Source organism: Xenorhabdus stockiae, assembly GCF_002632825.1.
GTDB classification, from domain to species: domain Bacteria; phylum Pseudomonadota; class Gammaproteobacteria; order Enterobacterales; family Enterobacteriaceae; genus Xenorhabdus; species Xenorhabdus stockiae.
Window position 1 is genome coordinate 1 of sequence record NZ_NJAJ01000025.1, and the last position, 57,671, is coordinate 57,671.

Genomic DNA, 57,671 nt, shown 5'->3' on the forward strand with positions numbered 1-57,671 from the left:
GTCCTTCCTTTTTGTGTTTTTTTGGTTTTGCGATTAAAAAGTTCGCAAAAATAGGACTGAGTTTCTTTGATTCGCCTATCATTTTGAAAAGCTATTTAGGATATGCACTGGATAAACACTCGGTAGGTAGTACCTTTTTGGGTTACAACGGAGCTGGGCATCCGATTTTCGATACCGTCAGAACCGAAATTGGTCAGGCACTTTATCAGCTAAAATATCATAATAACTTTCAATATATTAACCAACTTTCTCATTGTATTGTGGAGGAAATAGTTAAACCTTACTTTCCTAAAATCGGTTTTGTCATTCCTATGCCAGCGTCAAATATCAGAAAAGTTCAGCCTGTCAGCGAACTAGCAAAACAAGTAGCTAGATTGATAAATAGCCCATTCTTCGATGGTATCCTGCTTAAAGCTACCGGAGGAACTTCTCTCAAAAATTTATCAAATAAAGAGGAAAAGGAGGAAGCTATTGGTAATTCATTTTCAATTGAAGATACCATCAAAAATGAAGGAAAATGGAACGTACTGCTAGTAGATGATCTGTTCCATACCGGTGCTACAATGGAAGCAGCCTGCAATGCACTTTCGAGCTATAGTAAGGTTAAGAGCATTTATGTCGCAACATTGACTTGGAGGTAAAATGACAACCGTTTTTATCGCTGGATCTATCACGATCAAAAACCTCGACCCACTCGTCACAGAGCGCATACGGAAGATTGTGAACTCCCGCTACAATGTTGTTGTAGGCGATGCCAACGGCGCAGATTCCTCTATTCAGAAACTGCTACTAGAGATGGGAAGCCATCAAACAACCGTATTCAGCAGCAGCAATACGCCACGGAATAATCTGGGCTCCTGGCCTGTTCGTGTTATAGATTCGGCGCATGCAAAAGGAACGCGTGCATTCTTTACGGCGAAAGATCTGAAAATGGCGGAAGAGGCCGATTATGGTCTGATGGTATGGGATGCGAAGAGCACAGGCACTCTGAACAACGTGATTGAACTACTGTTGCAGAATAAATTCAGCGCAGTATTCATCAATAAGGCAAAGAAGTTTGAGGTCATTAAAAAAACGAAAGATCTTGAAACACTGATCGCATATATGTCTCCGATAGCATTGGAAAAAGCTGAGCAAAAGATAAAACTCCGCTATAAATTGGCATCACTAAATAATAGCCAGTACCAAATGCCATTGTGAATGAAAAGGATATTATGGCATATATCAAATACGACCAGAATTAAGAGGATGTAATGCCCACTGACTTAAAAAAAAGGGAAAATATCAATAAGGAAACTATCAGCACACCATTACAGAAGGGGCTGGATGGTGGAAAAAAAGCACTTTCAGTGACGATCCGCATTGGCAACTATATCCGTCATATCCCATTCATTGCCCACTTGATCCGGGCAGCACAGCGTTTCAACGATAGAATGGGCAGCCAGTTTGGTGCTGCTATTACCTACTTTTCCTTTCTGTCACTTATTCCGATACTGATGCTCTCTTTCGCCATCGCGGGTTTTGTGCTGGCTTCCAACCCCGACTTGCTGACAAGACTCATCAATGGAATTGCTAATAGTATCAATGATCCATCACTGGCAAATACGCTGAAAAACAGCGTGGATACCGCCATAAGGCAAAGAACAACCGTAGGATTAACAGGTCTGGCAATTGCACTCTATTCCGGTGTGAATTGGGTCGGCAACCTGCGTGAAGCGATCCGTGCCCAGTCCCGCGACGTCTGGGAACGCACTCATGAAGATAAAGAGAAAATCTACTTTCAATATATCCGTGACGTTTTCTCCCTGTTTGGCCTGTTATTTGCGTTAGTCATAACACTCTCCCTGAATTCCATTGCCGGATCTGCGCAGGCAAGCATAGTTCATGCCATTGGCTTAGAGAATATAGAGTGGCTTCGCCCAGCATGGACATCCATTGGCATGTTCATTTCCATTTCAGCCAATTATCTGTTATTCCTGTGGATATTGTGGATCCTGCCCCGCCATCAGCCTGAACGGAAGGCGCTGTTTCAGGGAACCTTAATGGCTGCTATCGGGTTTGAGATCATTAAATCGATTATGACAATGATGCTACCACGCCTTGCCAGCTCACCTTCTGGCGCTGCTTTTGGTTCTGTTATTGGCCTGATGGCATTTTTCTATTTTTTTGCCCGACTGACCCTATTCTGTGCTGCGTGGATAGCCACCGCAGAGAAAAAAGAGTGACAAAACGAGACTGCTTCACCAGAAGCACTTTATAAAAAACTACAAGGAGTCATATATGCCATTCGTAAACATCAAAATCACCCGCGAAGGGGCAACTGCTGAACAGAAAAAACAACTGATTGAAGGTGCAACCCAGTTGCTAGTGGATGTACTTGGCAAAAATCCGGCCACCACTTTTGTCATCATTGATGAAGTAGAAACGGATAACTGGGGAGTTGGCGGAAAAAGCATAACAGAAGTGCGAGCCGCCGCGAAGAAATAACGTATTTCTTGAAAAGATAAATCAGCGATTAGGGCGAATATATCGCCCTTTTTATTTTAATCAATGAGAAAATTTAGCATTAATAATATAAAATTGAGCGCCTTGGCATGGTGGGTATATTGAAATATTTTGGAGTAATATCTGGATGACAGTGAGTATTGGTTTAATTAAATGGCCTGAAGATAGTAAGTCATGTGTTCAGTTATATTTGGACTTCTTACTAAGAGTAACGGATATGTTAAATATAACTTTTAAGGATTGTGAAAATGATCCTATTCAAATTACGCGTGAATATTTAAAGGACAGTAAAAAAGAAACTGAGAGAGAGGCTTCGTTATCATTTTGGTGGAATTATGTTGATAATTGTGATGGGATTAGAAACTTTAAAGATAAACCAATTGTAATGGCACGTTTAGCCATCTGCTTTTTATCAATAAAAGAAAAAGATACCCCCGAAATAGGTGAACATCTGTCATGGTTTATTGAGGTTCTAGGGTTTTTAAGGTTGGATCTATCTAAAGTTATCGTTTTTATGGGTGAACACTTTGAGTTTAACCAAAAAGAGTAAAATAAATAATCTATCAAATTCAAGGAGGAGATATCCCTCTAACCTTCTACTTCATTTTTTATTAGTGAAAACCTTTTCCCTTAGAGAAAAAGCTGTATCAGTTTATTAATCAGATATATAAATGAACAAAGAAGAACTCAAAAAACTTTTAAAAGAAAACAAAATTTCATCGTCATACTATTCATTAGAAGGAGGAACCCCCGATCATAGAATCTGTCTTGCTTATAAGAATGGTTATTGGCTAGTATACTATGCTGAAAGAGGTAGTCAGTGTGGAATAGAGTCATTTGAAAAAGAGGACGATGCATGCCAAAAATTATGGGAGTATGTAAATAGCATGCGAATACAAGTAGAGCCAGAATATTTCATGACATCAATCTATTCTTTAAAGAAAAATAAGGAGTAGTTCACGATTATCAATTAATCAATCCTAATAAAATCAATTATTATCAATGTCATAATATGGAACATCATATCTCCTACCGCTAAAGCGATGTAGGAATTTACTCTTTTCCTGAAAAAACTAAATCCTTTACTGCATATTTTTCCGAAAATTTTTATTTTAGGGACCTGTCGCAGGTTCTGGGATTAAAATTCCACGTTGCACTGCTGATCTGGCTGCAATTCGATTATGCCATTCGCTTAAGTTTTTATAATGGTCAAAATCAAAGTTGATAATACGTGCAATATGCGTCCAGCCAAAATTCGCTATATCAGCAATTGAATACTCTTTTCCACCAAAATATAAATTATTGGCTAAATGACTATCCATGGTTGAAAAAGCCCGCTCTGTCAGTTTCTTATAGCGCTCAGTGGCTTCTTTGTTTTTTCCCTCATCAAAAATTTCAAAATTAACTCTCTGACCTATAATTGGGCCAACGCTGGATGCATGAAAAATCAACCACTGAATAGCCTGCCAGCGGGCATTATGCTCAGAAGGAAGCAATTTATTGGTTTTATCCGCTAAATAAAGAAGAATTGCCGCAGATTCAAAAATAGTCGTATTTGTCTCGCTGTCAGACAAAACAGGGATACGGCCATGAGGATTAAGCTGTAAAAACTCTGGTAGTAAGTTTTCACCTTTCTCAATATGAACATGGTTTACTACATATGGAAGCTCAAGCTCTTCCAGAGCAATCGTTATCTTAAATCCGTTAGGGGAACTGTCAGTATAAAGACTAATCATATAATTCTCCTTGATTGGGATAAGGTCATAAGGTCAGTCTGCTTTTTTTATCGCTTCAGTTTCCTTCGGTTCTTCCGGCAATGGGCCTGGGCGCATAATTTGGTTAAAGCTGTCCCTGAGCTGATTCACATCAATAACCGCTTCCCCTTTTGGCTGCACCAGAATAAATGAAGTTTCCTGAGATAACATCTCTTGCAGTTTTTTGTTTAACACTTGCGGTGTGAGGGAAGATAAAAATATCTGTCTCAGTCTGCTGTATTGCTCAGGAGCAATATCGATCACATTGTTCTGTTGGGAAATCAGGCGCTGGTTAATGAGTACGTCTGTGTCTGTGCGAGCATATACGGCGAAAAGATGCTGAAGTTGAATGCGCTTCTGCTTGTACAGTTCATCAAACTGCTCTTGTGGTAACCCGCTTTCACGTAGTGATGCCAAAGCGGAAGCCAGATAAAGTGTGGAATCTGTCAGCTTGCCTGATGAGGCGTTCAGATTTAAGTAGCAGTTTGCCCGTTGATACACAACCCGACAATCCAAATCCAGTTTGGCGTTATTTTGATTTTCTTCCAGCTTCAGTTGCAAATAATGGTAAAGAGCCTCACGGGCAAGTTCATTAGACCAGTGCTGAAATAGTGTCTGAGAATCATTAATCGGCTGCCAGTTCAGGTTCCAGGCTAAAGAAAGCCTGTCCTGTATGGCTTTCTCACTTTCTACTCCCAGTGTTTCTGTTTTTAATGGCAGCAGGATAGGAACCGCAACAGGGGTCTGACGTTTACCTTCTAATGATGAAAATACCTGATTAAGGCGCTCTGGTAATATCCGGCTATCCACATTGCCCGCAATATATAAAGTCATTGCATCCGGCGTATACCACTGCCGATAAAATGCTTCGACTTTTTTGACATCGACAGGGATTGATACATTCGCTCCGGGGTCATGACCAATCAGAGTTGAGCCCTGTAATCGTATACGCCATGCAGGATCATGGATGTCTGATGGCAGAGTTGATACCAGATGTTCCGATGTTTTCATCGCCGGAGTTAACGTTTGCGGTGTGAATACAGCACCGCCAGCAATATCGGATAGCCAGATCAGTGCATCCTGCAATAATTCAGGCCTATTATTCGGTAAGCTGAGGCTATAAAGGGTGAAATCATAGGAAACTACGGCTGGCGGGAAAGGATTTTTGCTGTCAACTGCGTTGTGCCACAGGTTTTCCAGTTTTTGTGAGGATAAATCTTTACTGGAGGAGAGAACGATTTTGGGTATGAGATAAGTATAACCCTGCTGATAGCTTTTCTCCGCCAGAGATCCGGTTTTTACCATTAAGCGCAACTGTATTCTGTCATTCGGCCTTTGTGGGGTTTGCAGGATTTGCCAGCTGAACCCATTTTCCAGTTTTCCTTGTTGCCAGGCAGGATCAGGCTGTAAAGTCTCTGCCTGAGCAAAATAAGTTGTCGCCAGAATGGTGCCACCAATAAGATACCCGATTTTCTTGCCTTGCATTCCCACTTACCCCTACCTGTTTAATTTTATCCTTATTTGAACCCATAAAGGCCCCGGATATTATCGCAAATGGTTAGACCTTTATTCACCTTGTAAGGTTTCATTTCATCGAGACTTTTGCTTACTTATTTGGCGATTATAACCTTTTACCAGCAGACCCAGTTCATCATCCTGATGACCTTTGGGGCAGGTCATGGAAGCTGGCGGATGTTCTTCATGCAGTTCTCTCGCGATGTCACGCAACGGATGTATGATGATCCGATTGACACACCAACTTACTGACACCGTAATAATAAGCGCGAGCAATAAATAAGTGGTCAACATTAACGCAAGTGTATTTAATGCAAAGCGATACACACGATTGGAATCAACCTGTAGGATGAGATGCCCCTGTGACGCCAAGTCTTTCGATGAAATACCATAGACATGTAAAGGAATATTGATTTCTACAGGGATGCCGAAAACTCGCTTTGCCAGTTCCGGTATAGGCCGATGGGTTGCGAAATCCAGACTCATAATCCGGGAGTCATCTCTGGATATCAGTTCAGCCCGCCCTAAAATACCCGATGTTTTCAGCCCGATCAGTAATGTTTTCGCTGTATTGAGATCAGACCTCAATAAAGCATCTGTCAGGGGAGTTTGAATCTGAGCAGCCGCATTATGGAGTTGGTTAATATAATCATCTTTTCGCTGCTGCAACAAATGCGATAATTGGATAGTAATGAAAATAGCAAGAGTGACCAAAGTAACTCCAGTCACTGCCGCCATCTGTTTAATAGTTAACGAACGTTTGACACGCGATTTCATTTTATCCAAACCAGTAATTAACCAAAGACGGGCTATAACGCCTTATTAATGCGGCTGAGTATACTTGATTTTTATTCTTATCGTCTCGTTTAGATGAATCCCCCGCCGTAATTGGCGGGGTATTAGAGACTAAAGGGTCAAATCAGCTACTGCGTAGTCATTCTATGTACGCCCACTGACGTTAATGCTACTACCCGTGGCAATTATGCCGGTGGATTTTGATTCTGTTCTACTGCAAAGCAAGCAACAAGCCGCTCGCCGTATTGCTGTAATTTAGGCTGGAGCTGAGTACATGGGCCAAAAGCATGGCGGCAACGGGCTGCAAAAGCACAGCCCGGAGGCGGATTCATCGGGCTGGGCAGCTCTCCTGTTAATTTGATGCGTTCACGACGGAGTTCAGGATTTAAACGCGGTGTTGCAGACAATAGTGCCTGAGTGTAAGGGTGACTCGGGTTATTGAAAATCGTATGTTTGTCGCCCTTTTCAACACAGCGCCCCAAATACATGACCATCACTTCATCCGCAATATGCTCAACAACAGAGAGGTCATGAGAAATAAATACGTATGACAAACCCAGTTCTTGTTGCAAATCCATCATCAGATTCAGAACTTGCGCCCGTACCGAAACATCCAGCGCGGAAACAGGTTCGTCTGCAATAACGACATCAGGATTCAGCATTAATCCACGGGCAATGGCAATACGCTGGCGCTGCCCACCAGAAAACATATGAGGGTAACGCTGGTAATGTTCAGGTTTTAGCCCTACTTTCTCCATCATTTGCAGAACTTTTTCTCTGCGCTCTTCTGATGTCAGTGTTGTATTGATAAGTAAAGGCTCTTCCAGAATCTGCCCCACTTTTTTTCGTGGATTTAATGATGCATAAGGGTTCTGGAATACAATCTGGATTTTCTGACGTCGCAGTTTTTCGGCTTCTTTATCTGGCAGCAATAAATCCTGCCCCAGATAATACAGTTCCCCTTCTGTCGGCTTTTCTATCATAGTCAGCAGGCGCCCTAACGTGGATTTTCCACAGCCAGATTCCCCTACGACAGCTAGCGTTTTGCCTTTTTCCAGTTCAAATGAGACGCCATCCAATGCTTTCACCATACGTTCAGGTGAAAATACCCCCGTTTTAACCGGATAATATTTTTTTAACTCTGTCGCTTTCAGCAAAGGGGCAGAAGCTTTTTCCTGCCCACCCGTGTTGTGAACAGCCTGTTTGTGCATAACCGTTTCTTGAATACTCATATCGTCGGCCTCCCCTTATCATCCAGCGGCATATGGCATTTAACCTGACGTTCTCCAACAAATTGCAATGCAGGCTCTACCTGATAGCAACGTTCAGTGGCATAAGGGCAGCGCGGATTAAGCAAACACCCGACAGGACGATCATATTTACCCGGAACAACACCCGGCAACGAGGCCAGACGAGCCTTGTCTACCGCAAATTCCGGTAATGCCCGCAATAATGCCTGCGTATAAGGATGACGGGGCGCTTGGAATATTTCAGTTGCCTTCCCGGCTTCCACTACCTGACCTGCGTACATCACAATAATATGCTGTGCGGCTTCGGCAACCAGCGCCAAATCATGAGTGATCAGGATCAGCGCCATATTCTCCTGCTGCTGTAATTCAAGCAACAGCTCAATAATTTGAGCCTGAATCGTGACGTCCAGTGCTGTTGTCGGTTCATCCGCAATCAGTAGTTTTGGCCGACAGGCAATTGCCATCGCAATCATCACGCGCTGGCTCATTCCTCCCGATAACTGATGCGGATAAACATCTAAACGGGAAGCGGGATCCGGAATACCCACCAGAGTCAGCAAATCAATCGCCCGCTGATAACGGGTTTTGCGGCTGCCACCCTGATGGACTTTCAACGCTTCCATGATCTGATAACCCACGGTATAGCAGGGATTCAGGCTGGTCATCGGATCCTGAAAAATCATCGAAACTTCCGCACCAATCAACTGACGGCGTTCTTTTTCAGAAATTTTGGTCAGATCACAGCCATCAAACTCCAGTTTTCCGGCCATCACTTTGCCCGGATAATCTATCAGCCCCATAATCGCCAGTGAACTGACAGACTTACCCGAACCAGACTCTCCGACAATACCGACAACCTGCCCCTGCTCAACGCTGTAGCTGATACGGTCAACGGCGCGGAATGGTGCATCTTCATCTCCGAAGTGCACCGATAATTGGTCTATATTCAACAATGCCATTCCATACCCCTACTGCTTGAGCTTAGGATCGAGCGCATCACGCAGCCCGTCTCCCATCAGGTTAAATGCCAGTACTGTCAACAGGATCGCCAGCCCCGGAAAAGTAACTACCCACCAGGCACTCTGAGCGAATTGCAATACATCTGACAACATGGTTCCCCATTCTGGTGTAGGAGGCTGTGCCCCCATCCCCAGAAAACCCAAAGCCGCCATATCGAGAATGGCATTCGAAAATCCCAATGATGCCTGCACAATCAGAGGAGCAAGGCAGTTAGGCAAAATATTGATGAACATCTGACGTACTGCACCTGCTCCGGCAATCTGAGACGCAGTCACATAATCACGGTTGACTTCCACGAGCACTGCGGCTCTTGTCAGACGGATATAGTGGGGCAAAGCGACAAATGTCAGGGCCAGAGATGCGTTCACAATAGACGGGCCGAAGATAGCCACCAGCACCAGTGCCAACAGCAGGCTGGGCAAGGCCAGCATAATATCGACTATCCGCATAATGGCTGCGTCAACCGCACCGCCAAAATAACCGGATAGTAGACCCAGAATAATCCCCATCACCAGCGACATCACAACAACCAGACAACCCACCAACAGTGAAAGACGTGCGCCATACATCAGGCGGGAAAGGATATCTCGCCCGACATCGTCAGTACCGAGAATAAATTGCCAGCTTCCTCCATCCTGCCACACCGGAGGCAACAGTAGAGAATCGCGGAACTGTTCAGCAGGGCCATGTGGCGCCAGTAAGCCTGCAAACAACGCGATCAATAACATCAGAATGATATAGGCAAGGCCAATGACTGCCCCTTTATTACGTTTAAAGTAATGCCAGAATTCCTGTATCGGCGTCATCATTTTTGGCGCACCTGATACTGTTTGCTCAGCACTTGATGCTGATTGTTCAGTAAGTTGAGTCATAATGCGCTCCTTATTTCTTATGCCGGATACGTGGGTTGACGATGCCATACAGCAGGTCAACCGCAAAGTTGACCAAAATGATCATAGTTGCCACCAGCAAAACTCCACCCTGTACCACCGGATAATCACGGCGCTGAAGTGCATCAATCAACCAACGCCCCAGCCCCGGCCATGAAAAAATCGTTTCGGTCAGAATCGCGCCCGCCAACATAACCCCCACTTGCAGACCAATCACCGTGACCACCGGCAACAAGGCATTACGTAGCGCATGAATGATAATGACACGCAAACGGCTCAGGCCTTTTGCCCGCGCAGTACGAATATAATCTTCGCCCAAAACTTCCAGCATGGATGAGCGGGTCATGCGCACAATGACCGCCAGTGGGATAGTTCCTAGCACAACGGCCGGAAGGATTATATGCATCACAGCATCGACGAAATCGCCGTCTTCTCCCCAAAACAAGGTGTCTATCAGCATAAAACCTGTCAGGGGATGACTGTCATCAAGAAACACACTATCGCTTATACGACCAGAAACAGGAGTCAGGTTCCAATGAACAGAAACCAGCATGATGAGCATAATGCCCCACCAGAAAATGGGCATTGAATAACCGGTCAGTGCCAGACCAACAGCGGTATGATCAAAGACAGAGCCACGTTTGACCGCCGCCAGCACTCCAACTGGAATACCGACTGAAATGGCGAATAACATGGCACAGATGCCTAATTCCAGAGTGGCCTGAAATCGGGGGACAAATTCATCCCATACGGGAATACGGCTCTTCAGGGAGGAACCCAAATCACCATGTAGTATGCCATTGATGTAATGAAGATATTGCTCCCAAAGAGGCTTATCCAGCCCCATTGCTGCCATCAGTTCAGCATGACGTTCAGCTGAAATACCACGCTCTCCCGCCATAATCAGTACCGGATCACCGGGGATCATATGCACAAAAGCGAAAGTCAGCAGAGTAATACCAATAAACGTCGGGATCACTAACCCCAGACGCCGGAGGATAAATTGCAGCATATCCTGAATTCTCTTTTTAATTATTAATTACAGCTCTCAGGCTGTTTATGTATTACACAGACCTGCTTGCCTACCAGAGAAGAGTAACCATCCCCCGAAGAAATCCGGGGAATGGCAGTCATAACAAATGAAAAACAGAATTATTCGAGGTCTACGTTGTAAAAGAGGTGCTTGCCCAGCGGATCAACCACATAGCCTTTCACTTCCTTACGAATAGGTTCATAAACCGTAGAGTGGGCAACAATCAACGCCGGAACCTGTTCATGCATCACTACTTGCGCTTGCTTATAAAGCTCAGTGCGTTTGGCAACATCTGCTGTTTTACGGGCAGGCAGAATGATGTCTTCAAATTGTTTATCACACCATTTTGAATAGTTAGAACCCTGATCTTTAGCTGCGCAACTAAACAACGTACCAAAGAAATTATCAGGATCTCCATTATCCCCTGTCCAGCCCATCATAACGTTTTGAGGTTCACCATCTTTCGCCCGTTTCAGATATTCACCCCATTCATAACTGACTATTTTGGCTTTTACTCCAATTTTGGCCCAGTCAGCCTGAATTATTTCCGCCATACGGCGCGCATTCGGGTTATAAGGGCGTTGTACCGGCATTGCCCAAAGATCGGTTTCGAAACCATTCGCGAAACCAGCTTCTTTCAGCAGCTCTTTAGCCTTAGCCGGATCATAAGCATAATCTTTGATATCATCGTTATAACCCCACATTGTAGGAGGGATCAGGTTTTTCGCTTTCTGGCCCGCACCCTGATATACCGCCTCAATAATGGCATCTTTGTTCACTGCCATCGTCAGTGCCTGACGCACTTTGAGGTTATCCATTGGCTTTTTAGTGACATTGTAAGAAAGATAACCGACATTCATCCCAGCCTGCTCTTTCAGGACAATATCTTTGTTCTGCTTCATACTCGCAATATCAGCAGGGTTCGGGTATGGCATGACCTGACATTCATTTTTCTGTAGCTTTGCATAACGAACAGAAGCATCAGGGGTAATAGAGAAGACTAAACGGTCAATTTTCGCTGGTCCTTCCCAATAATCCTTAAACGCCTTATAAAGAATACGGGAATCTTTCTGGTACTGTACTAACTGGAATGGCCCTGTACCAATTGGGTTCAGGTCGACTTTTTCCGGCGTACCCGCTTTCATCATGACATCAGCATATTCTTTGGAAAGAATTGAGGCGAAATCCATTGCCAGATTAGCGAGAAAAGGAGCTTCAGGACGGGACAACACAAAACGGACAGTATAGTCATCCACCTTCTCTATTTTATTGATAATATTCTCCATATCCATGCCGCTAAAGTATTCATAGCCGCCACCGGATACTTGATGATATGGATGATTTTTATCCTTCTGCCTCATAAAGGTAAAGATAATATCGTCGGCGTTGAAATCACGTGTGGGCTTGAAATCTTTACTGCTATGCCACTTCACACCCTTACGCAAATGGAATGTGTAGGTTTGACCATCATCACTAACGTCCCATCGTTCAGACAAACTGGGAATAATCTCTGTTGTACCTAATTTGAAATCTACCAGACGGTTATAAATTGGTCTGGCACTGGCATCAAAAGTGGTACCAGAGGTGAAAAACTGCGGGTTAAAACCTTCAGGTGAACCTTCTGAGCAATAGACCAGTGTTTTTGCCTGCACACCAGCAGCTACAGCCAAAGAAACAAGACCAATACCCAATTTCAGTAAACCGGGCTTTTTCTTTTTGGAGAGAATCATTACATAAGCTCCGTTTGTGGTGTTTATTGTGCCTTAGCCAAGCCCAGAATTTCCTGCCTAAATATCACTGTCCCGGCCTGTGTTATTGTTTTCGATTATCAATTAAACAATTGTTATGCCTGACGTCAATATAACCTCAGCAAAATATGAAACAATAGAAAAACACAAACGCAAAAGAATATTAACAAAAATAGTTATAAACTATGACGCGAGACACACAAGCGGAGAAAAACACTAAAAATATCACTTATATAAAGCATTACATCCTATGGTTTATAATTTTAAATTTGTGACCGGATACTTAAATAATGAGCAAAAAGAGTTATCGGGAAAGTAAGCGAGGTAAGAGGCTAAAACGAATAAAAAAAAGAAAAACCTTAAATTCACCCTATTCAGGACAAATTAATGGCGTTATCCATTAAATTGAAAAATTAAGATGAGATAACCTTTTAAAGCTTCGAAAATGAAAGCAACATTAGTGGCTTAATGAACGAGATAAAGGGTGGTTGATAAATCAGAATATGATGAATTGGTTTTCGCCAGCTATATACAAAAAAACCCCGCTCAAAGAGCGGGGTTTCAGAATGCTGGTCGGCGAGAGAGGATTCGAACCTCCGACCCACTGGTCCCAAACCAGTTGCGCTACCAAGCTGCGCTACTCGCCGAAAACGAAGCGCATCTTACTGCCAGCGTCGCAGATCGTCAATAACTTTTTAAAGATAAGTAGTTATTTGACGAGAATACAACCAAATTCTACCCTATAACACATCCGCAGTGTTCAATATCTCAGCAGAAAAAAGCCTCGCTCAGTGCGAGGCTTTGAGGGAAGCAATCCGATAATATTCATCGGCTATTACTTATTACTGTAACAGTGAAATATCCGCAACCCGCAGGAACAGCTCACGCAGTTCACTCAGCAATGTCAGACGATTTACCCGCACTTGCAGATCTTCATCCATGACCATCACATTATCGAAGAACGCATCCACAACTTCACGCAGGGAAGCCAATTCGACCAATGCATCCTGATAATTGCCTTCAGCAAACAGAGGAGCCAGTTTTTCTTTCAGGACGACAAGATGAGTCGCCAGCTGGATCTCTTCCGCTGCTTTCAGTACTGAAGCCTGAACTGCATCACTCAGTTTCTCTTCTGATTTCGCCAGAATGTTGGAAACACGCTTATTAGCCGCTGCCAGAGAAACAGCCTCATCCAGCGTACGGAAATGCGTTACCGCTTTCATACGGGCATCAAAATCGGCTGGTTGTGTCGGACGACGAGCCAGAACTGCCTGAATGGTATCAACGCTGTAACCCAGCTCCTGATACCAAGTGCGGAAGCGGCCGAGCATAAACTCAACAACATCATCCACAACTTTTGCATTGGTCAGTTTATCGCCATACAGACGTACAGCTTCTTCTGCCAGAGTCTGAAGATCGAGAGGTAATTTTTTCTCAACAATAATACGCAGTACACCCAGTGCGGCACGACGCAAAGCAAATGGGTCTTTATCCCCTTTAGGATGCTGGCCGATACCAAAAATGCCTGCCAGCGTATCCATTTTATCGGCAATCGCGACTGCGCAAGAAACACCGGTTGATGGCAGTTCATCACCAGAGAAACGTGGCTGATACTGTTCGTTCAGCGCCAGAGCCACATCTTCAGCTTCTCCGTCATGACGGGCATAATGCATACCCATCACACCCTGCGTATCAGTGAATTCAAAGACCATGTTGGTCATTAAGTCACACTTGGACAGCAAACCTGCGCGGGTTGCATGAGTAACATCCGCCCCGATCTTGTCAGCAATCCAGCCAGCCAGAGCCTGAATGCGGTCTGTTTTATCACGCAGTGTACCCAGCTGTTTCTGGAACAAAACAGTCTCCAGACGCGGCAGGTTATCTTCCAGACGCTGTTTACGGTCAGTCTTAAAGAAGAATTCGGCATCTGCCAGACGTGGACGGACTACTTTTTCATTACCTGAGATAATCTGCTGTGGATCAGAAGATTCAATATTGGTGACAAAAATAAAGTTCGCCATCAATTTGCCGGATTTATCGTAAACCGGAAAATATTTCTGATCGCCTTTCATGGTATATACCAGTGCTTCCGCCGGTACTTCGAGGAATTTTTCTTCGAATTTTGCCGTCAGAACTACAGGCCATTCTACCAGAGAAGTCACTTCTTCCAGCAGGCTGTCGGTCAAATCCGCCACACCACCAAGCTGGGCCGCTGCCTGCTCTGCATCGCGCTTAATCAGGGTTTTACGCGTTTCATAATCTGCAATAACCCGACCACGCTCCTGCAAAATTGCCGGATACTGTTCTGCGTTATCAATGGTGAACTGCGCTTCACCCATAAAACGATGACCACGGATAATACGATCAGAGTTGATACCCAGAATTTCGCCTTCAATGACCTCACTACCCAGCAGCATAGTGACGGTATGAACAGGACGGACGAACTGAGTTTCTTTATCACCCCAACGCATCAGTTTAGGGATAGGCAGTTTAGCCAATGAACTGCTTACCATACCTGCCAGCAACTCTTTGGCTTCACAACCTTTAACCTGTGCCCGATACAGCAGCCATTCGCCTTTATCGGTTACCAGACGCTCTGCCTGATCAACAGTGATCCCACAACCTCGCGCCCAGCCTTCTGCCGCTTTGGTTGGTTTCCCTTCCGCATCGAACGCCTGAGAAATGGCAGGACCACGTTTTTCTACTTCACGATCAGCCTGTGCCGCCGCCAGATTGGCCACCTTCAGCGCCAGACGACGCGGAGCAGCAAACCAGCGAACTTCACCATGACCCAGATTGGCGTTGTTCAATTCTGTTTCAAAATTGGCCGCAAAGGATTCAGCCAGTGAACGCAGCGCCTTTGGTGGCAACTCTTCTGTGCCGATTTCCACAAGGAAAGTCTGTTGAGTCATGATGGCCTCTTAATTTTCTGTTACACCGTTTTTGTTACACATCGGGAAGCCAAGCGCCTCACGGGAAGCATAGTAAGCTTCAGCAACTGCTTTGGTCAGAGTACGGATACGCAAGATATAACGCTGACGTTCAGTCACGGAAATCGCTTTACGGGCATCCAACAGGTTAAACGTATGACCCGCTTTCAGAATGCGCTCATAAGCAGGCAGTGGCAGAGGTGTTTCCAGTGCCAGCAACTCCTGCGCTTCTTTTTCATACTGCTCAAAACAGGTGAACAGAAAATCCACATCTGCATGTTCAAAGTTGTAAGTAGACTGTTCAACTTCATTCTGATGATAAATATCACCATAAGTTGTTTTACCCAGCGGGCCATCACTCCACACCAGATCGTAAACACTGTCCACACCCTGAATATACATGGCAAGACGTTCCAGACCGTAAGTGATTTCACCGGTAACAGGCTTACACTCAAGACCACCCACCTGCTGGAAGTAAGTGAACTGAGTCACTTCCATGCCGTTCAGCCAGACTTCCCAGCCCAGACCCCATGCGCCCAGAGTCGGGTTTTCCCAGTTATCTTCAACAAAGCGGATATCGTGAACGGTAGGATCAAGCCCTAGCTCTTTCAGTGAACCAAGATAAAGTTCCTGAATATTCTCTGGAGAGGGTTTGATGATAACCTGAAATTGGTAGTAATGCTGAAGACGGTTCGGGTTTTCACCGTAGCGCCCATCAGTCGGACGACGGGAGGGCTGCACATAAGCAGCAGCAATAGGTTCCGGCCCCAAAGCACGCAGGCAGGTAATAGGATGAGAGGTTCCTGCGCCGACTTCCATATCCAATGGTTGGACAATGGTGCAGCCTTGACGCGCCCAGTAATCCTGTAATGTCAGGATAATGCCCTGAAAGGTTTTGGTATCAAACTTTTGCATGTTGAATCCGCACGCGATACGTATACACAATGGATTCCAAGATGCGTCGTGGCGGCAAAGGAGTCACCCCCCGGGAGCATAGATAACTATGTGTGACCGGAGTGAGCGAACGCAGCCAACAAAGAGGCAACTTGAAAGACGAAGTGTATATGAATTTAAACGAAAGGAGTCAGTATACCCTTTGACTGTAAGATATACAGCACTGATCACCGCCCAATTTTGTCACAACATAAAAAAATCTTATCCGAATGACTTTACATGGATATTCATACAGCTAAAATTGGTGTAATTCTTCACCAACGCCTACGGAGATACGCACTTCATGAATAAAGTCATAACCCGCTGTGGCTGGGTTACCTCAGATCCTGATTATCTGGCCTACCATGACAATGAGTGGGGGAAACCATTAAAGGATGGCCAAAAGCTTTTTGAATTGATTTGTCTTGAAGGACAACAGGCGGGTTTATCATGGTTTACGATTTTGAAAAAGCGGGAAGGTTACAGAAAATGTTTCCACCAGTTTGATCCGGCAAAAGTTGCTGAAATGGGTGAAAATGACGTCGAGAAATTAATGCAGAACCCTGCCATCGTCCGCCACCGTGCAAAAATTAACGCCATTATTGATAATGCCCGCGCCTATCTGAAAATGGCCGAGCAGGGCGAAAATTTCAGTGAATTTATCTGGCAGTTTGTTGACGGTGTTCCGCAAATAAATCATTGGGAAACATTGGCAGAAGTACCAGCCAAAACTGACCTTTCTGATGCTCTTTCAAAGGCACTGAAAAAACGTGGCTTTAAATTTATCGGTAGCACCACCTGCTATGCTTTTATGCAAGCTGCGGGTTTGATGGATGATCACATCGCAAACTGTTTATGTCGGAAATAAGCGTATATGCTCTCAACAAAGAGGTAACTTAAAAAACGAAGCATAAAAATAGGTGACAATATAACAAGACGCGAGTTATGGTGTCTTCTTACCATACTCCTACAAAATACAAACAAAGACGCAACAGCCGTTATGAAATTCTCTCAATTCGGAAACAAATTCACACAAGAGTCAGGTATTACGCGCCTGATGAATGATCTCAACCAGGGCCTGAGAACACCCGGCGCGATTATGCTTGGTGGTGGCAACCCTGCCCATATTCCTGAAATGGATGAGTATTTCCAGCAACTATTGGCGGATATGGCGTTAAACGGCCAATTAACTGAAACCCTGTGTAATTACGATGGTCCACAGGGAAAAAATACGTTAATTGCTGCACTGGCACAGGAATTACAGGAAAAGCTCGGTTGGGATGTTAATCCACAGAATATTGCTCTGACCAATGGTAGCCAAAGTGCTTTTTTCTACCTGTTTAATTTATTAGCAGGGCGTGATGAAAATGGCTCAATAAAACGGGTTCTGTTTCCGCTTGCACCTGAATATATTGGCTATTCTGATTCTGGTCTGGATGAAGGTTTATTTGTTGCTAATAAACCTAATATTGAATTATTGCCTAATGGGCAGTTTAAATATCATGTTGATTTTGACCACCTGAATATTTCTGAAGATATCAACCTGATCTGTGTTTCCCGTCCAACTAATCCTACGGGTAATGTTGTCACTGACGAAGAATTACTGCGTTTGGATGCATTGGCTCAAAAACATCAAATCCCTCTGCTGATCGATAATGCCTATGGCGTGCCATTCCCGGGTATTATTTTTAGTGAAGCAACCCCTCTGTGGAACCCGAATATTATTTTATGTATGAGCCTGTCCAAGCTTGGGCTACCGGGTGCTCGCTGTGGAATCATCGTTGCCAATGAAAAGATTATTCAGGCAGTCAGTAATATGAATGGTGTGATTAGCCTGGCTCCGGGGGGTATTGGGCCTGCCATGACGCTGGAAATGATCCGTCGTAATGATCTGTTCCGTTTATCCCAAAATGTTATCCAACCATTTTATAAAAAACGGGTAGAACAAGTCATTGAGATCATTCGTCGCTATCTGCCAGAAGAATACTGTCTTATCCATAAACCAGAAGGGGCAATATTCCTCTGGCTCTGGTTCAAAAATCTGCCGATTACAACTGAAGTCCTTTATCAGCGCTTAAAAAAGCGGAAGGTATTAATGGTACCGGGTCATTATTTCTTCCCTGGTCTGGAACATAACTGGCCTCATGCGCATCAATGTATGCGCATGAACTATGTACCTGATCTGGCAAAAATAGAAGAAGGTATCCGTATTTTGTCCGAAGAAATTGAGATTGCCCATCAAGAATGGGAATGTTAATCGAGCTATAAAAAAAGCTCCCTCATTTAAAGTGAGGGAGTAAGATGATAACGAGGACTTTTTACCTGAGAACAGGACAGTAGTTATTAGAATCCCAAAAGAATTCTTCACACACAGTAGGAAAGGAAAACGATCCTTGTTTATGCACTTTCCCTGAACTCGGTATATTTAACCAGAAAACAAAAAAGATAATGGTCTGAATAGACAGGTTTTTTTCACTTTAAATTGCCTCTACTATGTGAAATTAAGGCAATTACCCCGTATTGTGTGATCTAAAGCACACTTAATGAATCAAACACATATACTTAATTATTCAACGCTGTTTTCAATCTTCCTCTCTGCCAGAAAATAATATCTACTAACAGTCTCCAGATTCAGTGACGGTCAGTATTAATAGGCAAGCTCGCTTGTTAGTAGGACAAATTTGTTTCCGACGAATTTTTCGTACCTTTTCCACTACGACTCAACTCGAAATACTGGAATATAAATTCAAATAAAATAATTACTTTTGTTTTTATTTCAAACGAAAATCATTGCAGAGAATTAAAGAAGTTTATCGAAAAAAATCATTAAATTTAACAATAAGTGCTATAGCAAACTGAATATTACCTAACTATAGTAAGTAGTATTAAAAAGTTATTTTTATGCTTACTCATGAAAAAATCATACTAGGTATAAATATAACTTCTGGATATTGGCAATTAACTCATTGAGCTCAAGGAATGGAAATGATGAAAAACTATAAACTGCTTCTATTACCTTCTACTATTATTGGGGGGCTTTTGCTAACAGGCTGCTCCAGTATCATGACTCACAGTGGCCCTAATCAAGGGTATTATTCGGGAGCACAAGCCAATATTAATATGTTAAAAGATGACAAGACAGGATGGTTCCTGAAACCCCTGCTCGTAGTCGATCTCCCATTATCTGCCTTTTTAGATACCCTTTTACTCCCCTATGATTATGCTCACTCCAATCAGGATCAAACGGAGCAATCCCCTAAACTTCGTATTGAAAAACTGGAAGAACGCACAAACAGCACACAATCGATATTAGAAAACTCGATGAATAATAAACCCTGATTTTGCCAATATCGATTATACATTTCGTCTTTCAAGTTGCCTCTTTGTTGGCTGCGCTCGCTCACCCCGGTCACCGTTTTTATAAACATACGGTTATCTATGCTCCTAGGATTCACTCCCGTGCCGCCGCGACGCATCTTGAAATCCATTGTGTATAGGCTGAAAATTATCTTATTTCTACTATTTATCAGGCATCGTTATTGTATAACGGTGCCTGTTTCAACAATGAAAAGCTGACGATATCCATTAATATCCCGCATAAATGCAATATATCGGCCATCAGGTGAAAACACGATTGCATCAGCACAGGGAGCATCATCAGTACGAGCTGTTAACCGCTGGATCTCCCCACTCTGACTGTCACAAAGCATGACACTGTTATCACAAACAAAAGTAATAAACCGCCCCCGCCTATCCCAGTTAAATGCCGATTGTATGTCATGAATATTATCTGTGATCTGTACCGGCTCGCCTCCATTTGGAGATATATACCATAACTGAATAACACCATTGCCATCTCTCATCAGAAAACAAATTTTACTACCATCCGGTGATGCTCTGAGCCAATGCCGGGGGACATTGACTACCCCCGGATAACAATTCTGATGGGTGAAAGTTAATCGTTTCTGTTTAACTCCAGCGGGCGGCGCAGGTAATGCCGTTTCGGTTCCGGCTAATGGCTGGCAACCTTCGAGTGCATAATCCTCATCATACTCAGGTAGGTCAACCAGATAAATTTCAGGGATCTTTTCACCATTTTCAGCACACGTATCACCAATAAAAGCCAGTGCCCAACGCTGCCATTGCCCATTCCCTTTAAGATATCCCTGTTGGCCAACCCACCCTTCTTCATATGCACGATTGATCTCATCACTACCGGGGTATGGATGCGTTGTGGTTTGGCTAACAACGACTGAAAAATAACGACCATCGTATTCTCTCGGGTGTTTTTTCGCTGAAATCACAGTTCTTAGTGGAACAGCCACAGCAACATTACGCAAATCAAGGGCAGGATCTAACTCATGCATAACATGGTCATTATAGGTAAAACTCAAACGACTACTGTCAGGACTGAAAACATGCACATGTGTACCACCTCGCAAGGCTCCGGCGGTATAAGGAGGGGTGATGTCCAGTGCATCAATATTGACAGCAACGCTTGGTTCGCTGTCGGAAACAATCACCCCACGACGATGATGAAAATCATATTGCCAGTGATTATCCGGGTGCTCCGGGCCATGAATAAATGCGTAACGTACCGGCTCTTGTGGGCTAACAGTAACAACCCCAACATGTGCCCCATCTTTTGCCTGATAAATAATCTCTGTCTGGCCGTTACTGATATGAATTTTTTCTATCGTCAGGCCAGAAAAAGATGCTCCGTTAGGACGTACATCATAAACCAGCCACTGGCTATCAGGAGTCCAGATATTTATATTAGTTATCTGATGGCTACGGTTATCAAATGTAATCTGACGTTCCTTGAAAATCATTTTTTTCCACCTTAATATGCGGGAATTCGGATAATAAAAACTAACTTTATGCAAATTTAACTAAAAATTTTCAATCGAGACGTTATTATTTCCGCATTACTCTTACTTCTTCATTATCTTTCATCTGACTAAATTTATGCTACTCAGTGTCCTTTATATCATTGGTATCACGGCTGAAGCCATGACGGGTGCTTTAGCCGCAGGTCGCCGGAAAATGGATGTCTTCGGCGTGATTATTATCGCTTCTGTAACAGCCATCGGTGGTGGCTCCGTTCGTGACATAATTCTGGGCCATTACCCACTTGGCTGGGTCCAAAACCCGGAATATATCGTGACTGTTGCCTGTGCTGCTGTTTTCACTATTTGGATTGCTCCAATGATGAAACACCTGCGTCGTTTGTTTCTTATTCTGGATGCAATCGGCCTGATTGTTTTTTCAATTATTGGTGCACAAATCGCACTGGATATGGACTACAGCCCCATAATTGCCGCCATTGCTGCTGTTATTACCGGGGTTTTTGGTGGCGTACTGCGCGATATGTTTTGTAATACTATCCCGCTGGTGTTTCAGAAAGAAATTTATGCTGGGGTCTCCTTTGCTGCTGCTTGGTTATATATCGCCTTATTGCATACTCCACTACACCCCAACAGCGTCATTATCATAACCCTTATTGCTGGCCTCGCAGCCCGCCTAATAGCTATTCGCTATCGTCTTGGATTACCCATCTTTAATTACGATGGTGCTGATCACTGATATGAATCTGAGCGTTTGAAGCAAACTTTTGCTCCTACGCTCTCATTCGACTCCACAGTTTTATTTTCCTGATCTCCAATGAATGTAAAAGATATATCTATAGATCAATACCTTGTAAAGTTAGTACTTCCACTAATTTTTTAACATCAGGGTGCTGAAAAAATCTCTCAATTTTTTCTCTTTGTTTAACTGATAAAGCACTATATTTTTGTGTTTCTACTTCGGGTAACTGCATCTTTCCGAACAAAGCTATTTTATTTGTAAATTTATTGGCATAAGGCATTCCTATCGCTTCGCGCCATAATGAAGCTGGCTGCCGCTTTGATTGCTGGAATTGACTGAAAATTGATTCAGCACGCTTAGTTCCGATATTTGGTATTTCGGCCAGTTGGCTGACATCCAATGCTAACCAATCTGTCAGGTTCTTGATCTTGTCACTCGTAACTAAAGTCATCCATGTACCTTGACTCACTCCCCTCATTTTCAACTTTTCGCCCATCCATGTAAGACGTGCGATAAACTGCTGTTGGCATTCATCATTATTCAATACAAAACAACTGAGTGAATGAAATTGTTCTGCATCAGGAGGATTAAGATGTTTGCGTTCAGCTATACGCCAAACCACCTTATCAAGTTTTGGTATGCCATGCCCTGCCAGTGCTATTGTTACTTTATCTCCCGGATAAACATCCCAATGCTTCCAACGCGTCACCGAGCCAATATGAACGCGGCTAATCTGCCTATCATCTAATTGAATCTTTTCCAGTTCCAGCAATACGGAAATTTTCCCTGTGCGGCCTATCCTGAATTGAATATCGCTTACTGTGGTGACCTGTTGCTGTAGAGGATACTTCCATGCAACAGCCCAGCTGTTTGAACCTGAACGCCATTGCCTGCCAGCGGGCTCAGTCTCTTGCCTTAATACAACACCATCAGTAGCAAAAGGGAGAGGATGGGTAAAATACATTTTCCATTTTTTTTCTGCCTCTTCTGCATTAGAAATAGGGTGGCTAAATTGTTGCGTAGCCGGAAAGCCCATGGAAGCCAGTTGTTCAAGCTTAGCAGTCATTTCATCCGGCCCATCCGGCCAGCTCCATACAAATATCCCTATTTGACTGAGTTCTGCTGAATGGGCCTTACGCATCATCAAACCCGCAACCTTGCTGCGCGCGCCCTGACTACCAGCAACCGACTGGCGATGATTATTCTGTCGCCAAAAAAGCTCGCCTTGTAACACCATATGTTCCGGTGCATTTTTTATCTGTTGGGGAATACTGGATATAAATTTGCTTTTATCCAGCCAGTCTGTGCCTTCTGTTCCATTCCCACGGCTGATTAACCCTGTCAACAGCCCCTTCTGATAAACCAGTGTTACCGCAACACCATCAATTTTAGGCTGTAACCAGACTTTCGAGCGCCCTTGTATCCATTTCCGCACTTCCTCCAGACTTTTTAGTTTACGCAACCCTGTATGCTGGACAGGATGAGTCTGTTTTCCATTATCCGGAATAGCTATGACAACGTTATTATTCTGTGTCAGATTCAGGCAGTGCTGCCAGTGTGTCAGGGTTTCCAATAGCTGATCGTAAATTTCATCATCTATTTCACTAATCCCCTGCTGGCGATACAACTGCTCCCATCGCGCTACCTGTGGTGTCAGGTGTTCGATTTCAAGCTGAAGTTTTTCCTTTGGCCAGACGGGACAATCTGCTGCGAGTGCTATCGGCAATCCACATAACAACATCAATATTATAATGAGAAAATTAAGCATCCTTGCTCCACACGTTCCTTAAATGCAGGCAAAGAATAATAAAGAAATTTGGCTATACCAATGAGGAAAAAGAGTGTTTGCGATGAGTCTCGAAAAATTATTAGCTTGTTTCTGCAACCTATTATTTTATCTGGAATTGTTTTGCAAAATATCGCTTTAATCTTCGTTTGTTAATAAAAAATTTTGTTGAATCACTCGTAGGCATGTATTGTAACGCTGCATGGATTAACGTATCCGTGTATACTATGTGGGATTTTATATCCCTACGCTTGCATTTATTAATACCCAACCAGTCAAGAAATCAGCATGAGCCAAGGAACGTTATATATTGTTTCTGCACCGAGTGGAGCAGGCAAATCAAGCCTTATTCAGGCTTTATTAAACACCCAGCCTTTGTATGACACTCAGGTTTCTGTTTCACATACAACCCGCCCGGCACGCCCAGGCGAAAATCATGGTGAACATTATTTTTTCGTCACAACCGATGAATTCCAGAATATGATTAACCATGATGAATTTTTGGAACATGCCTGTGTTTTCGGTAACTATTACGGCACTTCCCGTAAAATAATCGAAGATACTCTCGCCAGTGGGGTTGACGTCTTTCTTGATATTGACTGGCAGGGTGCGCAACAAATCCGTCAGAAAATGCCTGCGGCCCGTAGTATTTTTATTCTTCCGCCTTCAAGGGAAGAATTACTCCGCCGCCTGCGCGGGCGCGGTCAGGACAGCGAAGAGGTCATTGCTAAACGCATGTCTCAAGCTGTCGCTGAAATGGAGCATCATGGCGAGTATGATTACGTCATCATCAATGATGATTTCAATACTGCTCTGGCCGATTTACAATCGGTTATTCGTTCAGAACGCCTGCGTTTAGAAAGGCAGGCTCAACGGCATGATGCGTTAATCAGCAAATTATTGGCAGACTGAACTAAGTTTCAGTATCATGTCCGGTCACTTATTTATCTGTGGAGTAGCACACATATGGCACGCGTAACTGTTCAAGACGCAGTAGAAAAAATTGGTAACCGTTTTGACCTGGTGTTGGTCGCTGCTCGCCGAGCACGCCAATTGCAGTCAGGCGGAAAAGATCCTCTGGTTCCGGAAGAAAACGATAAGATGACGGTTATCGCTCTGCGTGAAATCGAGCAGGGTCTTATCAATAATAAAATTCTTGATGTTCGTGAACGTCAGGAACAACAAGAGCAGGAAGCTGCAGAAATCAACGCTGTTTCTGCTATCGCCGACGGTCGTCGTTAATTTTACGGTAGGTCTGCCTTGTACCTGTTTGAAAGCCTGAATCAGCTTGTTCTTAAATATTTGCCTGAAGATCAGATTGGTCTGTTGAAGCAGGCTTATATCGTAGCTAGGGATGCCCATGAAGGGCAGACCCGCTCCAGCGGTGAGCCATATATTACTCATCCGGTTGCCGTTGCCTGTATTCTGGCTGAAATGCGCCTTGATCATGAAACACTGATGGCGGCACTTCTGCATGATGTCATAGAAGATACACCAACGACATTTCAGGATATCGAGCAACTATTCGGGACGGCTGTCGCCGGATTAGTTGAAGGTGTCTCTAAGCTGGACAAACTGAACTTCCGTGATAAAAAAGAAGCTCAGGCAGAAAACTTTCGCAAAATGGTCATGGCAATGGTACAGGATATCCGTGTCATTCTGATCAAACTGGCAGACCGTACACATAACATGCGAACCCTTGGTTCCTTACGCCCTGATAAACGGCGGCGCATCGCCAGGGAAACGCTGGAAATTTACAGTCCGTTAGCCCATCGATTGGGTATCCATCACCTGAAAACAGAACTGGAAGAGCTGGGTTTTGAAGCTCTGTATCCGAACCGTTACCGGGTGATTAAAGAGGTAGTTAAAGCTGCTCGCGGCAACCGTAAGGAGATGATCCAGAAAATTCTGTCAGAAATTGAGGGCAGATTAACGGATGCCGGCATCAAATGTACCGTCAATGGGCGGGAAAAACACCTCTACTCTATCTATCGTAAGATGCACCTGAAAGAACAGCGTTTTCATTCCATCATGGATATTTATGCGTTCCGTGTCATCGTCGATAACCTTGATACCTGTTACCGTGTTCTGGGGCAAATGCACAGCCTGTATAAACCCCGTCCCGGTAAGGTAAAAGATTATATTGCCATTCCCAAAGCTAACGGCTATCAGTCCCTGCATACTTCTCTGATCGGCCCACACGGAGTTCCGGTTGAAGTACAAATCCGTACTGAAGATATGGATCAAATGGCTGAAATGGGGGTTGCTGCACACTGGGCTTATAAAGAGCAGGGTGAATCAGGTACGACTGCTCAGGTTCGTGCTCAGCGCTGGATGCAAAGCCTGCTGGAGCTTCAGCAAAGTGCCGGTAGCTCTTTCGAATTTATTGAAAGCGTCAAATCTGATCTATTCCCTGATGAGATCTACGTTTTTACGCCTGAAGGGCGTATTGTCGAATTGCCGGCAGGGGCAACACCTGTCGATTTTGCCTATGCCGTTCACACCGATATTGGTCACGCCTGTGTCGGGGCTCGTGTTGATCGTCAGCCTTATCCACTGTCTCAAACCCTCAGCAGTGGGCAAACCGTCGAAATTATTACCGCACCAAGTGCCCGCCCTAATGCCGCATGGCTGAACTTTGTCGTCAGCTCTAAAGCACGCGCTAAGATCCGTCAGCTATTGAAAAACCTAAAACGGGATGATTCAGTCAGTTTGGGTCGGCGTCTGCTTAATCATGCACTCGGCAACGGCCTGAAAGTTGCCGATATCCCAGAAGAAAACATTGCCAGAGAACTGGCAAGAATGAAACTGACTTCACTGGATGATCTGCTGGCAGAAATCGGCTTAGGTAACGCAATGAGTGTCGTTGTTGCTCATAATCTGTTGGGCGAAAAGGAAAAAATGCCAGACAGTAATAGTGGCAATAATAACAATGGCAACAATAATAGTAACAACAATAATAGTAATAATAGCCGTAAACTGCCCATCAAAGGCGCTGATGGTATCCTGATTACCTTTGCCAAATGTTGCCGTCCTATCCCCGGTGACCCGATTATTTCTCATATCAGCCCGGGCAAAGGTTTGGTTATCCATCACGAATCCTGCCGTAATATTCGTGGCTACCAGAAAGAACCGGAAAAATTCATGCCTGTTGAGTGGGATAAAGATGTCAACAGCGATTTTATTGCTGAGATTAAAGTTGACATGTTTAATCATCAGGGTGCACTGGCAAATCTGACAGCCGCCATTAATGATGCGAACTCCAATATCCAAAGCATGAATACCGAAGAAAAAGATGGCCGTGTTTATTGTGCTTTCATTAGGTTGACTGCCAAAGATCGTATCCAGCTGGCAAATATCATGCGCAAGATACGTGTCATGCCGGATGTACTACGAGTCAGCCGTAACCGAAATTAGAGGTTATGAATCCTAAACGTTATGCACGTATTTGTCAGATGATGGCAATGCGTCAACCTGACCTGACGATTTGTTTAGAAGAAGTACACAAACCACATAATGTATCTGCAGTGATTCGTACTGCGGATGCAGTTGGCATTCACCAAATCCACGCCGTCTGGCCTACTCAACAATTACGAACTCAACTCTCTTCCGCCGCTGGCAGTAATAGCTGGGTTCAGGTAAAAACTCATTCATCTGTTGAGCAGGCTATCAACCAGTTTAAAACTGCCGGAATGCAGGTATTAGCGACCAATCTTTCTGATAAAGCCGTCGATTTCCGTCAGATTGATTACACTAAACCTACCTGTATCATTATGGGGCAGGAAAAGAAAGGCATTTCCAAACAGGCTATTGCTCTGGCAGATCATGATATTGTCATTCCGATGGTAGGCATGGTTCAGTCGCTGAATGTCTCCGTTGCTTCTGCGCTGATCCTGTATGAAGCACAGCGGCAACGCCAGCTTGCCGGTATGTATCAGCGAGAAGAAAGCACGCTATCTGAGGAAGATCAGCAAAAATTGCTGTTTGAAGGGGGGTATCCCGTTTTAGCGGCAGTTTCACACCGTAAAGGGCTGGAACAACCTTTGATTGATAAGCAAGGGCAAATCATAGCAAGTGAATCTTGGTGGGCAGCAATGCAGGCAACGACAACACCATCAGCAGGGAAATAAATCACACTGACGGAAAACCGGATTGATGGAGAACTGGATTAATGGAGAATAGATATGAAAGGCCGATTACTTGATGCCATCCCGTTAACAACTTTACGTGGTGTTGGAGCCAGTCAGGTAGGTAAGCTCGCCAAACTGGGATTGGTCAATCTACAGGATCTATTACTGCATTTGCCTCTCCGTTATGAGGATCAAACCCGACTATACCCTATCAATGAAGTGTTGCCCAGTATTTATGCGACGGTGACAGGCGAAATTTTACGTACCAATGTCATTTTTGGGCGGCGACGTATGATGACCTGCCAAATCAGTGACGGCACTGGCGTATTAACCCTGCGCTTTTTCAATTTCACTGCCGCCATGAAGAACAGTCTGGCAGAAGGTAAACATATCATCGCTTATGGTGAAATACGCCGGGGGTCTCAGGGGGCTGAAATTATTCACCCAGAATACAAAATACAGCAACACGCCGAACGTATCCATCTGCAGGAAACCTTAACCCCTGTCTACCCTACAACAGAGGGAGTACGTCAAACCACGCTACGTAAATTAATCGAACAGGCTTTGGAGCTGCTGGATACCTGCGCCGTTAATGAGCTATTACCGGAGCAGTTCAGCCGGAATATTATCAGCCTCTCAAATGCCCTGCATACGTTACACCGCCCACCGCCTGATATTTCCTTAGCTGATTTGGAAAGTGGCAGACATCCGGCTCAACGTCGCCTGATTCTGGAAGAATTACTGGCTCATCATTTAAGTATGCTGGCGGTCAGAGCAGGTGCGCAACGCTTTCAGGCCCAGCCGCTCACTGCGGATAATTCATTAAAACAGCGGTTACTGGCTCTGCTCCCTTTTTCACCGACTCGTGCACAAGATCGCGTGGTGGCGGAAATAGAGCATGATCTGGAAAAAGAAGTTCCGATGATGAGGCTGATTCAGGGGGATGTCGGTTCCGGAAAAACACTGGTTGCAGCACTGGCGGCAGTCCGTGCCATCGTTCATGGTAAACAGGTTGCATTGATGGCACCTACTGAACTACTTGCTGAGCAACATGCCAACACTTTTCGCCAGTGGCTGGAACCTCTCGGTATTCAGGTAGGATGGCTGGCTGGAAAACAAAAGGGCAAAGCTCGGCAGGCACAACAGGAAGCTATTGCCAGCGGGCAGGTAAGTATGGTCGTCGGCACGCATGCTATGTTTCAGGAACAGGTTAAATTTGCCGGATTAGCATTAGTAATTATTGATGAACAGCATCGCTTCGGTGTTCATCAGCGTCTGGCGCTGTGGGAAAAAGGGCATGAACAGGGCTTTCATCCTCATCAATTAATCATGACTGCCACACCAATTCCACGGACACTGGCAATGACCGCTTATGCCGATTTGGACACATCCGTTATTGATGAACTTCCTCCCGGGAGGACACCGGTAACAACTGTCGCCATTCCCGATACCCGTCGGAATGAAATTATCCAGCGAGTTAAAAATGCCTGCTTAGATGAAGGACGTCAGGCTTATTGGGTGTGTACTCTGATTGAAGACTCTGAAGTTCTGGAAGCACAAGCGGCTCAGGTTACTAGTGAAGAACTTGCTCTGGCGTTGCCTGAATTGAAAATCGGTTTAGTTCATGGGCGAATGAAGCCAGCTGAAAAACAAACTATCATGGAGGCTTTTAAAGGTGGTGAACTACAACTATTGGTTGCGACAACAGTGATTGAGGTTGGTGTTGATGTTCCCAATGCCAGCCTGATGATTATCGATAATCCGGAACGATTGGGACTCGCTCAGTTACACCAGCTTCGTGGTCGCGTCGGGCGTGGAGCAATAGCCTCGCATTGTGTTCTGCTTTATAAAACACCGCTGACCAATACTGCCAGAATCCGTTTGCAGGTTCTGCGGGACAGTAATGATGGTTTCGTCATTGCCCAAAAAGATTTAGAGATCCGAGGGCCGGGTGAACTTCTTGGTACACGCCAAACCGGTAATGTCGAATTCAAAATTGCCGATTTATTACGGGATCAAAGTATGCTCCCTGAAGTTCAGCGTATTGCCCACTATATCCACCAGCATTATCCGGAAAACGCGAAGGCATTAATTGAGCGCTGGCTTTCCGATCGCTCTCAGTATAGCCACGCCTGAGTAATAAGGTTTCACAAAAATAAAAAAATGCCGCTGAAATCTTCCAGCGGCATATCTAACAAGAACAAAAATTTACGTTAAATTAACCTGTGACAGATGGGAATATAGGTAACATCAGGTAAATTTTGATAATTGCAGCGTTAACGATATCAATAAAGAACGCACCTACCATCGGTACAAGCAAGAATGCTACATGGGATGGCCCGAAACGGTCAGTAATTGCCTGCATATTTGCAATAGCTGTAGGTGTTGCACCCAATCCGAAGCCACAGTGACCGGCAGACAGTACTGCTGCATCATAATTTTTACCCATGACTCTGTAAGTCACGAATATTGCGTACAATGCCATCACTACCGCCTGTACAGCGAGGATCACCAGCATAGGCAGGGCAAGGGAAGCCAGTTGCCACAATTTGAGACTCATCAATGCCATTGCCAGGAAGAGTGACAAGCTGACGTTACCCAGTACTGATACAGCCCGATCAAATACCCGGTAAAAGCCGAGCAGAGATAGGCCATTACTCAGTATCACACCGGTAAACAGAACACAGACAAACGTTGGCAAAAAGAGAGTATCTTCCAGCACCTTCTCAAGGTAGTTACCGACTAACAAGCAGATAGAGATTAATGCGATGGTTTCCAGCATGACCAATGGCGTGATCAAGCGACCGGTATAAGGTTTTTCAAATGCAGATGGAACTTCAGCATCATCACTCTCCAGACCCGGTGTTTTGTCATTTCTCACCAGTAAACGAGCAACAGGCCCACCAATCAGGCCTCCGAGAATCAAGCCGAATGTCGCACAAGCCATTGCTACTTCAGTCGCATTCTCAAAACCATAGCGTTCAGTAAATACCTTACCCCATGCAGCGCCCGTGCCGTGCCCTCCCGAAAGGGTCACAGACCCTGCCAGTAGCCCCATCAATGGGTCAAGGCCGAGCATTTTTGCCAGCGCAATACCGACTGTGTTTTGTACCAACAGCAAGCCTACAACGGCAACAACAAAGATTAAGAGAAGTTTTCCGCCTGCTCTCAGGCTGGCGAGGTTAGCATTCAGGCCAACTGTGGCGAAAAATGCCAACATAAGGGGGTCTTTGAGGGATAGGTCAAAGCTGACTTCCCAGCCCGTAGACTGTTTAACTGCCAGCAGAACAAAAGCAACCAGTAAGCCACCTGCGACTGGCTCTGGAATTGTATACTTTTCAAGAAATGAAATTGACTGTACGAGCTTTCTTCCCAGTAGCAAAACAAGTGTGGCCGCAACGAGCGTGCCATAAATATCCAGATGATACATTTATGTACCCCATCTAATTGTTAAAATTATGTTAATTTAATGCGACGTTATAATCATCCTATAAAAACGCCAAGAGCAGGTAAGGATTGGATTAGAAAAAAAATTCCTAATAAACACAAGTTAAAACATTTAAAAGTGTGACGAAATAAGGTTATAAGCCATAGGCAAAATTTCACGCAAACGATTGCTTTTATAATCTAGATCAATAAAATGTGTTTTTTTCACTCGAAACGACACTCATGGCCACCTCAACACGCGAAAATCCAGCACTGGAAACTCTCAAAAAATCAGACAGCGAATTAATTTACCGTCTGGAAGATAAACCCCATCTTCCGCATGCTGTATTTGCCGCCTTTCAGCATCTGCTGGCAATGTTCGTTGCCGTTATCACGCCAGCTATGTTGATCTGTCAGGCGCTTGGACTTCCGGCAGAAGATACCCAACGCATCATCAGTATGTCTCTGTTTGCCTCCGGTCTGGCATCACTGATTCAAATCCGCTCCTGGGGACCTGTTGGCTCTGGTTTACTTTCTATTCAGGGTACCAGCTTTAATTTTGTCACTCCCCTCATCATGGGTGGCTTGTCCCTGAAAAATGGCGGTGCTGATGTGCCGACCATGATGGCTGCTCTGTTTGGTACGTTGATGCTTGCAGCAACGACAGAGATATTACTTTCCCGTGTACTTCATCTGGCTAAAATGCTCATCACCCCTTTGGTTTCCGGCATTGTTGTCATGATTATTGGCCTATCACTTATTCAGGTCGGGCTGACTTCTATCGGTGGCGGCTATTCTGCTATTCAGCAAGGTACATTCGGTGCCCCTGAAAATCTTTTTCTGGCCGGAATTGTTCTTGCCATCATCGTATTGCTGAATCGTCAGCATAATCCCTATCTGCGGGTAGCTTCTCTGGTTATTGCCATGACAGTAGGTTATCTGGCCGCCTGGTGCATGGACATGCTACCCCACTCCGCCACAACAGAAGACAAACCAATTATCACTGTGCCTGCCCCGCTGTATTACGGGCTTTCTATTGACTGGCATTTACTCATCCCATTAATCCTGATTTTTATGGTGACATCATTGGAAACGATTGGGGATATTACAGCCACTTCAGATGTTTCCGAGCAGCCAGTCTGCGGCCCGTTATATATAAAGCGCATTAAGGGTGGTGTATTGGCAAATGGCATCAATTCGATGATTTCTGCTGTATTTAATACATTCCCGAATTCCTGTTTTGGTCAGAATAACGGCGTCATCCAATTAACGGGTGTTGCCAGCCGTTATGTTGGCTACCTTATTGCTTCTATGCTGATCCTGATGGGGCTATTTCCGGCAGTCGCCGGTTTTGTCCAGCATATTCCAGAGCCGGTATTAGGTGGCGCGACGATTGTCATGTTCGGCACAATTGCAGCGTCCGGTGTCAGAATTGTTTCCCGGGAACCGTTAAATCGCCGTGCCATTATGATCATTGCATTATCACTGGCCATGGGACTTGGCGTTGCACAACAACCCCTTATTTTACAGTTTGCACCTGAGTGGATAAGAAATCTGTTTTCTTCCGGTATTGCAGCTGGTGGCCTGACTGCAATCCTGCTTAATCTGATTTTTCCTCAGGAAAAATAAACTATCGCGTTTCAATCTAAGATTTTCACCTTCGTTTTCGCCTTGTTGTTATATTATCCCGCTCTAATCGCGGGATTTTTTTTATATTTTGCGTAACCTTTCGCAATATTCTGCCCTAGATGGGGGAATTAAAGGTTTTTCAGCATTGTCTATTGAGTGATGCTCTTTTTTACGGCATAAAAGGATTTTTTCAGGAAGATTATATTGGGGTGAGATGATGAAGTGGTTAGGGAAAGGCTTTGCTGTTCTGCTGTTATTACTGATTCTGGCAATTATTGCTGTTTATTTTGTTGCCCAGACACACTGGGGAGCAAAGAAAATAAGCAGATGGATTAATAAACAAGGTCATTATCAGGTCAATATTGAAAATATCAATCACAGCTTGCTCCAGCCTATGACCTTAATGCTCCATAATGTGAGTCTCAGTGATAAGCAAGGCTCTTTCTCACTCAATGCCAATACTGTAGATCTGGATTTTAAATGGCAGGCCCCGACAAAATTAACAAATCTGCGTAAGTTGACCTTACAAGATGGAAAACTGATACTTTCAGGCTCTGAGTTTACCCAAGCCTTGAAAGCCGATGTTTTGCAACTGAATAAAATGGATGTTCAGCTAACAACCCCCAGTTCACAGATTCAGGGCAAAAATATTGTCGGCGGTATTACTCCCTGGTCTCCTGATAAGAATACCCTTTTTGGCTCAGGGCAATACCAGTTCAGTGCCAATAATATCAACATAAATGGCCTGTCATTTGATAAGGTCGTCATGCAGGGTAGCTATCAGAATAACAATCTGGTTATAAATTCCTTTGGTGCGAAGTTCCTACAGGGTCTGATCTCTGGGAATGGGCAACAATTAGCTGATGGCAGCTGGAACTTAGAAAATATTCTGATCAATGACATCCGCTGGCAATCACCCATGACTCTGGCTGCACTGACAGAAAAAACCCGCCATCTGCCCGCTATCCACATTAAAGATCTCAATCTCACTAACGCCAAATTACAGGGAAAAGACTGGTCTGCTGATTATCTTAATACCAGCATTAAAGGATTGGGGTTGGTCAACGGGCAATGGCAGGCAGAAGATGGCCTGATTGACTTTAATGCCATGAACATGGCCTTCAACGAAGCTCAGTTCAAAGATATATTAGGCCAGTTCAGTTTTTCCGGTGATATTTTTACCATCGCTAATCTGACTACCCATTATCAGAAGGGCTTATTTAATATTAAAGCGCAGTGGGATCGACAAAATCACCAGTTAACCCTCAATGATAGCTCTGTAACCGGTTTGATTTACGCCTTACCTCCAGAGTGGCGCAACTATATTAAAAATCCGGCACCTGAATGGATTTCAGCACTGAAGTTAAATAATGTCAGTATCAACAATACGCTCCTGATTGATACCAACCCTGATTTTCCATTTCAGCTCACCACCTTATCGGGATATGTCGATACTCTGGATATCCTGAAAGATGGTCACTGGGGATTATGGAATGGGAAAGCTTCATTGCAGGCCATGAGTGGCACATTCAATAAAGTTGAAATAGTGCGTCCTTACCTGCAACTACATGCCGCAAATGACAAGGTTATTATTGATAAAATGAATACCTTTTCAGGTGACGGTATACTCCAGTTTAACGGCTTCCTTGAGCAGCTTGCTGCCCAAAACCCCTTCCAGCTCAATGTCAAAGGAATGAGTGTGAATTTGGGAATTTTGCCACAATGGGGCTGGATACCACTTCACCTGCATGGTGAAGGTAATTTCTCACTGGCTATCACTGGGAACCTTTCTGTCGATAATCTGAAAAGCACGATCAATGGCACACTGACAGCTGAAGATAAGGCATCCAATAAAGAGTCACAATCCATTAAGCAAGGCGTGATTTCTACTGACAACTGCCCAGCCGGGCAATCTAATACAGAACAATCTGGTGAGGCTGGGCAACCGAATGGTGATCAAAGCAAAACCTGTGCAACCGTCGTATTGTAAAAACTCAGTATGTTTTAGGTTGTAGAAGAGCCACATATTTCAGCAACTCAGGTGGTAATAGTTTATGCTGCCGCTGCCCGCTCTGCGGGTAAGACAATATAAGTGCCGGTGAACACACTTCCGAGTCCCTGTTCACCGCTGACATGAACCTCCAGTTTTACACGTGCTTTATTACCACGGGCAAGACGGGCTAAATCACCGCTCATATTGTTGAGGTCGGCAACAGCACTAGGACGACCAACAATAGGTTTTTGGTAACGAATATTCGCATCCACCAGGATGATTTCACCCCCTAGTTGACGCTCCTGCAATAGCAGCCAAATCAGACCCCAGGCGGTTAATGTCGATTGAGAAAATAGACTGCCAGCAAAAATAGTATGATGAGGGTTTTGGTTCCCTGCTTCCGGCATAGTGGTAATAAAGCGCTGCCCCGTATATTGAGTAATACGTACCCCCATCTTTTCACTCAGGGGGATATGTTTGTACCATGCCTGCTGCAATTGAGCACACCAGTCCGGACGATGCAAAATATCATCAAGACTCATAATGGGTTTAATCATCAAAAAATGATTAATAGGAGATGAGTTAGCGCCGTTGATAAGCCCACGGTTTTGAAATCCCAGCTTATTAAAGAAATCAACCGCATCCTCACGCGCACTGCAAACTATCCGTTTCACACCTTCCTGCCGGGCAACAGATTCCAGCGCCATTGCAATCAAGGTGCCCAGCCCTTTTTGCTGCTCATTCGGGTCAACAGCCAGAAAACGGATAGCACCTTCACTGTCCGCATTGATATATAAACGTCCGACAGCGACTGGCCTGCCTTTCTCATCAACCACCATTTGATGGTGAGCCATTGAGTCATAAGCATCTTTTTCTGAGCCGACAGGCTGATGAAGTGGTTTACGCAGCATCTCCCAACGGAATTGGTAATAAGTTTCCAGCTCTTGTTCGGTTTGAGGTACTCTGAGGTGATACATAGAAACAGCCCCTTCTTTGCGTGTTGTCGTGTGTAGTCGGGGAGCATGCATGCTTTTAACATTATATTTCTAATCAGAAAGTCATACTTGTAACCAGAAAGTCACTGGCCCGTCATTTGTCAGACTTACTTTCATGTCCGCAGCAAATTGCCCCATTTCTGTTTTTACACCAGTTGCACGGCACTGTTCAACAAAATAGCGATAAAGTTCATCTGCTTTTTTGGGTTCAGCGCCTCCAGAAAAGCTTGGTCTTAAACCTTTTTGGGTGTCCGCAGCCAGAGTGAATTGAGAGATAACCAATAGGCTACCATTGGCTTGCTGGACGTTGAGATTCATTTTCCCATTTTCATCACTGAATACGCGATAACCCATTACCTTTTCACACAGACGCTGTACTTTTTGCTGGTCATCTTCTTTTTCAACCCCCAGAAAAACGAGCAGCCCCTGTTCAATTTCACCTATAGTCTGACTATCAACAACCACTTTTGCCTGTGTTACGCGTTGAATTAATGCAATCATTTTTCTTATGTATGATCCGTATCGGTAGATTAACCTGTAAGGGTGGAGCCTCGCTTGCCAAGATGCCACCCTATTTAGAACTTGTTGAATATTATACCCTTCGTCTTTCAAGTTGCCTCTTTGTTGGCTACGCTCGCTTACCCCAGTCACATAGTTATCTATGCTCCCGGGGATGAGTTCCCTTGCCGCCGCGATGCAACTCGAAATCCATTGGGTATACATGAAGATCAGAAATTATGTTACGGTGAGAGGTGAAAAGTCATGTGCCTTAAAATAATCTGGGATAGTATCCCTACCGCTTACATGAATAGCATTGAAGCCTAATCTTTTGGCTGCTTCAACATTTTCCAGAACATCATCAAAAAAAACCGCCTGCTCAGCAGCAACACCTTCTTTTTCCAGTAAATATTTAAAGATGTCCTGATTAGGTTTACGTATCCCCAGATCCTGAGACAGGTATAAATGATCTGCTGATGTAGTGACTTCAGGGTATTGTTGCGGCCAATACTTAAAATGTAGGTTATTTGTGTTGGATAACACCACAACCCGATGCCCTTGCTCACGCAGTTTATTCATCAACGCAATAACTTCCTGCCTGACACCAACAAAAATCGCATTCCAGCCTTCAGAAAACTGTTCAAAGCTAAGAGAAACTTCCATTTCATCACATAGTATTTCGGCAAATTCTGCATCTGTAATTTGGCCACACTCGTGCTTTTCAAATGCTTCGCCCAGAGCAAATTTGGGAGCCAGAACTGCAAGTGGTGTCCCGCTCAGGTTACTCCAAACAGCCAGTACCCTTCTAAAATCAATATCAATAATCACGTTACCCATATCGAAAATATACAGCATACTCCCTCCTGACTGAGGTATCTCGTTTTGTATTTTTATCATAATTTCATCAATAAAAAAGGTGAAGCGACAAAAAATAGACAAATTACGCTGATAATCAACCCACATAAAGAGTCAATCTTAGTTGAAAAATAAGAAACTGAGTGAGGTTGCAATACTGGCAGGCTATTGAGAGAAGAGAGCAGATTAAGCGGAGCATGAAACTCAGGGTGCCGAAGCACCCTAAGCTGTCAGGAGGAATTAAGCGTCTTTGCTGCGGCTTGCGCGGCGACGATCATTCTCAGTCAGATGGCGTTTACGCAGACGAATTGACTCTGGCGTCACTTCTACCAGTTCGTCATCATCAATAAACTCCAGTGCCTGCTCCAGTGTTTTCTTGATATGCGGAGACAGTGTTGTCGCTTCATCAGTACCTGAAGCACGAACGTTGGTCAGCTTTTTACCTGTCAGACAGTTTACTGTCAGGTCATTGGAGCGGGAGTGAATACCGATGATCTGGCCTTCATAAACTTCTGTACCATGACCAAGGAACAGCTTACCGCGCTCCTGCAAACCATACAGAGCATAAGCAACGGCTTTACCCTGCCCATTGGAGATCAGTACACCATTCTGGCGACGGCCAATTTCACCCGGACGGATGTCATCATAGTGGCTGAATGTTGCGTACAGCAGACCAGTACCGGAAGTCATAGTCATGAACTCAGTACGGAAGCCGATCAGACCACGGCTTGGGATAACATAATCCAGACGTACGCGACCTTTGCCATCTGGCAGCATATCACGCATCTCGCCTTTACGTTCACCCAGTGCCTGCATCACATCACCCTGATGCTGCTCTTCGATATCCAGAGTTACCTGCTCAAAAGGTTCCTGCTTACGGCCGTCAATTTCACGGAAAATAACTTTCGGACGAGAAACGCCCAGCTCGAAACCTTCACGACGCATGTTCTCAATCAGAACGGAAAGGTGCAATTCACCACGACCGGAAACACGGAAAGCATCTGGATCTTCAGTTTCTTCAACGCGCAGAGCCACGTTATGAACCAGTTCTTTTCTCAGACGATCAAGGATCTGACGGGATGTTACGTATTTACCTTCACGACCACAGAAAGGTGAAGTGTTAACACAGAAGTACATGCTAACGGTAGGCTCATCAACGGCCAGCGCTGGCAGAGCTTCAACAGCATTAACTTCACACAGCGTGTCAGAGATGTTCAGATCGCCCAGACCGGTAATCGCGATGATGTCACCCGCTTCAACCTTATCTGATTCGATACGATCCAGACCCAGGTGGCTGAATACTTTACCAACTTTACCGTTACGAGTTTTACCTTCGCTATCGATAAGCGTGATGTTCTGGTTTGGTTTTACGGTTCCGCGCTTAATGCGGCCGATACCGATAACACCCACGTAGTTGTTGTAGTCCAGCTGGGAAATCTGCATCTGGAACGGGCCATCAAGATCAACTTTAGGTGGCTCAACATGGTCAACGATTGCCTGATACAGCGGAGTCATATCTTCTGCCATTTCAGTGTGCTCGTTGCCTGCGATGCCCATCAATGCAGAAGCATAAACGATAGGGAAATCCAGCTGCTCATCAGTTGCACCCAGGTTTACGAACAGGTCAAATACCTGATCGACAACCCAGTCAGGACGTGCGCCCGGACGGTCAACTTTGTTGATAACAACAATTGGCTTCAAACCATGAGCGAAGGCTTTCTGGGTGACGAAGCGAGTCTGTGGCATAGGGCCATCCATCGCATCCACCAACAGTAAAACACTGTCGACCATTGACATTACACGCTCTACTTCGCCACCGAAGTCGGCGTGGCCCGGGGTATCCACGATATTGATACGGTAGTCATTCCATTTGATGGCAGTATTTTTTGCAAGGATGGTAATACCACGTTCTTTTTCCAGATCATTGGAATCCATCACACGCTCAGCTGTTGCAGCACGTTCACCAAATGTACCGGATTGCTGTAAGAGTTTATCAACCAGCGTTGTTTTGCCATGGTCAACGTGAGCGATAATGGCAATGTTTCTTAAATTATTAATTGACAAGTATTTTTACCGTTTTAGCTATTTGAAGAAATATTAAATGGGTACAGCATGCAGGGCGCGATGCTACCCTCATTCAACACAAATATGGTGCTATTTTACACGTTATAACCACAGAGTGAAATAAATGTGAGACGCATCACTTTTGAAGTTTATCTGTTTTTTTGCATATAAACACGACATAACCTGAAATAACATTAATAACCATCATGATAACAACCGTGATAACAATCACAATTATAGTAATTAACCTGTATTTTATAGCGGCTCCAGCAATTCACCATAACAGTGCAGATCGTCATTCCAATGCACCAATTAAGTGCAAAAACCCTCAAAAACTCCTCGCCCTTTCTATCAATTCCCTATAATTTTTCCCCATTTATGTACGGATACATCAGGATTAAAGCTTTTTTAAAAATTGGCACGCTTTTCGCATTAGTTTTCACATTAGAGTTTAGCATTGAAAATTGCCACGAATTGTCTGTATACAAAGACAGCATCAGCTGCTTAAGATAAAGGCGGCGTTTCTGACAACGCATCCGGCTGACGTAAACCAGGAGAACTTAGTATGTCCGTTGAACATGTTTTATCCATGATTGAAGAACATCAGGTGAAGTTTATTGACTTACGTTTTACTGACACTAAAGGTAAAGAACAGCACATCACTATTCCTGCCCACCAGATTGATGAAGACTTCTTCGAAGATGGTAAAATGTTTGACGGTTCATCTATCAAGGGCTGGAAAGGTATCAATGAATCTGACATGGTGTTAATGCCCGATCCTTCTACAGCCATGCTTGACCCTTTCTTTGATGATGCAACTCTGATTATTCGTTGCGATATTCTGGAACCCGGCACCATGCAGGGTTATGGTCGTGATCCACGCTCCATTGCAAAACGTGCAGAAGATTTCCTGCGTTCCAGTGATATTGCTGACACTGTTCTGTTCGGGCCAGAGCCAGAATTCTTTCTGTTCGATGATGTTCGTTTCGGCAGTTCTATCTCAGGCTCTTATTACCATATTGATGATACCGAAGCGGCATGGAACAGTGGAACCCGCTACGAAGGTGGTAACAAAGGCCACCGTCCCGGTCTCAAAGGCGGCTATTTCCCAGTTCCCCCGGTAGATTCTTCTCAGGATCTGCGCTCAGCAATGTGTCTGACGATGGAAGAGATGGGGCTGGTTGTGGAAGCGCATCACCATGAAGTTGCAACCGCAGGCCAGAACGAAGTCGCAACCCGCTTTAATACTATGACCAAAAAAGCGGATGAAACCCAGATTTACAAATATGTTGTACATAATGTCGCCCATGCTTTCGGTAAAACCGCCACATTTATGCCGAAACCACTAGTTGGAGATAATGGCTCAGGCATGCACTGTCATATGTCACTGTCCAAAGGCGGTGTTAACCTGTTCGCGGGCGACAAATACGGTGGTTTGTCCGAAATGGCACTTTATTATATCGGCGGTATTATCAAACATGCCCGTGCTCTGAATGCCTTTACCAATCCAACAACCAACTCATACAAACGTCTGGTGCCCGGTTTTGAAGCTCCAGTGATGCTGGCCTATTCTGCCCGTAACCGCTCAGCTTCTATCCGTATTCCGGTTGTTGCCAGCAGTAAAGCCCGTCGGATTGAAGTCCGTTTCCCTGATCCGGCTGCAAACCCTTATCTGGCGTTCTCAGCTCTGCTGATGGCAGGCCTTGATGGGATCATCAATAAAATACATCCGGGTGATTCAATGGATAAAAACCTGTATGACCTGCCAGCCGAAGAAGCACAAGAAATCCCAACCGTGGCCTCTTCTTTGGAAGAAGCACTGGCGGCTCTGGATGCAGACCGTGAATTCCTGACACGCGGTGGTGTTTTCACTGATGATGCAATTGATGCTTATATCGGTGTACTGAATGGTGAAATTGAACGCGTCCGCATGACACCACACCCTCTGGAGTTTGAACTGTATTACAGCGTGTAATGCTTAAAAGCATCACCGCCGTTCTTGATTAGTTTTGTTGCCGTGAAACTTTTGGCCCATTTTCGAATGGGTCCTTTTCCTTCTGACCTTTCCCTCCGATATCTCAGATATAAAGAGGGGTACTCAATTTATGATTAAATAAGATACAATGCACCAAAAAAGTGCAAAGGTTGAATGGCAATGGCTGATTTTCCCAAAGCAGAACAAATTCTTGATTCATTGATAAATAGTGTATTAGTGCTGGATAACGATTTGATTATCCACTATGCCAATCATTCCGCTATGCAACTTCTGGCACAAAGTACACGTAAATTATTCGGCACTCCGCTTCCGGTTTTATTCAGCTATATCTCGCTGGATACGGAATTTATGCGATCCAGCCTGATACGCGGGCATGGTTTTACAGATAACGAAGTGATATTGGTGATCAATAATCACTCGCATGTTATGTCGCTCAGTGCCCAGCCAATTTCCGAACAGTTTATTCTGTTGGAACTCGCTCCTATGGATAGTCAGCGACGTTTAAGCCAAGAGCAGGTACAACAGGCACAACAGATAGCTGCACGGGAATTGGTTCGGGGGCTGGCACATGAAATTAAAAATCCGCTGGGGGGTTTACGGGGAGCCGCTCAATTACTGGCAAAGACATTGCCGGATCCCTCTTTGCGGGAATATACACAAGTCATTATTGAACAGGCTGACAGACTTCGTACCCTTGTCGATCGGTTATTGGGGCCTCAACATCCGGGGGCTAAGATTAGCCAGAGCATCCACCATGTTGTCGAGCGGGTTTATCAGTTGGTATCACTGGAAATGCCCAGTAATATTACTCTGGTCAAAGATTACGACCCCAGCCTGCCGGAGCTGTCTCATTACCCTGATCAAATTGAGCAGGTTTTATTAAACATCACCCGCAATGCGCTACAGGCATTAGGTAATCAAAAAGGCACTATTACTTTACGTACCCGGACAGCCTTCCAGATCACCTTGCACGGTGAACGTTACCGTTTGGCAGCCCGGATTGATATTGAAGATAATGGGCCGGGCATTCCTCCGAATATTCAGGATATGCTATTTTACCCAATGGTGAGTGGGCATGAAGGCGGAACCGGGCTTGGGTTATCTATTGTCCGCAATCTCATTGATCAGCACACGGGAAAAATAGAATTTACTAGCTGGCCGGGGCATACGGAATTTTCCATTTACCTGCCTATCAAGAAATAGGGGATATCATGCAACGAGGAAAAATCTGGATCGTTGATGACGACAGTTCTATCCGCTGGGTACTTGAACGGGCGTTGAGCGGCGCGGGTATGGATTGTGTCAGTTTTGAAAATGCAGATTCCGTATTGGCTGCATTATCACAGAACAGCCCTGAAGTACTGCTGTCAGACATCCGTATGCCGGGTCTTGATGGATTAAGTTTGCTCAATCAAATCAGGCAGAATCACCCCCAGCTTCCGGTCATCATTATGACCGCCCATTCTGATTTAGATGCAGCCGTCAGTGCCTATCAGCACGGAGCATTCGATTATCTGCCAAAGCCGTTTGATATTGATGAAACGGTCGCACTGGTTGAACGGGCATTAAGCCATTCACGTGAACAACAACAAACTTCCCGCAGTCCGAAAATAGCCTCATCGGTTTCTGAAATAATCGGAGAAGCTCCTGCCATGCAGGAGGTATACCGGATTATCGGGCGCCTTTCCCGCTCTTCCATCAGTGTGTTAATCAATGGTGAATCGGGAACAGGAAAAGAGCTGGTAGCTCATGCCCTGCATCGCCATAGCCCAAGAGCCGCCGCGCCTTTTATTGCCCTGAATATGGCGGCGATCCCAAAAGATTTAATTGAATCAGAGTTATTCGGCCATGAAAAAGGGGCTTTCACCGGAGCTAATCAGGTTCGTCAAGGGCGCTTCGAACAGGCCAATGGCGGTTCACTGTTTCTGGACGAAATCGGCGATATGCCACTGGATATCCAGACGCGCCTGTTACGGGTTCTGGCAGAAGGGCAGTTTTATCGGGTTGGTGGCTATGCACCGGTAAAAGTTGATGTCCGTATTATTGCCGCCACTCATCAGAATCTTGAACAACGGGTCGAAGAAGGTAAGTTCAGAGAAGACCTTTATCATCGCCTGAATGTCATTCGATTGCAGCTCCCCCCATTACGGGATCGTGTGGAAGATATTCCCCGTATCGCTCAACATTTCCTGCAACAGACCGCCAAAGAGCTGGGAATTGAGGCCAAAGAACTGCATCCTGATACTGAAAAAGCCCTGATGAACCTATCATGGTCCGGGAATGTCCGTCAGCTGGAAAATGTCTGCCGCTGGCTAACGGTGATGGCTGTCAGTAAAGAAATTCTGGTACAGGATCTACCAACTGATTTAATTGAAAGTCAGCCCGTTGAGCAAACAGATAATGTTCTTGTTTCCGGTTTTTCATCATCAGAAGAGTGGCCACAACAATTAGCGACATGGGCAGAGAATGCCTTACAAGCCGGCAAGACGGATCTTCTTTCTGACGCTTTACCATTATTGGAGCGAACCTTACTTAACTGCGCATTAACGCATACTAATGGACATAAGCAGGAAGCAGCCCGTTTACTTGGCTGGGGCAGAAATACAATCACGCGGAAATTGAAGGAATTGGGGTTGGAGTGATATATCAGCTATCTATTACTAAGTAGATATTTAGAAAAGTCAGTAAACTGGGTTAATATCGCTTCATCATTTGTTACTAATATTATCCCTTCGTATTTGGCTTGAGCCACTAGCATAAGATCAAAAGGATCCCGGTGCTTTACTATCGGTAATTCATAATAGCTAAGAGAATGCTCTATTGTTACCATCAAAGGCAAAAAACCCACCTCATTCTGTGCCACATCAGTGATAATTGCTGGCTCAAAAGAATAATCACTCCTGCCCAATCTCCTCTTTATCGCTATTTCCTGAATACTGACAGCACTGAAATAGACTTCATTATCAGTATCTCTCAATAATTCATTGATTTCTTTTTTCAGCTTTGCGGGTTCAGCCAGATACCAGAGCAAAATATGTGTATCTAATAAATAACGCATTACTCTTTCCCTTCAAACATAGAAAGAATTTCACGATCATATCTGGCAAACTCTTCCTCTGTCGGCACAGAAATCTTTCCAGTTAAGACACCAATCGGCCTTAATTGCTTTTCAGGATTAGCAAGCCCACCTATCGGTCTCTTCACCCTAAGCTTTGCAAGTTTTGTCACTATATTCGGGACATGTTTTCCACGAGAACGACGGTAAGCCTTCACCTCTACTATTTCTTTACCACCATCTCTGATAACAACTGCCTGACCTTGCCTGATGACAGCTCTTAATTCTTCAGGTAACTCTGCAATATTGAGTTTCATTTCTGTACTCATAAATCCTCCCTTAAAATTGAAGGTGTGCATTAATTTTAACCAACTATTGATTAAAAGTTAACTTGAATACTCAACAAATTCATATCACCCGTGAAAACTGCCGCTGGCGCATTTGATTACGCAGGTAATGATCAAAACACATGCAAATATTGCGGATTAGCAAACGCCCTTTTGCTGATACCCGAATCTGCTTTTCACTCACTTCAACCAGCCCATCTTGCACCAACGGTGCCAATAATTGCAGATCTTCGGCGAAATAATCTGTGAAACTCACGCTATAAGCACACTCAATATCAGCAAAATTTAACCGGAAGTTACAAATCAGTGCCTTAATCACATCACGACGGATGCAATCATCTTGCGTCAGCGCTAACCCCCGCCATAACGCATGCCCCTGCGCGTTTACCTCAGCATAGTAGGTTTTGAGATCTTTTTGGTTCTGTACATAACAGTCGCCCAACATACTGATAGCCGAAACACCGATGCCCAATAAGTCACAGTCATCTTGGGTGGTGTATCCCTGAAAATTGCGATGCAGTACACCTTCTCTTTGGGCAATCGCTAATTCATCATCAGGGCGAGCGAAGTGATCCATGCCAATAAACTGATAGCCGTTACCTGTTAAAGTCGCGATAGTTTGCTGCAAAATATCCAGTTTCTGTGCCGCACTCGGTAAATCACTCTCTTTAATTTTGCGTTGTGCCGCAAATAGATTCGGCATGTGAGCATAATTGAACACACTCAGACGATCCGGCGATAACGCCAGTACACGCTGCAATGTGAAAGCAAAACTTTCCGGTGTCTGCTTGGGTAGGCCATAAATCAAATCAATACTGGTTGATGTAAAACCTGTCTCGCGGGCACGATTGACCAATTCGAAGATAAAATCCTCGTCCTGTTCACGATTGACCAGACACTGAACTTCCTTGTTGAAATCCTGCACTCCCATACTCAGTCGGTTAAAACCCTCATTGCGCAGATGATCAATGACATTCAGCTCAATTTCACGCGGATCAATTTCTATGGAAATTTCAGCATCGGGCAGAAAACAGAAGTGGCTACGCAACATCGACATCAATCGGCTAATCTGCATCTTATCGAGATACGTCGGCGTTCCTCCCCCCCAGTGCATCTGACTGACTTTCCGATGAGGAAATAACTTTGCCCTTGTTGCTATCTCTTGTTCCAGAACAGCCAGATAATCATCCGCTTTATGTTTCTGCCGCGTAACCAGCTTATTGCAGCCGCAGAAATAACAAAGTTTATGACAAAACGGGATATGAATATAAAGGGAAAGAGGACGCTCAGGGTAACGCGCTGCGGCCTGTATGAACGCCGCATTATCATACTGCTGGTTAAATTCCAGCGCTGTTGGGTATGAAGTATAACGAGGCCCTGAATAATTATATTTTTGGATCAAAGGCAGATCCCAGACAATGGCTTGCTCTGACATGCTTATCTCTTCCGCTGTTCTGGCCTATCAAATGGGCTGCTATAGTTTACCCAATCAGCATAGCAAATACCATATTGAAAGTATGGGTATATACACAATGGATTTCAAAATGCGTCACGGTGGCAAGAGATAGAGTAAGTCCCCGGGAACATAGATAACTATGTGACCGGGGTGAGCGAGCGCAGCCAACAAAGAGGCAACCTGAAAAACGAAGTGTATACCGCCTTTGATGATCAAGATAATTTATGCATGAATGGCTAGCCATTCAGAACCGTTAACCTTCAGGAATTATTTACCTTTCAGCAACTGCATAATGTCGTCTTGTTTTTCTTCTTCGCTGTCATCCTCTTCCAGATCGATACCCAGCTCTTCCATCAGAACATCAATGCGATCGAGCATCTTATCGACATAGACATTATCTTCTTCGGAAAGGTTTTCACCCTGCTCAAGACGTGCCAGCAAATCATCCAGACGTTCATCATTTTCCAGCATTTCCAGTTCTTCCCGCGCTGACAAGCGAGGTTTTTCGGGCGCTTTAGGCTGTTTCGCTACTGGCTTAGCGACTGCTTTTTCACCAACAATCAACGGAACCGCGACTTTACTCCCGATACGAGGATCTCTCTCTTGCTTAGTACCAGTCTGTTTTTTCTGGTTACTTTCCTGATGGCGATTACCGGATGGATTACCGCGATGTTTTTTCTGGCGCTTACGCTCACGCCCTTCTGCGTTTAATTCTTCACGGCTTTTTCTTTTGTGCTTACCCGCAGAGGCTCTTGCCGGGGATTTTTTCTTTAACTGATTCATAGCGTGTGACTCAACTCGTGTTATCAAGATATTTTCGGCGGAATCTAACAGAATCCACATATAACATCCAATGTCATTCACTTATTCTTTCAAGTTCAGCTACTATTTTGAGTTACCTTAACTCAAATAATATAAGCCTTAGCAACTATGCGTTTCTTTGATATTTCTTATAGAACTTCATTGTATCTTTGGTGTATTGGTTATGCTGTCTTATGGATGTTAGTAAGTTATTACCTTGATCCGACTGTTCCCTATGATGCTGTAGAAGCCCTGAACTGGGGCATAAACGGTGAATGGGGTTCCCCGAAAAACCCGTGGCTGGTGGGTGTTGTGATGTTACCAGCTATTCATATCAGCCATATTTCTCTCAGTTTTTATTGGTATTTCATCCATTTTGCTGTCATTGCTGTAGGTATGATGGGTGTCTGGCAGCTGGCTTTGCGCTTAACAGGAAAAATTGAACTGGCATGGCTGGCTATGCTGTCTCTCAATCTGTCTGGCGTCATCAATTTCGATATCATTCCGTATAATGACAATTATCTGCTGGTAATGTTGTGGTCGTGGTCACTATTGTTCTTCCTGAAGGCTATCGATGATCATCCCAAATGGTGGCTGGCGTTCGCGTTAGCTACAGGGTTGGCAACAATGAGTAAGTACTCTTCACTCTCGATTGTTGGCTCAGTCTTTTTACTTTCTCTGTTTGTTCCCAAAGTACGGCGACATTATCGGGAACCACTGTTTTATCTGGCGCTTGTGCTATGGCTGATGTTGGTGTTACCCAATATCTGGTGGCTGGTAAATAACGATTTTTCTGCCTTCAAATGGGTAGACTCGCAAATCAAGCAAGGATTTAATCTGCACACCACGCGCTCTCTGTTTTCAGTCTTTTATCCTCTCATTATCGTCAGTACCATTATTTATCTATTAGGCGGAAAAATTGGCTGGCCAAAACAGCAATCTAATCAACTGACCAATATTGTCATTCTGCTGCCCCTGCTGATTATTTATGGCTGGTTTTCCTTCAATGAGGGCGGGCGCATGACCGAATGGCTACAGCCTTTCATGGCAGTAGCTCCAGCGCTGCTAGTCGGCTCGATAACCGTACCCCCCCATAAATCCTTAACAGGGACATTGCGAGGTCTGGCTGTGTTTGCTGTCGTAGTTCTCATTGGCTATGCCAGTATTATGCTGACAAATGTCCGTGGTGCAGGAGAAAAATTTGCCGGAATAAAAATCTTTTCCAGCCAGCTGGATCAGCGCTGGGATGAATTGTATTCAACACCACTGCATTATGTTGGAGGTGAATACCTGCATCAATGGCTGACGTTCTACAGCCACTATCGCCCCCAAACCATACAGCCGTGGGAAACCGGTAACGGTGCGCCGCCTAATATTTATAATCGCCATATTAAAGAGAGTGATATTGTCAAATATGGTGCAGTGCTGGTGGGGAAAAGAGGGAAGAACTGCTCACAGGAGCATTTCCAGTCCACGTTGGCTACATGGCCTGCATTAACTCTCAGCCATAAGGAAGATTTCACTTTTCAGGCACAGCCCGGCGCGGAATCTGAAGTAATTTGCATCGGTTTTATTGCACCAGAAAGCCGCCATTAATCTTTTTTTAGAAAAATATTTTGTATAATTTCTATAAAAAAGCCTGATACATCAGGCTTTTTTATATTGCTCGGTACTCTGTTTAGCTGAGATTATAATTATCAGGCATCGACAAATACCATTTTCAGCACAAACAGCAACGTGACAACAATAACGCACGGGCCTATCTCCCGCCATTTTCCTGTTCCCAGTTTCATCACGCAATAAGCCATAAAGCCCAGTGCAATACCTTCAGTAATTGAGAAGCTGAATGGCATCATAACAGCGGTGATAAATGCCGGAACGGATTCCGTCAGATCATCCCATTTTACCCGTGTCAGGCTGGATGTCATCAAAACGCCGACATAAACCAGCGCACCCGCCGTAGCATAAGCCGGAACCATACTGGCCAGTGGAGAAATAAACATCACCAGCAGGAATAAAATACCAACGACGACAGCAGTTAACCCAGTACGGCCACCCACAGAGACGCCAGAAGAACTTTCTACAAAAGCGGTTACCGAAGAAGTGCCGATGTAAGAACCTGCCACTGAGCTGATGCTATCAACATACAGAGCCTGCTTCATCTGCGGGAATTTACCGTTACTGTCAGCAAGGCCGGCTTTATCGGTCACACCAATCAGCGTACCGGATGAATCAAATAGGTTCACTAGCATAAAAGAAAAAATAATCCCGACTAATGCGATATCCAGCGCGCCTTTCACATCAACATGCCCGACAACACTCATAACACTGGGTGGCAAATCAAAAATTCCCTGATATTCCACATACCCCAGCATAAACCCGATCCCCGTCGTTATTACGATGGACAGCAATACTGCGGCATGGAAATTACGTGCTGCTAAAATAGCAATGATAAAAAAGCCCAGCGCTCCCAACAGGACGTTATGAGTAGTAAAGTTACCAATAGAAACGATCGTATCTGGATTCGGTACAATAATGCCGGCATTTTTCAGCCCCATCATAGCAATAAAAAGCCCGATACCGCTGGTAATACCGACTCTCAGCCCCACGGGAATATTCGCTATCATCCAGTAACGGATGCGGAAAATCGTCAGGATCAGCAGCCCTACAGCACCCCAGAAAATTGCGCCCATCGCAACCTGCCACGAAACACCCATAGCACCAACAACAACGAAGGCAAAAAATGCATTCAGACCCATAGCAGGCGCAACCGCAACAGGTAAATTAGCCACTATCCCCATCATAATGCTGCCAAGTGCAGCAATTAAGCAGGTTGTGACAAATACAGCTTTAATATCCATTCCGGCAACAGACAGAATTTGTGGGTTCACAAAGACGATATAAACCATCGTCAGAAAGGTTGTCAGCCCCGCAATCATCTCAGTGCGAACTGTTGTACCATGCTCTTCCAGTTTAAACACGCGCTGAAGTAAACCCTGACTATTTGCAGAGCCTGAATTGAGTGTACTCATTAATGTTTTATTCCTAAACAGATGAAGTTTTCGATTCATCCTACAGGAAATCAAAATAAATCGTTATCCTAAAAGATCAAAAAAGAAAACGATTGCCATGAGTACAATCAATAAGTTATATCACAAAGTGATTATTAACGAACTACACTAATGGGCGCTGTTTTTATTCACTATTTTCAGAAGGTGCCATCTCCAGAATATCGCTGAAAATATCCGCCCATTCATCCTTACCAATATCCATCAAGCCAAAGAAACGTAAAATAAATACACCTTCTGTCGCCAAAAAAGCTAAACGGGCCAGACGACCTTCTGCTGTTGTTGTATCCAAATTAGCGATGCGCTCACGATACCAGTCACGGGTTGATTCCAGATGTTCCGGTGTTTGCAATAACGATGCCATCAGCCCCGCTGCTTTCGCCGATGACACTTCATCGGAACATTGACTTGCTTCAATGTGCGCACGTATTGCAGTCAGTGGATCAGGAGCTTCTCCGGCTATTTTGTAGAATTGTTCCTCGTAGCCAAGCCCCCAACGTTCAAACATCGCCTCAATAAGCGCATCTTTCGTATTAAAACTGTATTGAACCCCACCCTTAGTGATCCCGACGGCCTTTGCTACCGCATCAATGGTAAGAGCCGATGCCCCATGTGTGGTGACAATTTGTTCTGCTGCATCCAACAGAATGTTTCGGTCAATTGTTTTACGTCGTCCCATTATTACTCTCTTTTAATTCAATACGTATGTATTTATAATGTGCGCAATTTGTACCGTCAAGGGTTGGCGATACAGGCTCCCTAAACCACACTGATGAGTTCTTTCATGAAATCAAATACTCGCTGGCTTGTGCTGGCTGTTATTTCCAGTGCACTTTTGCTGATTGTCATCGACATGACAGTCCTCTATACAGCTTTACCACGTTTAACATACGATTTACGAGCATCTTCCACTGAGAAGTTATGGATCATGAATGCTTATTCATTAACCATTGCAGGCCTGCTTCCCGGAGCGGGTGCTCTAAGTGATCGCTTTGGTGCCAAAAAATTATTTACTACCGGATTAGCTGTATTCGGTATTGCTTCAATGATGGCAGCATTTTCTCCAAATACGAGTATGTTGATCTGTGCACGAGTGATACTTGCCATCGGTGCCGCAATGATGATGCCGGCCACACTCGCAATAATCCGTCAGGTTTTCGAAGAACCCGGAGAACGCGCTCTTGCCATCGGTATCTGGTCCGCTGTTGCTGCGGGGGGCGCGGCACTCGGTCCCGTCATAGGTGGAATACTGCTGGAATATTTCTGGTGGGGTTCCGTTTTCCTGATCAACGTCCCAATCGTCATTATTGCGTTGATATTCGCTCTATTCACTATTACGAAAAGCCAGAGTAACCCACAACGCACATTCGATCTGCTGGCCTCCGTCCAAATTATGATCGGGCTGATTGGCATTACTTTTGCTCTCAAAGAAATCAGCAAACAAGCCCCATCAATGGGAACTGCCATTATAGCCAGTGCAATCGGGATGATATTCACGATGATGTTCGTTTATCGGCAACGTCGTTCACCTGCACCGATCATAGACTTTACTTCATTAAAATCCTATGGTTTTGCTACCGGTGTCGCGACCGCTTTTGTTAGCACCGCAGCCCTGATGGGAGTTGAATTAATAGTCAGTCAGCGGCTGCAACTTATTGCTGGTTTATCGCCTTTACAGGCAGGATTATTTATTTTACCTATCCCATTAGCTTCTTTCGTTGCCGGGCCATTAGTGGGTCTTGTTATACCCAAATTGGGTTCAGGAAGAATTATGTGGCTTTCACTTTTTCTGGCAGGATTAGGTATTTTTGGCTATCTCATTGGCTTCCGGTCCGGAATGTTGGTACAAATCACGACATTCTCCATGATTGGATTTGGTGTCGGTGCTGCGATGACAGCAGCTTCTACCTCCATCATGTTCAGCGCCCCCGAGCATAGCGCAGGTACAGCAGCCTCAATTGAAGAAATTGCCTATGAACTTGGAGGTCTGATTGGGGTTGCTGTACTCGGTAGCCTGTTGGTAGCAATTTATACAGCAGCATTTACCCTACCAGCTGATATCCCTGTATCAGAATCAGTCAGTAATGCATTACAGAATAGTATTGATGAAGCGATTATCGTCGCAGAAGGGCTAAAGGGCGATATGGCTTTATCATTGCTTCAGGCAGCAAAACTGGCCTTTGATAGCGCATTTCTGTCCGTTTTAACCATATCAGGCGCATTGCTATTGTTAAGCGCTACCATAATTGCGTTGTTTACCCCGAAAAAGCACAGCTAATTTATCTTAAAAAGTGGCGTAAGCAATCATTACTGAGGACGCCACTTTCAAATTATTTCGAATAATCATATAGAACCGTCACATCAAAAAAATTCATTAAGTTAATTCAAATATAAATCATGGTTATTGAAACAAATGAAACTTGACCATATCGAAAATTTGTGAGCATTATGCAGATATTGGCTTCAATGCCTATTTAGGTTGCCACACGCTAACGATAAAACATATTAAGATAAAAGATAACTCCGGCCACTTTTTTATAGCGGTTATTAGTCTCCTTTTTACATACTATGAAGTCACTAAATATATTAATTTTATTTAAAAATAATTATTTTTAATTGTACATAGTTAAAATTTACATATTGAATGAGATGGGTATGATGAAGCGATTTGAATCTTTAGATGCGGTCAGAGGAATCGGTGCTTTAATTGTTGTGACTGGTCATTTACATATTATTGGTGCATTTACCGAACTTCATTTTTTTCGTACCTGTTATATTATTGTGGAGCTTTTCTTTGTACTTAGTGGATTTGTACTGACACATACCTATGCATATAGAGATGTAAAATTTACTCCATATATATCTTCCCGTTTTTTCAGAATATTCCCTCTTCACATATTAATGTTATTGATATTTATATTTCTGGAATTTTGTCGATTATTGATTCAAAAAAACGCTGGCATTCATTTTGATACAACACCATTTACCGGCAGAACTGCGCCCTCGGAGATTTTACCCAATCTCTTTTTAATTCAATCATGGACTCCCACAACACATTATCTCAATCTGACTTTTAATTACCCTACGTGGAGTCTTAGTGTCGAATTCTATACATATATTATACTGTATTTAACCATTATTACTTTTAGAAAAATGAATATCGCTCCTCTAATATGGCTATTAATATCTGTAGCCACTTTATGGCTGCTTGTCAGTGGCAACCCTATATTACAACAAGCTGTTACACGAGGAGTATCAAGTTTTTTTGCTGGAGCATTTACCTATAGTATTTTCAGGATTTTCTCTGATATAAAAATAAGCACTATTACGGCAACTATTTTAGAAATTCTCTGTGTGGTGTTTCTCATTTATTTTGTCAATTCCCAATATGAAGCCAAGCAAATAATCTGCACTGTTATTTATTGCCTTACTATTTTCACCCTGGCATATCAAAGAGGTATTATTTCCTCTTTTTTCCTTAATAAATACATGCAGCATTTAGGTAAAATATCTTACTCTCTTTATATGGTTCATGTGGCAGTAATATTAATTATTACAACAATAATGTTTATTATTCAGAAAAAAACGGGCATAGAGTTAACTCAGCTCATCGCAGGAAGGAGAAACTTGACTACCGGTAATATTTTTCTCAATAATTTACTGGCATTAAGCATCTATTTTATCGTCATTGTCACCGCAACCATAACATATAACAATATTGAGGCGAGATTTATGAAATATAGGATTAAACCTTCATCTAATAGCCAATAACACTGGTATATATTGCTACCCATTCTGAAAAAAATACTCATCCCCCAATGTAGGTAAAAATAGCAAAACATTTAATATAAATGAGACATAATTCTGATAATTAAAAAAAATTATTTTTTTACACATGAATAAATGTTAAGTTTTAATACTCAATCAAAAAAGAGTAGAAAGTTCTCATTTTAAATATAAGGATGTAATTGTGATAGATTTTGCTAGCTTTTCTACAGAAGAAGCCATCAAAGATGATGCAGTGGGTATTTCTGTCAGGCACATGATAAAAAAAGAAGGCTTAAATGCTTATGCCACGTCTATTAATGCAGGTAAAAAAGTTGGGTGCCATAACCACAGCAACGGAGATGAATGGTATATAATACTTTCTGGTGAAGGCGAAATCTGGACAGGTGAAGTAGTAAATAATGATATTCATGATGTCCAAAAAAGGCAGTTCTCCCAAGGATCTATTTTCTGTATTTATCCGAATACAGCACATCAACTTGTCGCTCATGAAAAGGTGGAATTAATATTTTTATGCCCAGAATCCCACCTATCCCATGATAGAGTATGCTTTTCAGACATATGTGAATAATTATTTTTCAAAAGTAATAGACTGTGATTCCCTGAAAAAACTTTCAGGGATATAGTTAGCAATGTTATTTTCATAACAATATGCCACTAAATCTTTTTTACATTTTACCCCTGTTTTTCTATATACATTTTGAATATGATTCGCGAGTGTTCTGGCTGAGAGTCGTAGCTTTTCAGTTATATCATTAGTGGAAAAACCTTGCAAAATATAAAAGAATTTACTTTTCAAATATATCATTAGCCAATATCCCATCTTGCAACAGCTAAGTAATGCTCCACTCGATCCTAGAGTATCACCGTTGCAAGATTGTTTACCAGAAATACTATAATTTCATAATCATCCGATGCCATGCCAAAAAATAATGTAGTTCTCTGAGATAATAGTTATAGTTTCGAGTATTTAACATAAAAAATGCCAGTAAAAAATCTATTGCTATAATATATAAAGAAATATTTCTATATTCTATTATTCCCGCAATAAACTTCAACCCCAATAATAGTAAAAATAATACAAAAAAGAGATAATGTGCAGAAATCAGCATCTTAAAACCAAAAACAACGCCTTTGTGCGTTAGTAAAACAGAGAAAGAAGAAAATATTAACACTAATGCGATAATAAAAAACAAAATAGGAAGATCATTTTTGTTATCAAGACTAGATAGCAATATAAATGCTGTCATTACATAAGCCTTAACCAATAAAACCATAGATAACACTGTTTTTATCAATACTTTTTTATTTATACTGAACAATAATAACCCATTATATTTACTTAACTTGTTATCATTCAGCAAATTCTTGTCATTATTTTTTACCCTCTGATTTAGCACATTAATTTCTTGAAAGGTTTTTCTTATATTTTCATTTAACATGCAATATTGCCAAATTATTTTTAACACACTCCTTTTTTTATTATTAACATCAGATTCAATTTCTTTTTTTTCTATTGATTTATTTATCTTATTTTGCAAGAGATCATTATTTATCTTATACCATAAGTTTTCCTTCATACTATGAGAAAAATGGTGGCTATTAATAATAACTCGATTAGTGAAAAAGTTAAAAACCACTATTATTAACAAATGCCACTCGTGATGCATATAATAGACAAAATAATCAAGCATGAATATAAATATTGCAAAAACAATACCTAATGTATTCAGCACATTCAATGTCTTTAAAGCTAAGAGATGGCCTTTATATGCGTATAGGGTTAAAGCCGAAGTAGAGGAAATAATAAATATATTAGCAGAACGTTGGAAACCAGCAACATCTGAATCAAAATAGAACCCATAAAACACAATAACTAATATTATATAGGAAAAAACTATCAATACTGGAAATAATGCCTGAAGTAAACTTTCTCCTGAATAAGATGCAATAGATACTTCTTTTTTTAGATTAATAAGTTCCGGCTCATCCAATAATGATGGGGCACCATGCTTAACCTTTTCATCTATTTCCCCATGCAACTCTAAAAGTTTTTTAAATTGACTGTTAACTAATATACTTTTTATACTCATACTATATTCTCAAATTCAAATAACTTCCCTTTCAGGGTGTTTTTATCAAACTCAAAACATAATAGAGATAATAACTCCCCACTTCAATCGCGGAGAGTTAACAGGTGAAACAAGCCAAATATCTGGCTAACATTTAATATTAGCGTTAGAAACCATCGTTAATTCCTTTTTAGACCAAAACGTGAAAAATCCCTTTCTTTCTCGCCTTACAGAGAAACGACGAGCCACATAGTTTGCTGTCAATTCCAGTGATAAACACATCACGAAATACACTAATGCGACAAATAAAAAGACTTCCATCGGGTAAACCATACTGCGGTTATTAACCTGTGTTGCCAGAAATGACAGTTCTGCCACACCGACAATATAAGCCAATGAGGTATCTTTGATTAATGCAATCCACTGGTTGATAAACGAAGGCACCATCATGCGCAAAGCCTGTGGTAAAACGATATGCCACAACACTTCCCAGCGATTAAAGCCCAAAGACAACCCTGCTCGCCATTGGCCTTCTCCGATTGCCAGAATACCTGCTTTAACACCGTGAGCCAGATAAGAAGAGGTGATCAGAGCCAGTGCGCAGACAACCGTTGTAATTTCGGGAATTTCCATTCCCAATACCACCGGCAACAGGAAGTAAGTCCAGAAAATCAGCATAATAACCGGTATAGCACGGAAAAAACCCAACACCGCCGCCAGCAGGTTTACCCAGAAACCACGCAGCATCGCCAGTGCAACGCCTGCCACAATTCCTAAAACAATGGAAATTGCTCCGGCCATCAGGCTGATTATCAGTGTTAATGCGGCACCTTCCAGTGGCCCGTCAGGAAATGTGCCCAACAGTAGGTAGCGCCAGTTTTCAGCGATAACAGTAAAATCCATATCAATGCCCCCTCGCCAGTATTCTCTGCTGACGCCACTGCCCCCAGCCTTCCATCACCGCAATAATCGCAATGTAAAGCACTGTCGCAACACCAAACGCTTCAAATGTTTTCAGGGATTGTGTTTCTACCTGACGGGAAGCATAGGAAAGTTCAGCCACACCAATCGCCATCGTTAATGATGAGTTCTTAACGATAGTCATGTACTGTCCTAACAGGGGCGGCATAGCAATTTTCAGTGCTTGTGGCAGCACAACATAGCGCATCGCCTGCCAGCCAGTTAAGCCCAGAGCCTGAGCCGCATATTTTTGCCCACGCCCAATCCCCTGCATGCCTGCTCTCAGTTCTTCCGCGACAAAAGGCGCTGAATAGAGTGTCAAACCGATAAACCCGGCCAGAAACTCAAATGAAGGCCATTCCAGTGTTGAACCTGCCAGTGTGATTTCATGGGAAGTATTCAGCCAGATCATAGCGGCCTGGGGCAAAATCTGGCCTGAGGCGAAATACCAGAAAAAGAGTTGTACCAACAGTGGCGTATTACGGAATATCGAGGTATAGGCTGTAACCAGCCAACGCAATGGCGTAATTTGGCTGTCCCGTGCAGCCGCAATGACAAAACCTAATAAAGTAGAAAAAACAATAGTACAGGCAGAGATCCACAACGTAATCAGGAACCCTTGCCAGAGCCATTGCAGATATTCAGAAGCCAATAAGTGCTCGCCGAGAAATTGCTCAAACATAACGCGTTCACCATATTAATAATATTCACCCCATACCCTATAGATTTCGAGTTGCATCGCGGCGGCAAGGAAACTCATCCATATGACCGGGGTGAGTGAGCATAGCCAAC

General features: G+C 43.8%; 51 protein-coding genes and 1 tRNA gene. 24 read left to right on the forward strand and 28 right to left on the reverse strand.

Annotated features, from left to right (window positions below; all coding sequences use genetic code 11):
- The 6 genes from Xsto_RS13280 to Xsto_RS13305 form a co-directional block, all read left to right on the forward strand.
- On the forward strand, positions 1-641 hold a 641-nt coding region (locus tag Xsto_RS13280; protein WP_211284321.1), incomplete at its 5' end, for a ComF family protein.
- Between the two features lies 1 nt (position 642).
- Positions 643-1,200 carry a hypothetical protein gene (locus Xsto_RS13285; RefSeq protein ID WP_099125354.1) on the forward strand — a complete coding sequence of 186 codons (558 nt, stop codon included), beginning with the start codon at positions 643-645 and terminating at the stop codon, positions 1,198-1,200.
- A gap of 53 nt (positions 1,201-1,253) precedes the next feature.
- Positions 1,254-2,225 carry an inner membrane protein YhjD gene (yhjD, locus tag Xsto_RS13290; protein WP_099125355.1) on the forward strand — a complete coding sequence of 324 codons (972 nt, stop codon included), beginning with the start codon at positions 1,254-1,256 and terminating at the stop codon, positions 2,223-2,225.
- A gap of 55 nt (positions 2,226-2,280) precedes the next feature.
- Positions 2,281-2,487, forward strand: a complete 207-nt coding sequence (locus Xsto_RS13295; RefSeq protein WP_099125356.1) for a 2-hydroxymuconate tautomerase family protein — start codon at positions 2,281-2,283, stop codon at positions 2,485-2,487.
- A 145-nt stretch (positions 2,488-2,632) separates the two neighbouring features.
- On the forward strand, positions 2,633-3,055 hold the full coding sequence (locus Xsto_RS13300) for a hypothetical protein (RefSeq protein ID WP_099125357.1): 423 nt from the start codon (positions 2,633-2,635) through the stop codon (positions 3,053-3,055).
- Positions 3,056-3,176: 121 nt separating this feature from the next.
- The gene (locus Xsto_RS13305) at positions 3,177-3,461 is read left to right on the forward strand and encodes a hypothetical protein (protein WP_099125358.1); all 285 of its coding nucleotides are present in this window, start codon (positions 3,177-3,179) and stop codon (positions 3,459-3,461) included.
- A 156-nt stretch (positions 3,462-3,617) separates the two neighbouring features.
- Here the strand turns inward: Xsto_RS13305 and Xsto_RS13310 are convergent, their stop codons facing one another.
- The 11 genes from Xsto_RS13310 to glyQ form a co-directional block, all read right to left on the reverse strand.
- Positions 3,618-4,241 carry a glutathione S-transferase family protein gene (locus tag Xsto_RS13310; RefSeq protein WP_099125359.1) on the reverse strand — a complete coding sequence of 208 codons (624 nt, stop codon included), beginning with the start codon at positions 4,239-4,241 and terminating at the stop codon, positions 3,618-3,620.
- A gap of 33 nt (positions 4,242-4,274) precedes the next feature.
- Positions 4,275-5,744: an insulinase family protein gene (locus Xsto_RS13315; RefSeq protein WP_099125360.1), complete on the reverse strand. Its 1,470-nt coding sequence runs from the start codon at positions 5,742-5,744 to the stop codon at positions 4,275-4,277.
- 105 nt (positions 5,745-5,849) lie between these two features.
- Positions 5,850-6,551, reverse strand: coding sequence for a HAMP domain-containing protein (locus tag Xsto_RS13320; RefSeq protein ID WP_099109483.1), 702 nt, complete (start codon positions 6,549-6,551; stop codon positions 5,850-5,852).
- A 203-nt stretch (positions 6,552-6,754) separates the two neighbouring features.
- The gene (dppF, locus tag Xsto_RS13325) at positions 6,755-7,780 is read right to left on the reverse strand and encodes a dipeptide ABC transporter ATP-binding subunit DppF (protein WP_099125390.1); all 1,026 of its coding nucleotides are present in this window, start codon (positions 7,778-7,780) and stop codon (positions 6,755-6,757) included.
- 17 nt (positions 7,781-7,797) lie between these two features.
- Positions 7,798-8,778: a dipeptide ABC transporter ATP-binding protein gene (gene dppD / locus Xsto_RS13330; protein WP_099125361.1), complete on the reverse strand. Its 981-nt coding sequence runs from the start codon at positions 8,776-8,778 to the stop codon at positions 7,798-7,800.
- 9 nt (positions 8,779-8,787) lie between these two features.
- Entirely contained in the window at positions 8,788-9,711 is a 924-nt protein-coding gene (gene dppC, locus Xsto_RS13335; RefSeq protein WP_099125362.1) for a dipeptide ABC transporter permease DppC, read from the reverse strand.
- Positions 9,712-9,721: 10 nt separating this feature from the next.
- Entirely contained in the window at positions 9,722-10,741 is a 1,020-nt protein-coding gene (dppB, locus tag Xsto_RS13340) for a dipeptide ABC transporter permease DppB (protein WP_099109486.1), read from the reverse strand.
- 140 nt (positions 10,742-10,881) lie between these two features.
- The gene (gene dppA, locus Xsto_RS13345) at positions 10,882-12,492 is read right to left on the reverse strand and encodes a dipeptide ABC transporter periplasmic-binding protein DppA (RefSeq protein ID WP_099125363.1); all 1,611 of its coding nucleotides are present in this window, start codon (positions 12,490-12,492) and stop codon (positions 10,882-10,884) included.
- A gap of 588 nt (positions 12,493-13,080) precedes the next feature.
- Positions 13,081-13,157, reverse strand: a tRNA-Pro gene (locus Xsto_RS13350).
- A 195-nt stretch (positions 13,158-13,352) separates the two neighbouring features.
- Entirely contained in the window at positions 13,353-15,422 is a 2,070-nt protein-coding gene (glyS, locus tag Xsto_RS13355; RefSeq protein WP_099125364.1) for a glycine--tRNA ligase subunit beta, read from the reverse strand.
- 9 nt (positions 15,423-15,431) lie between these two features.
- Entirely contained in the window at positions 15,432-16,355 is a 924-nt protein-coding gene (gene glyQ / locus Xsto_RS13360) for a glycine--tRNA ligase subunit alpha (RefSeq protein WP_099109489.1), read from the reverse strand.
- Between the two features lie 322 nt (positions 16,356-16,677).
- Between glyQ and Xsto_RS13365 the strand changes: the two genes are divergently transcribed.
- The 3 genes from Xsto_RS13365 to Xsto_RS13375 all read left to right on the forward strand — a co-directional run bounded on the left by Xsto_RS13365 (position 16,678) and on the right by Xsto_RS13375 (position 19,712).
- Entirely contained in the window at positions 16,678-17,241 is a 564-nt protein-coding gene (locus tag Xsto_RS13365) for a DNA-3-methyladenine glycosylase I (RefSeq protein WP_099125365.1), read from the forward strand.
- A 132-nt stretch (positions 17,242-17,373) separates the two neighbouring features.
- On the forward strand, positions 17,374-18,630 hold the full coding sequence (locus Xsto_RS13370) for a valine--pyruvate transaminase (RefSeq protein ID WP_099125366.1): 1,257 nt from the start codon (positions 17,374-17,376) through the stop codon (positions 18,628-18,630).
- 731 nt (positions 18,631-19,361) lie between these two features.
- A complete protein-coding gene (locus tag Xsto_RS13375) occupies positions 19,362-19,712 on the forward strand; it encodes a YceK/YidQ family lipoprotein (protein ID WP_169926650.1) in 351 nt (116 codons plus the stop codon).
- Positions 19,713-19,909: 197 nt separating this feature from the next.
- Here Xsto_RS13375 and Xsto_RS13380 read toward each other — a convergent pair whose 3' ends face one another.
- Positions 19,910-21,205 (reverse strand): YidR family protein, encoded by a 1,296-nt coding sequence (locus tag Xsto_RS13380; protein WP_099125368.1) that lies wholly within the window; start codon positions 21,203-21,205, stop codon positions 19,910-19,912.
- A gap of 136 nt (positions 21,206-21,341) precedes the next feature.
- Here Xsto_RS13380 and Xsto_RS13385 point away from each other — a divergent pair, with 136 nt between their 5' ends.
- Positions 21,342-21,959, forward strand: coding sequence for a trimeric intracellular cation channel family protein (locus Xsto_RS13385; RefSeq protein ID WP_099109494.1), 618 nt, complete (start codon positions 21,342-21,344; stop codon positions 21,957-21,959).
- Between the two features lie 97 nt (positions 21,960-22,056).
- Here the strand turns inward: Xsto_RS13385 and ligB are convergent, their stop codons facing one another.
- Positions 22,057-23,730, reverse strand: a complete 1,674-nt coding sequence (gene ligB / locus Xsto_RS13390) for an NAD-dependent DNA ligase LigB (protein ID WP_099125369.1) — start codon at positions 23,728-23,730, stop codon at positions 22,057-22,059.
- 306 nt (positions 23,731-24,036) lie between these two features.
- Here ligB and gmk point away from each other — a divergent pair, with 306 nt between their 5' ends.
- Genes gmk through recG form a run of 5 tightly spaced genes read left to right on the forward strand, consistent with a single transcriptional unit; the run spans position 24,037 to position 30,014 of the window.
- Positions 24,037-24,660 carry a guanylate kinase gene (gmk, locus tag Xsto_RS13395; RefSeq protein WP_099125370.1) on the forward strand — a complete coding sequence of 208 codons (624 nt, stop codon included), beginning with the start codon at positions 24,037-24,039 and terminating at the stop codon, positions 24,658-24,660.
- Positions 24,661-24,714: 54 nt separating this feature from the next.
- The gene (gene rpoZ, locus Xsto_RS13400) at positions 24,715-24,990 is read left to right on the forward strand and encodes a DNA-directed RNA polymerase subunit omega (RefSeq protein WP_086954696.1); all 276 of its coding nucleotides are present in this window, start codon (positions 24,715-24,717) and stop codon (positions 24,988-24,990) included.
- An 18-nt stretch (positions 24,991-25,008) separates the two neighbouring features.
- Positions 25,009-27,165: a bifunctional GTP diphosphokinase/guanosine-3',5'-bis pyrophosphate 3'-pyrophosphohydrolase gene (gene spoT, locus Xsto_RS13405; RefSeq protein ID WP_099125371.1), complete on the forward strand. Its 2,157-nt coding sequence runs from the start codon at positions 25,009-25,011 to the stop codon at positions 27,163-27,165.
- 5 nt (positions 27,166-27,170) lie between these two features.
- Complete coding sequence (gene trmH, locus Xsto_RS13410) at positions 27,171-27,878, forward strand: tRNA (guanosine(18)-2'-O)-methyltransferase TrmH (RefSeq protein ID WP_099125372.1); 708 nt, start codon at positions 27,171-27,173, stop codon at positions 27,876-27,878.
- A 54-nt stretch (positions 27,879-27,932) separates the two neighbouring features.
- The gene (recG, locus tag Xsto_RS13415) at positions 27,933-30,014 is read left to right on the forward strand and encodes an ATP-dependent DNA helicase RecG (protein ID WP_099125373.1); all 2,082 of its coding nucleotides are present in this window, start codon (positions 27,933-27,935) and stop codon (positions 30,012-30,014) included.
- 82 nt (positions 30,015-30,096) lie between these two features.
- On the opposite strand, the gene gltS is transcribed toward recG, so the two are convergent.
- Positions 30,097-31,308, reverse strand: coding sequence for a sodium/glutamate symporter (gene gltS, locus Xsto_RS13420; RefSeq protein ID WP_099109500.1), 1,212 nt, complete (start codon positions 31,306-31,308; stop codon positions 30,097-30,099).
- A gap of 239 nt (positions 31,309-31,547) precedes the next feature.
- On the opposite strand from gltS, the gene Xsto_RS13425 reads away from it, so the two are divergent.
- Complete coding sequence (locus Xsto_RS13425) at positions 31,548-32,933, forward strand: uracil-xanthine permease family protein (RefSeq protein ID WP_099109501.1); 1,386 nt, start codon at positions 31,548-31,550, stop codon at positions 32,931-32,933.
- A gap of 214 nt (positions 32,934-33,147) precedes the next feature.
- A complete protein-coding gene (locus Xsto_RS13430; RefSeq protein WP_211284320.1) occupies positions 33,148-34,923 on the forward strand; it encodes an AsmA family protein in 1,776 nt (591 codons plus the stop codon).
- A 62-nt stretch (positions 34,924-34,985) separates the two neighbouring features.
- On the opposite strand, the gene fabY is transcribed toward Xsto_RS13430, so the two are convergent.
- The 4 genes from fabY to typA form a co-directional block, all read right to left on the reverse strand.
- Positions 34,986-35,903, reverse strand: coding sequence for a fatty acid biosynthesis protein FabY (gene fabY, locus Xsto_RS13435; RefSeq protein WP_099109502.1), 918 nt, complete (start codon positions 35,901-35,903; stop codon positions 34,986-34,988).
- Positions 35,904-35,984: 81 nt separating this feature from the next.
- On the reverse strand, positions 35,985-36,422 hold the full coding sequence (gene dtd / locus Xsto_RS13440) for a D-aminoacyl-tRNA deacylase (protein ID WP_099109503.1): 438 nt from the start codon (positions 36,420-36,422) through the stop codon (positions 35,985-35,987).
- 234 nt (positions 36,423-36,656) lie between these two features.
- Positions 36,657-37,274, reverse strand: a complete 618-nt coding sequence (gene yihX / locus Xsto_RS13445; RefSeq protein WP_099109504.1) for a glucose-1-phosphatase — start codon at positions 37,272-37,274, stop codon at positions 36,657-36,659.
- Positions 37,275-37,514: 240 nt separating this feature from the next.
- Positions 37,515-39,338: a ribosome-dependent GTPase TypA gene (gene typA, locus Xsto_RS13450; RefSeq protein ID WP_099109505.1), complete on the reverse strand. Its 1,824-nt coding sequence runs from the start codon at positions 39,336-39,338 to the stop codon at positions 37,515-37,517.
- A gap of 565 nt (positions 39,339-39,903) precedes the next feature.
- Between typA and glnA the strand changes: the two genes are divergently transcribed.
- The 3 genes from glnA (at position 39,904) to glnG (ending at position 43,976) form a co-directional block, all read left to right on the forward strand.
- Complete coding sequence (glnA, locus tag Xsto_RS13455) at positions 39,904-41,313, forward strand: glutamate--ammonia ligase (RefSeq protein ID WP_099109506.1); 1,410 nt, start codon at positions 39,904-39,906, stop codon at positions 41,311-41,313.
- A gap of 174 nt (positions 41,314-41,487) precedes the next feature.
- The gene (gene glnL / locus Xsto_RS13460; protein WP_193756902.1) at positions 41,488-42,537 is read left to right on the forward strand and encodes a nitrogen regulation protein NR(II); all 1,050 of its coding nucleotides are present in this window, start codon (positions 41,488-41,490) and stop codon (positions 42,535-42,537) included.
- Positions 42,538-42,545: 8 nt separating this feature from the next.
- Entirely contained in the window at positions 42,546-43,976 is a 1,431-nt protein-coding gene (gene glnG / locus Xsto_RS13465) for a nitrogen regulation protein NR(I) (protein ID WP_099125374.1), read from the forward strand.
- 8 nt (positions 43,977-43,984) lie between these two features.
- Here glnG and Xsto_RS13470 read toward each other — a convergent pair whose 3' ends face one another.
- The 4 genes from Xsto_RS13470 to yihI form a co-directional block, all read right to left on the reverse strand.
- Entirely contained in the window at positions 43,985-44,392 is a 408-nt protein-coding gene (locus Xsto_RS13470; protein ID WP_099109509.1) for a type II toxin-antitoxin system VapC family toxin, read from the reverse strand.
- A complete protein-coding gene (locus tag Xsto_RS13475) occupies positions 44,392-44,718 on the reverse strand; it encodes a hypothetical protein (RefSeq protein WP_099109510.1) in 327 nt (108 codons plus the stop codon). Before Xsto_RS13475 ends, Xsto_RS13470 begins: the two co-directional genes overlap by 1 nt.
- A 79-nt stretch (positions 44,719-44,797) precedes the next feature.
- Positions 44,798-46,171 (reverse strand): oxygen-independent coproporphyrinogen III oxidase, encoded by a 1,374-nt coding sequence (hemN, locus tag Xsto_RS13480; protein ID WP_099125375.1) that lies wholly within the window; start codon positions 46,169-46,171, stop codon positions 44,798-44,800.
- A 288-nt stretch (positions 46,172-46,459) separates the two neighbouring features.
- The gene (gene yihI / locus Xsto_RS13485) at positions 46,460-46,975 is read right to left on the reverse strand and encodes a Der GTPase-activating protein YihI (RefSeq protein ID WP_099109573.1); all 516 of its coding nucleotides are present in this window, start codon (positions 46,973-46,975) and stop codon (positions 46,460-46,462) included.
- A 147-nt stretch (positions 46,976-47,122) separates the two neighbouring features.
- Here yihI and Xsto_RS13490 point away from each other — a divergent pair, with 147 nt between their 5' ends.
- Positions 47,123-48,589: a glycosyltransferase family 39 protein gene (locus tag Xsto_RS13490; RefSeq protein ID WP_099125376.1), complete on the forward strand. Its 1,467-nt coding sequence runs from the start codon at positions 47,123-47,125 to the stop codon at positions 48,587-48,589.
- A 101-nt stretch (positions 48,590-48,690) separates the two neighbouring features.
- Here Xsto_RS13490 and Xsto_RS13495 read toward each other — a convergent pair whose 3' ends face one another.
- Together Xsto_RS13495 and Xsto_RS13500 are read right to left on the reverse strand one after the other, a co-directional pair.
- Positions 48,691-50,025, reverse strand: a complete 1,335-nt coding sequence (locus Xsto_RS13495; RefSeq protein ID WP_099125377.1) for an NCS2 family permease — start codon at positions 50,023-50,025, stop codon at positions 48,691-48,693.
- Positions 50,026-50,188: 163 nt separating this feature from the next.
- Complete coding sequence (locus Xsto_RS13500) at positions 50,189-50,740, reverse strand: TetR/AcrR family transcriptional regulator (protein WP_099125378.1); 552 nt, start codon at positions 50,738-50,740, stop codon at positions 50,189-50,191.
- 105 nt (positions 50,741-50,845) lie between these two features.
- On the opposite strand from Xsto_RS13500, the gene Xsto_RS13505 reads away from it, so the two are divergent.
- The 3 genes from Xsto_RS13505 (at position 50,846) to Xsto_RS13515 (ending at position 54,418) form a co-directional block, all read left to right on the forward strand.
- On the forward strand, positions 50,846-52,339 hold the full coding sequence (locus Xsto_RS13505; RefSeq protein WP_099109515.1) for an MFS transporter: 1,494 nt from the start codon (positions 50,846-50,848) through the stop codon (positions 52,337-52,339).
- Between the two features lie 377 nt (positions 52,340-52,716).
- The gene (locus Xsto_RS13510) at positions 52,717-53,832 is read left to right on the forward strand and encodes an acyltransferase family protein (protein ID WP_169926649.1); all 1,116 of its coding nucleotides are present in this window, start codon (positions 52,717-52,719) and stop codon (positions 53,830-53,832) included.
- Positions 53,833-54,031: 199 nt separating this feature from the next.
- The gene (locus Xsto_RS13515; protein WP_099109517.1) at positions 54,032-54,418 is read left to right on the forward strand and encodes a cupin domain-containing protein; all 387 of its coding nucleotides are present in this window, start codon (positions 54,032-54,034) and stop codon (positions 54,416-54,418) included.
- Here Xsto_RS13515 and Xsto_RS13520 read toward each other — a convergent pair whose 3' ends face one another.
- The 4 genes from Xsto_RS13520 to Xsto_RS13535 all read right to left on the reverse strand — a co-directional run bounded on the left by Xsto_RS13520 (position 54,419) and on the right by Xsto_RS13535 (position 57,561).
- Entirely contained in the window at positions 54,419-54,670 is a 252-nt protein-coding gene (locus tag Xsto_RS13520) for a LuxR C-terminal-related transcriptional regulator (RefSeq protein WP_099125380.1), read from the reverse strand. It abuts the gene before it with no gap.
- A gap of 70 nt (positions 54,671-54,740) precedes the next feature.
- Complete coding sequence (locus Xsto_RS13525; protein WP_099125381.1) at positions 54,741-55,940, reverse strand: hypothetical protein; 1,200 nt, start codon at positions 55,938-55,940, stop codon at positions 54,741-54,743.
- 126 nt (positions 55,941-56,066) lie between these two features.
- Positions 56,067-56,822 carry an amino acid ABC transporter permease gene (locus Xsto_RS13530; RefSeq protein WP_099109520.1) on the reverse strand — a complete coding sequence of 252 codons (756 nt, stop codon included), beginning with the start codon at positions 56,820-56,822 and terminating at the stop codon, positions 56,067-56,069.
- A 1-nt stretch (position 56,823) separates the two neighbouring features.
- On the reverse strand, positions 56,824-57,561 hold the full coding sequence (locus Xsto_RS13535; protein WP_099125382.1) for an amino acid ABC transporter permease: 738 nt from the start codon (positions 57,559-57,561) through the stop codon (positions 56,824-56,826).
- Positions 57,562-57,671 lie beyond the last annotated feature (110 nt).

Excerpts from the sequence above, each read along its gene's own strand:
- Xsto_RS13315 (WP_099125360.1), bottom strand. The coding sequence starts at position 5,744 with ATGCAAGGCAAGAAAATCGGGTATCTTATTGGTGGCACCATTCTGGCG.
- Xsto_RS13300 (WP_099125357.1), top strand. The coding sequence starts at position 2,633 with ATGACAGTGAGTATTGGTTTAATTAAATGGCCTGAAGATAGTAAGTCA.
- Xsto_RS13505 (WP_099109515.1), top strand. The coding sequence starts at position 50,846 with ATGAAATCAAATACTCGCTGGCTTGTGCTGGCTGTTATTTCCAGTGCA.
- yihX (WP_099109504.1), bottom strand. The coding sequence starts at position 37,274 with ATGCTGTATATTTTCGATATGGGTAACGTGATTATTGATATTGATTTT.
- gltS (WP_099109500.1), bottom strand. The coding sequence starts at position 31,308 with ATGTATCATCTGGATATTTATGGCACGCTCGTTGCGGCCACACTTGTT.
- Xsto_RS13320 (WP_099109483.1), bottom strand. The coding sequence starts at position 6,551 with ATGAAATCGCGTGTCAAACGTTCGTTAACTATTAAACAGATGGCGGCA.
- trmH (WP_099125372.1), top strand. The coding sequence starts at position 27,171 with ATGAATCCTAAACGTTATGCACGTATTTGTCAGATGATGGCAATGCGT.
- glyS (WP_099125364.1), bottom strand. The coding sequence starts at position 15,422 with ATGACTCAACAGACTTTCCTTGTGGAAATCGGCACAGAAGAGTTGCCA.
- Xsto_RS13305 (WP_099125358.1), top strand. The coding sequence starts at position 3,177 with ATGAACAAAGAAGAACTCAAAAAACTTTTAAAAGAAAACAAAATTTCA.
- ligB (WP_099125369.1), bottom strand. The coding sequence starts at position 23,730 with ATGCTTAATTTTCTCATTATAATATTGATGTTGTTATGTGGATTGCCG.
- Xsto_RS13365 (WP_099125365.1), top strand. The coding sequence starts at position 16,678 with ATGAATAAAGTCATAACCCGCTGTGGCTGGGTTACCTCAGATCCTGAT.
- dppC (WP_099125362.1), bottom strand. The coding sequence starts at position 9,711 with ATGACTCAACTTACTGAACAATCAGCATCAAGTGCTGAGCAAACAGTA.
- Xsto_RS13470 (WP_099109509.1), bottom strand. The coding sequence starts at position 44,392 with ATGCGTTATTTATTAGATACACATATTTTGCTCTGGTATCTGGCTGAA.
- glnL (WP_193756902.1), top strand. The coding sequence starts at position 41,488 with ATGGCAATGGCTGATTTTCCCAAAGCAGAACAAATTCTTGATTCATTG.
- Xsto_RS13375 (WP_169926650.1), top strand. The coding sequence starts at position 19,362 with ATGAAAAACTATAAACTGCTTCTATTACCTTCTACTATTATTGGGGGG.
- dtd (WP_099109503.1), bottom strand. The coding sequence starts at position 36,422 with ATGATTGCATTAATTCAACGCGTAACACAGGCAAAAGTGGTTGTTGAT.
- yihI (WP_099109573.1), bottom strand. The coding sequence starts at position 46,975 with ATGAATCAGTTAAAGAAAAAATCCCCGGCAAGAGCCTCTGCGGGTAAG.
- Xsto_RS13285 (WP_099125354.1), top strand. The coding sequence starts at position 643 with ATGACAACCGTTTTTATCGCTGGATCTATCACGATCAAAAACCTCGAC.
- Xsto_RS13295 (WP_099125356.1), top strand. The coding sequence starts at position 2,281 with ATGCCATTCGTAAACATCAAAATCACCCGCGAAGGGGCAACTGCTGAA.
- glnG (WP_099125374.1), top strand. The coding sequence starts at position 42,546 with ATGCAACGAGGAAAAATCTGGATCGTTGATGACGACAGTTCTATCCGC.
- Xsto_RS13535 (WP_099125382.1), bottom strand. The coding sequence starts at position 57,561 with ATGTTTGAGCAATTTCTCGGCGAGCACTTATTGGCTTCTGAATATCTG.
- glyQ (WP_099109489.1), bottom strand. The coding sequence starts at position 16,355 with ATGCAAAAGTTTGATACCAAAACCTTTCAGGGCATTATCCTGACATTA.
- dppD (WP_099125361.1), bottom strand. The coding sequence starts at position 8,778 with ATGGCATTGTTGAATATAGACCAATTATCGGTGCACTTCGGAGATGAA.
- Xsto_RS13500 (WP_099125378.1), bottom strand. The coding sequence starts at position 50,740 with ATGGGACGACGTAAAACAATTGACCGAAACATTCTGTTGGATGCAGCA.
- dppA (WP_099125363.1), bottom strand. The coding sequence starts at position 12,492 with ATGATTCTCTCCAAAAAGAAAAAGCCCGGTTTACTGAAATTGGGTATT.
- Xsto_RS13525 (WP_099125381.1), bottom strand. The coding sequence starts at position 55,940 with ATGAGTATAAAAAGTATATTAGTTAACAGTCAATTTAAAAAACTTTTA.
- Xsto_RS13490 (WP_099125376.1), top strand. The coding sequence starts at position 47,123 with ATGCGTTTCTTTGATATTTCTTATAGAACTTCATTGTATCTTTGGTGT.
- Xsto_RS13475 (WP_099109510.1), bottom strand. The coding sequence starts at position 44,718 with ATGAGTACAGAAATGAAACTCAATATTGCAGAGTTACCTGAAGAATTA.
- yhjD (WP_099125355.1), top strand. The coding sequence starts at position 1,254 with ATGCCCACTGACTTAAAAAAAAGGGAAAATATCAATAAGGAAACTATC.
- Xsto_RS13520 (WP_099125380.1), bottom strand. The coding sequence starts at position 54,670 with ATGGGATATTGGCTAATGATATATTTGAAAAGTAAATTCTTTTATATT.
- rpoZ (WP_086954696.1), top strand. The coding sequence starts at position 24,715 with ATGGCACGCGTAACTGTTCAAGACGCAGTAGAAAAAATTGGTAACCGT.
- fabY (WP_099109502.1), bottom strand. The coding sequence starts at position 35,903 with ATGTATCACCTCAGAGTACCTCAAACCGAACAAGAGCTGGAAACTTAT.
- Xsto_RS13380 (WP_099125368.1), bottom strand. The coding sequence starts at position 21,205 with ATGATTTTCAAGGAACGTCAGATTACATTTGATAACCGTAGCCATCAG.
- Xsto_RS13310 (WP_099125359.1), bottom strand. The coding sequence starts at position 4,241 with ATGATTAGTCTTTATACTGACAGTTCCCCTAACGGATTTAAGATAACG.
- gmk (WP_099125370.1), top strand. The coding sequence starts at position 24,037 with ATGAGCCAAGGAACGTTATATATTGTTTCTGCACCGAGTGGAGCAGGC.
- glnA (WP_099109506.1), top strand. The coding sequence starts at position 39,904 with ATGTCCGTTGAACATGTTTTATCCATGATTGAAGAACATCAGGTGAAG.
- Xsto_RS13430 (WP_211284320.1), top strand. The coding sequence starts at position 33,148 with ATGATGAAGTGGTTAGGGAAAGGCTTTGCTGTTCTGCTGTTATTACTG.
- Xsto_RS13425 (WP_099109501.1), top strand. The coding sequence starts at position 31,548 with ATGGCCACCTCAACACGCGAAAATCCAGCACTGGAAACTCTCAAAAAA.
- Xsto_RS13385 (WP_099109494.1), top strand. The coding sequence starts at position 21,342 with ATGCTACTCAGTGTCCTTTATATCATTGGTATCACGGCTGAAGCCATG.
- dppF (WP_099125390.1), bottom strand. The coding sequence starts at position 7,780 with ATGCACAAACAGGCTGTTCACAACACGGGTGGGCAGGAAAAAGCTTCT.
- Xsto_RS13495 (WP_099125377.1), bottom strand. The coding sequence starts at position 50,025 with ATGAGTACACTCAATTCAGGCTCTGCAAATAGTCAGGGTTTACTTCAG.
- recG (WP_099125373.1), top strand. The coding sequence starts at position 27,933 with ATGAAAGGCCGATTACTTGATGCCATCCCGTTAACAACTTTACGTGGT.
- hemN (WP_099125375.1), bottom strand. The coding sequence starts at position 46,171 with ATGTCAGAGCAAGCCATTGTCTGGGATCTGCCTTTGATCCAAAAATAT.
- Xsto_RS13510 (WP_169926649.1), top strand. The coding sequence starts at position 52,717 with ATGATGAAGCGATTTGAATCTTTAGATGCGGTCAGAGGAATCGGTGCT.
- dppB (WP_099109486.1), bottom strand. The coding sequence starts at position 10,741 with ATGCTGCAATTTATCCTCCGGCGTCTGGGGTTAGTGATCCCGACGTTT.
- Xsto_RS13530 (WP_099109520.1), bottom strand. The coding sequence starts at position 56,822 with ATGGATTTTACTGTTATCGCTGAAAACTGGCGCTACCTACTGTTGGGC.
- Xsto_RS13370 (WP_099125366.1), top strand. The coding sequence starts at position 17,374 with ATGAAATTCTCTCAATTCGGAAACAAATTCACACAAGAGTCAGGTATT.